The sequence below is a fragment of the Herbiconiux solani NBRC 106740 genome (assembly GCF_001571005.1).
GTDB lineage: Bacteria > Actinomycetota > Actinomycetes > Actinomycetales > Microbacteriaceae > Herbiconiux > Herbiconiux solani.
On the sequence record NZ_BCST01000004.1, the window covers coordinates 168994 to 225025 of the forward strand.

Below are 56032 nucleotides of genomic sequence, written 5' to 3' on the forward strand. Positions count from 1 at the left end.
GTCTGATGACCACCGAGCCCATCATCGTCAGCGCCGACGCCACGGTCGCGGAGGGCCTCGCGCTCATCCGCCGGCACGAACTGGCCCCGGCGCTCGGGGCCGCGATCTGTGTCACGCTCCCGCCCTACGAGCCGCCGACCGGACGATTCCTCGGCATGGTGCACTTCCAGCGGATGCTGCGCTACCCGCCCAACGAGCGCCTCGGTACGATCCTCGACCAGGGTCTCGAGCCGGTCACCGCCGACACCTCGGCGGCCGAGGTCTCGCGCATCCTCGCCAGCTACAACCTCGTGTCCGTCCCGGTCGTCGACGACAACCACCGACTGGTCGGGGTGGTGACCATTGACGACGTCCTCGACTACTTGCTGCCCGACGACTGGCGCAGCAACGACAGTTCCGACGAGGTACGAGAACGCGTGCCGAACCGCGCGGGTGTGCGAACACCCTCGAGCAGCACCCGACTGAACACCCGCGGAAGGAGGACCGGACATGGCACGTCGTAGCCCGAGCAACGAGAGCCTCTCGGCTCCCAAGGGCCGCTCCGGCGTGCTCACCCGCCGTCCCCCCGTCGCCAGCCGCGACCGCTTCGGCCGCTTCACGGAGGCGATCGCGCGCGCGATGGGCACCCCGTGGTTCCTGTTCGGCCTGACGCTGTTCTGCCTGATGTGGATCGGCTTCAACACGGTCGCTCCGCAGGAGTGGCGCTTCGACTCAGCCGCGATCGGGTTCACGGCGCTCACGCTCATCCTGTCGCTCCAGGCCTCGTACGCCGCTCCCCTCATCCTGCTCGCCCAGAACCGGCAGGACGACCGCGACCGCGTGCAGTTCGAGCAGGACCGGCAGCGCAGCGAGCGCAACCTGAACGACACCGAGTACCTGGCGCGCGAGGTCGTGGCACTGCGGCTGGCGCTGCAGGACATGGCGAGCAAGGAGTTCATCCGCGCCGAGCTGCGCGCCCTGCTCGACGAGCTCGACCGGGAGAAGCCCGAAACCGGGGAGAAGGCCGAGCGGTGACGGGCGGCGACGCCACGGGTGGCGGCGGGAACGGCGCAGAGGCCGATCAGACCAGCACCGGCGATGCCACGGGATCCGACTCGCCCGCCACGGTCGAGGCGATCCGCTCCGCCCTCTCCCGCGTGATCGACCCCGAGATCCGCCGCCCGGTCACCGAGCTCGACATGATCGGCGCCGTCGACGTCTCGCCGGCCGGCACCGCCGCGATCTCACTGAAGCTCACGATCGTCGGCTGCCCCGCGGCGGCGACGATCGAACGCGACGTGCGCCTGGCGGCATCCTCGGTCGAGGGCGTCTCTGGCGTCGAGGTCGACGTTTCGGTGATGACGAAGGCCGAGCGCGCCGCCCTCACCGAACGCCTCCGCGGTCCGGGCGCCCGCACCATGCCCTTCGGCCCCGGATCCCTCACCCGCGTCTACGCGATCACGAGCGGTAAGGGCGGGGTCGGCAAGTCGACCCTCACGGCGAACCTCGCCGTGGCGCTCGCACGCCGGGGGCTCGCGGTCGGACTCGTCGACGCCGACGTGCACGGCTTCTCGATCCCGGGCATCCTGGGCCTCGTCGATGCCGACGGCGTCGCCGCGCGGCCGACCCGGGTCGACGACATGATCCTGCCTCCCGTCGCCTACGGCGTGAAGGTCATCTCGATCGGCATGTTCATCGACCCCGAGCAGGCCTCCTCCACCGGCGGCGCGGTCGCCTGGCGCGGGCCGATGCTGCACCGCACGATCACCCAGTTCCTCACCGACGTCTGGTTCGGCGACCTCGACGTGCTGCTGCTGGATCTGCCCCCGGGCACCGGAGACGTCGCCATCTCGATCGGGCAGCTGCTGCCGAACGCCGAGGTCGTCGTGCTCACCACGCCCCAGGCGGCCGCGGCCGACGTCGCCGAGCGATCCGGCCTCGTCGCCATGCAGACCGGACAGCACGTCTACGGCGTGATCGAGAACATGGCGGGCTTCACCGCGCCCGACGGCTCGGTGCTCGAACTCTTCGGCTCCGGTGGCGGCGTCGAGGTCGCCCGTCGTCTCTCGGCGCGCCAGGAGGAGGCCGGGCGGGGCGAGGTCCCGCTGCTCGCCTCCGTGCCCCTCAGCCCGGCCCTCCGCACCGGAGGAGACGTGGGCACGCCCGTCGTGCTGGCCGATCCGGCCGACCCCGCCGCGCGTGCGATCGAGTCGGTCGCCGAGCGACTCGCCACCCGCGGCCGCGATCTCGCGGGCCGCAAGCTCGGCCTGGCACCGGTGTGAACCGGCCGGCCGGGGTGCGGGGGCGTCTCGCCCCGGTGATCCTGGCTGCCTCGCTCACGGCGTTCGCCGCGATGGTCTCCGGATGCACGGGGCCGGGCACCGCGGACCAACTACCGACCGCGTCACTCGGCGCGGCAACGGCAGGCCCCGGCGCCACGCCCAGCCCCGCCACCGCCGCCCCGGACACCGTGGTCGACGGGCTCGGCTTGGCGATCCTCCAGAACCGCCCGGACTACGCCAAGCGGGTCCTCCAACTCGCCGTCACGAACCAGGGCACCGCGCCGATAACCGTCACCGCCGCCCGCTTCTCGTCCCCGCAGTTCGCCGGCGAGGCGTCCTGGTCGAAGCCCACCGAGGTGCCGGCCGGTCTCACGCGCCAGCTGCCGGTCGCGCTGCCCGAGGCGGTGTGCCCGGCACCGTCGTCGCTCGCCGGGGACGCGACCCTCGCCGTCACCGTGACCGACGCATCCGGAGCCTCGCGGGAGGTCGTCGCGGCACCCGCCGACCCCTTCGCCGTGCTCCCCCGCATCGCCGGCGAGGACTGCCTCGACGAGGCGGTCGCGGCCGTGGCTTCGCTGAGGCTCGACGACACCCTCGAGGTGACGGGGGCGGGTCGGGATGCGGTGGCCCGGCTGCGCCTCGTCGTCGACCCGTCCGCCGGGTCAGGATCCCTGCGGGTCTCGGGAGCGCGGTCGACGATCCTGCTCCAGCCGCCCGGTGGCGGGAACTGGCCGCTGGAGACGGCGGTCGACGGCGGTGGGGCGACTCAGGTGCTGACGCTCGACGTCGTCCCGGCCCGCTGCGACCCGCACGCGATCGCGGAGGACAAACGCGGCACGTTCCTCCCCGTGCAGGTCGAGCTCGGCGACGGCGCGACCGGCATGACCGGCACCACCGGGACTGTCTCGGTGCCCTCGAGCGATGCCCTGCGCCTGGCGCTCTACGACTTCATCGCGCAGACCTGCGGCTACGGCACGGCCGAGACCGCGGGCTGACGCTAGGTCGCTTCGGAGTCGTACAGCGCGCCGACGGAAGGAGCCGGTGCGCCCTCCGGGCCGCCGACAGGCAGACCCGACCCGGCCGTCCCCACCATCCCGGCCGTCGCAGGCATCCCGGCCGGCTCGGCAGCACCGGCACCCGCCGCAACCCCTGTGGGCGTAGAAACCCCCGCAGCCGCCGCAACCCCGGCCGCACCCGCGACCTCCGGCCCGCCCGCCGAGCGCGGCTTGTACTGCTCCTCGCCCCGCGTCGACTCCGGCCGCGCCCGGCTCACCGGCCGTACGGCGGCAGACCCCGCGGCCGCACCTCCGACGTCGCTTTCGTCGTCCAGCAGCGCCTCCCGGATGATCCGCCGGGGGTCGTACTGCCGCGGGTCGAGCTTCTTCCAGTCCACGTCGTCGAACTCGGGGCCCATCTCGTCCCGCATCCGGTCCTTGGCGCCGTTGGCCATGTCGCGAAGGGTCCTGACGAGCTGGGCCAGCTTGGCCGCGTAGCCGGGCAGACGCTCCGGACCGAGCACGAAGACCGCAATCACCCCGATCAGCAGGAGCTTCTCGAAGGTCAACCCGAACATCCTGAAATCATACCGCCGCGTGGCAGCCGAGCCTGGGCGCCGGCCGTCCCTAAGCTGTCAGGGGAGGCCCACGTGTCAAGCAAAGAGTCCAGTTGGAAGTACGCCGACGACATCGTCGTCGAGTCACCGCAGATCGTCGCGGCGCGCGCGCACGCGGCCGAGGTCGGCGTCGAGTCGATCTCGCCCGCGCTCGGCAGCCAGCTGGCGGTGATCGCGGCGGCGACGGATGCGCGCTCGATCGTCGAGATCGGCACCGGCCTCGGCGTCTCGGCGCTCTGGATGCTGAAGGGCGCTCCCGAGGCGACCATCACCTCGATCGACACCGAACTCGAGCACCAGCAGATCGCGCGCGCGGCGCTGCTCGACGCGAAAGTGCCGGCCAACCGCATCCGCCTGATCACGGGCCGGGCGGCCGACGTTCTGCCGCGGCTGAACGAGAACTCCTACGACCTCGTGCTGGTCGACGCCGACCCCGAGTCGGTGATCGAGTACGTCGAGCACGCCCTTCGTCTCGTGCGCCGGGGCGGCACCGTGCTGGTGCCGCACGCGCTCTGGAAGGACAAGGTCGCCGACCCCGCCCAGCGCGGGGACACGATCGGCGACTTCCGCACGCTCGCCAACGAGTTCTCTGCGTCGGACGCCGTGCTCGTCGCCCTCTCCCCCGCCGGAGACGGCCTGCTCCAGGTCACCAAGCTCGCGCTCTGAGCCCGGGCGCGCCGCGCAGTCGCGGCCGTACGGCGGCGACAAGGACAACGCGGCCGGCCAGGCCCGCGCGGCAGACCAGGCCAGCGCCCACCAAGACAGACCAGCGGCCCCCACCGGATCTCTCCGCTGGGGGCCGCTGATCAGTCCGTTCCGGACTGGTCGCTCCGCGTGGACTAGGCGGGGCTGACCACCCCGGCGAGGGCGTCGTGAAGCTCTTTCGCCTCCGCGTCATTGACGGAGACGACGAGGCGCCCCCCGCCCTCCAGCGGTACTCGCACGATGATGAGGCGTCCTTCTTTCACTGCCTCCATCGGTCCGTCTCCGGTCCTGGGTTTCATGGCGGCCATTCGGCTCCCCTTTCGTGGTGTGATCTCCATTATCCCCGATGCGGATGGCCGGGTGAAACCGCCGCCCCGATCACGGGGGCGTCCAGTCGCGTCCGTCCACTCCCCAGGCGATCGCCATCCAGCCGACCTGGCCCGCGATGCCGAGCACGACGAGCCCGACCCGGTAGATCTTCGAGCGCGGCACGGCCAGGGCGCCGAGGGCGGGGAACATCGGCATCAGCAGCCGGAAGGTGCTCGACTGCGGGAAGAACACCGCCAGGAGGTAGATCGCGTAGCTCGCGAGCCAGACCCGTAGGTCGGGCCCGAGGCGCTTGACCGGCCGGAGGAACAGGAACGCCGCGAACCCGACGATGAGCAGCACCACCGCGATCACGCCCCACGGCTGGCCGAGCCACCAGGTGCCGCCCTGGAACCACGCGGTGAACGGCACGAGCTCGCCCCAGCCGATGTACGAGGAGCGCCAGGCCAGCTCGGTGTCGGTGTAAGCGGTCGGCGAGCCGGTCGCGATCCAGGCGATGACAGGCCAGGCGAAGCCCATGGCAGCGGTGAAGAGGCCGAGCAGCACGGACTCCACCCGCTCCCGCACCGAGTAGGGATCCCGGTCGCGCGTGACGAAGCGGTACACGACATGCATGGCGAGGAAGAGGGCGAACGCGAGCCCCGACGGGCGGGTCAGCGCCATCACGGCGACGACGGGGAACGCCCAGAGGTAGCGCCGCGTGACCACCAGGTAGAGGGCGGTGACGAGGAGCAGCAGCCCCATCGACTCTGCGTACGCGAACTGGAACAGCGGCGACAGCGGCGCCACGCAGAACAGAACGACGCTGAAGAGGGCGGTACCGCGGTCCTTCAGCACGTGCTCCATCAGCTTGTAGAAGACCAGGGCGGCGCCGAGGGCGCAGGCCAGCGAGACGACGACCGCGACGAGCTCCCAGCGCAACCCGGTCGCCCAGCGCAGCGTGCCGACGAGATACGGGAAGCCGGGCATGAACGCCCAGGCGCTCTCGCTGACGTGGCCGTCGGCGGTCAGCGGCAGCGTCGAGGGGTAGCCGTAGAACGTGATGATCTTGTACCAGGCGCCATCCCAGATCGCGGCGTAGCTGAGGTAGGGCGGATTCGCGCCGGTCCAGGGGTTGGGGCCCTGCGCCCGCGAGAACAGCAGCACGATCACGGTCGTGACGACCCGCGACAACGCGAAGACCACGATCACGCGCAGCCACCACGGGATCCGGCGAAGACGGGAGGACGGGGCGGCCGGCGCCTCCGGACTCACCTCCGGCCTCACCTCGGACTCGCGGGTCACCCGTCAGTCGCCGGGGGTCGGAGCGTCGGCACCCGTCTCGGGATCGCCGCCGGTGAGCCACGCCCGCAGCCCCGCCTCGCACTCGCCGATCTGGCTGACCAGCACCCGCTCGTCGTCGGCGTGCGCCTTGAGCGGGTCGCCGGGGCCGTAGTTGACGGCGGGGACGCCCATCGCCGAGAAGCGGGCCACGTCGGTCCAGCCGTACTTCGGCAGCGCGACACCGCCGACCGCGGCCTGGAAGCGCTGCGCCAGCGGGGCGTCGAGCCCGGGGCGAGCGCCCTCGGCGAGGTCGACGATCGTCACGTCGTAGTCGGGGAACAGCTCATGGATGTGCGCGACCGCCTCCTCACCCGACCGGCTCGGCGCGAAGCGGTAGTTCACGTGCACCATCACCTCGTCCGGGATGACGTTGCCCGCGATACCGCCGGTCACGCCGACCGCGTTCAGGCCCTCGCGGTAGACCAGGCCGTCGACCTCGACCTCGCGGGCCTGGTAGGCGGCGAGGGTGTCGAGGATGGGGGCGGCCTTGTGGATGGCGTTGTCGCCGACCCAGCTGCGGGCCGAGTGCGAGCGCTGCCCGTAGGCGCGGATCTCGGCGCGCAGGTTGCCGTTGCACCCGCCCTCGATGCGGCTGTTGCTCGGCTCGCCGAGAATGGCGAAGTCGCCCGCGAACAGGTCGGGGCGGTTGCGGGCGAGGCGGGTCAGCCCGTTGAGCTCGTTCGAGACCTCTTCGTGGTCGTACCACATCCACGTGATGTCGACCGCGGGCTCGACGAGCTCGGCGGCCAGCTTCAGCTGCACCGCGACCCCCGCCTTCATGTCGACCGTGCCGCGGCCCCAGAGGTACTCGGCGCCGTCGATCTCCTCGTAGCGCGTGGGCAGGTTGTCGTTGAGCGGCACCGTGTCGATGTGCCCGGCGATCACGACCCGCTCGGCACGGCCGAGGTTCGTGCGGGCGACGATCGTGTCGCCGTCGCGGATGATCTCAAGGTGCGTGCTGCCGGCGAGGGCGGCGACGATCGCGTCGGCCAGGAGGGTCTCGTCCCCGGACACCGACTCGACGTCGCAGAGCTGCTGGGTCAGCTCCGTCGACGAGACGCTGAGATCGAGAACCGGATGCGCGGGGTCGAAACGAGGCATTCCCCAAGTTTAGGGTTCGGCGCGCAATACGCTTGTGTCATGCCTGAAGAAGTACTGAACACGCCCACGCACGCCTGGGGCGCCGGCCTCGCGACGATCGCCTCCGACGGCACGGTGCTCGACACCTGGTTCCCGGCCCCGCAGCTCGGGCGACTGCCCTCGACGGGCGCCGCGACCGAGTCCCTCCGGGCCCACGCGATCCCGGATGCACGCCGCGCGGTCACCGTCGAGGTCACGACGGTCGAGATCGAGCTGGCCGCTCCCCCGCAGTCCACCTCGGACGCCTACCTCCGGCTGCACCTGCTCTCCCACCTCCTGGTGGCGCCGAACACGCTGTCGCTCGAGGGCATCTTCGGCCACCTGCCCATCGTGACGTGGACGAACGCGGGCCCCGTGCATCCGGACGACTTCACCCGGCTGCGGCCGTCGTTACAGCGGGAGGGCATCCAGGCCTACGGGATCGACAAGTTCCCGCGCCTGCTCGACTACGTGACGCCGCCGAAGGTGCGGATCGCGGACTCGTCCCGCGTGCGCCTGGGCGCGCACCTGGCACCCGGCACGACCGTGATGCACGAGGGCTTCGTCAACTTCAACGCCGGCACGATCGGGACCTCGATGGTCGAGGGCCGGATCTCGCAGGGCGTCGTCGTGGGCGACGGCTCGGACATCGGCGGCGGAGCCTCGATCATGGGCACGCTCTCGGGCGGCGGCACGCAGCGCGTGTCGATCGGCCGCCGGGCGCTGCTCGGTGCCAACGCGGGCATCGGCATCTCGATCGGAGACGACACGGTCGTCGAGGCGGGCCTCTACGTCACGGCCGGCACCAAAATCGTGCTGATCGACGGCAGCGGCTCGGACGAGGAGAATCGTATCGTCAAGGCCGTCGAGCTCTCCGGTGTGCCGAACCTCCTCTTCCGCCGCAACTCCCTGACGGGCGCGGTCGAGGCGGTAGCCCGCTCCGGCTCCGGCATCACCCTCAACCCCACCCTCCACGCGTAGCCTCTATCCCCACCGCGAACCGTCACAAACCGCCCTTCGCGCGCCGTTTTGGGGCGGTTTGTGACGGCTCGCGGGGCGCGGGCGGGGAGCGCGGGAGGTCATGGGTGCCAGCCCCGGGAGCGGAGGGCGTTCTCGGTGCGGGCCACGAGCGAGCGGGGGCCCGCGCGCGGGGTCTCCTTCGTGGCGCGCACGTGCATCCAGCCCGCGCGAGTGATCGCCTCCGAACGTTCGACATCGCGGTAGTACTGCCGAGAGTCGGTGCGGTGCTGCTCGCCGTCGTACTCGACCACGACCCCGAATTCCGGATACACGAGATCGCCGAAGCCGATCGGCACGCCGTCGCGGTCGGTGATCCGCAGGTTGAGTCGCGGTTCCGGCAGCCCGTGTCGAACGAGGTCGAGCCGCATCGCCGTCTCCCGTGACGACTCCGCGCCGTCCCGCACGAGCTCCAGCGCCGCAAGCGCACGAGCCCGCCCGCGGCCGAGGAACCCCTGGAGTCGAGCAGCGAGCTCTGCCCGTGTGACGTACGGCCGCGGATCCTCCGGAGCACACCGTCGCGGCGTCAGCACCAGGTGGTCCGCGGCGGCGACCAACTCGTCCAGCGACAGAAGGGCAGCGATCTGGATCCAGGCGGCGACCGCATCCACCACTGGACGGCCGTCGCGGATGACGACCCGCGCATCCGGATCGTCGGTCTCATGCCCGACCACACCCCGCAGTCGTGGCCGGGTCCCGCCGAAAGCACAGACGTGGATGCGCGGATCACTCTCCACCCGCCCCGGAAGCGGCACGCCCCACAGCGCCGCCGCCGTCAGGTGGCTGAACGCCTGCGACCCGCGAAGCCGCACCAGGTACGCGTCGCAGCGGGCCTCAAGACCCTCTGGCGTCTCGCGTGCCACCGCATCCGCCCGCCGCCGGACGCCGTGGTACGGCCGCTGCAGGTCCGGCCCGCGCATCCGCTTCTCGGAGACGCCGAGCTCTCGCCCGCCCCACACCCCGAAGGGCGCGCCGACGAGCTCGGAGGGGAGGTCGACACGTCGTGGCATGCCCCCATAGTCGACCACCGTCTCGCCCCTCGGGCCGCCCCCAGGACTTCTGTGGAAAACCTCCGTCTCCCCACCCCGCCACCCGTCACAAAACGCCCCAAAACCCCGTCGGAAGGGCGTTTTGTGACGGCTCGCGGGAGTGGAGGGGGGAGAGAGCGGGGGTCGCGTGGCGGGCGCGCCCGGGAGGGCGCGGCTTGCGGGCTAGCGGCGCGGGAGGTCGCGCGCGGCGGCACCCAAGTACAACTGCTGCGGCCGCCCGATCTTCGTCTGCGGGTCGGTCGCCATCTCACGCCAGTGCGCGATCCACCCGGGCAGACGCCCGATCGCGAACAGCACCGTGAACATCCGCGTCGGGAAGCCCATCGCCTTGTAGATCACACCCGTGTAGAAGTCGACGTTCGGGTACAGCCGGCGCGAGATGAAGTAGTCGTCCGAGAGGGCGACCTGCTCCAGCTCCTTCGCGATGTCGAGCAGCGGGTCCTGCACACCAAGAGCCTCAAGCACCTCGTCGGCACTCTCCTTGACGAGCTTCGCCCGCGGGTCGTAGTTCTTGTAGACGCGGTGACCGAACCCCATGAGACGGATGCCCGCCTCCTTGTTCTTCACCCGCTCGACGAACTTCGCCACACCCTCGCCCGAGTCGCGGATCTGCGCCAGCATCGTGAGCACGGCCTCGTTCGCGCCGCCGTGCAGCGGCCCGAAGAGCGCGTTGATGCCGGCCGAGATCGAGGCGAACATGTTGGCCTCGGTCGAGCCGACGAGCCGCACGGTCGAGGTCGACGCGTTCTGCTCGTGGTCCTCGTGCAGGATGAGCAGGCGCTCGAGCGCCTTCGAGAGCACCGGGTTGATCACGTACGGCTCGGCCAGGTTGCCGAAGTTCAGCCGCAGGAAGTTGTCGACGAACGACAGCGAGTTGTCGGGATAGAGGAAGGCCTGCCCCAGGCTCTTCTTGTGCGCGTACGCCGCCATCACGGGCAGCTTCGCCAGCAGCCGGATGGTCGAGATCTCGACGTCCTCCGGGTTGTGCGGGTTCATCGAGTCCTGGTAGTACGTCGACAGCGCCGAGACGCCGGACGAGAGCACCGACATCGGATGCGCGTTGTGCGGCAGCGCGTCGAAGAAGCTCTTCAGGTCTTCGTGCAGCAGCGTGTGGTGCCGGATCCGGTCGTCGAACGACGACAGCTCCGACGGGGTCGGCAGCTCGCCGTAGATCAGCAGCCACGCGACCTCGAGGTAGGTCAGCTGCGTCGCGACCTGCTCGATCGGGTAGCCGCGGTAGCGCAGGATGCCCTGGTCGCCGTCGATGTAGGTGATCGACGACTTGGTCGCCGAGGTGTTCACGAAGCCGTAGTCGAGCGTGGTGAGGCCGGTCTGCTTCGTGAAGGTCGAGATGTCGACCGACGAGGCTCCGTCGACGCTGCGGAGGATCGGGAACTCCGCCGTGCCTCCCGGATAGGTCAGTGTGGCCTTCTGTTCGACGTCCGTCACGGCGCCTCCTTGAGTGATCCTGCCTAGTGATTTCTGTGGCGGGACGCAGGCTGCATCTGTAGACCGTGACCGCGTTGACCCGTATACAGCCTAATGTCCGCGCGAGCGCAGTCGTGACGAGGCGGCCCGGATGCGCTCGTCGGTGGCGGTCAGCGAGAACCGCACGTGCTCGGGATACCCGTCCCCGTAGAACGGCCCGGGACCGGCCAGGATGCCGAGCGACGCCAGATCGGAGATCGTCTCCCAGGCGTCGCGACCCCCGGTCGCCCAGAGGTAGAGGCCGGCCTCGCTCCGGTCGATCCGGAGGCCGGCGGCCTCCAGCGCCGGGCGCAGGACCTCGCGTCGCGCGCGATAGAGCTCTTTCTGCGCGGCCACGTGCTCGTCGTCACCGAGCGCGGCGATCATGGCGGCCTGCACCGGGGCCGGCGGCATCATGCCCGCGTGCTTCCGCACCGTGAGCAGGCGCGCGATCAGCGCCGGGTCACCCACGGTGAACGCCGCCCGGTAGCCCGCGAGGTTCGACTGCTTGCTGAGCGAGTACGCCGCGAGCACACCGCTCGGGTCTCCCCCGGTCACGCGGGGGTCGAGGATGCTCGGCACCGGCTCGGTCGCCCACGGCCCGTCCCAGCCCAGCTCGGCGTAGCACTCGTCGCCCGCGATCACGGCGCCGAGCTCGCGGGCGCGCGCGACGGCCGCTCGGAGAGCCGCCACGTCGAGCACCCGGCCATCCGGATTGCCCGGGCTGTTGAGCCAGACCAGCCTGGTCGTCGAGGGCCACTCGGCCGGGTCGTCGGAGGCGATCGCCGTCGCACCGGCGAGCTGCGCCCCGATCGCATAGGTGGGGTACGCGGCGACCGGATGCACGACCACGTCGCCCTCGCCGAGCCCGAGCATGAACGGCAGCCAGGCCACGAACTCCTTCGAGCCGATGGTCGGCAAGACCGAATCCTCGGTCAGCCCGGTCACCCCGCGACGGCGGGCGAACCAGTCGACGATCGCGCGGCGGAGCGCCGGCGTGCCGGTCGTCTGGGGGTACGAGTGCGCATCCGTCGCCGCGACCAGCGCCTCCCGGATCACCGCGGGCGTAGGGTCGACCGGCGACCCGATCGACAGGTCGACGATGCCGTCGGGATGCTCGGCGGCGCGCCGGGCGTACGGGACCATCTGGTCCCACGGGTAGTCGGGAAGAGCCCCTAGAGCCACGCCGCGGCGCCGATCAGTGGTCGCCCTGAGGCGGCAGCGCGGCCACGAGCGGGTGATCGGACTTGATCACGCCGACCTTGGCGGCTCCGCCGGGCGAGCCGATCTCGTCGAAGAACTCGACGTTGGCCTTGTAGTAGTCGGCCCATTCCTCGGGCAGATCGTCTTCGTAGTAGATGGCCTCGACGGGGCAGACGGGCTCGCAGGCACCGCAGTCGACGCATTCGTCGGGGTGGATGTAGAGCGAGCGCTCACCCTCGTAGATGCAGTCGACCGGGCACTCGTCGATGCAGGCGCGGTCTTTGACGTCGACGCACGGGAGGGCGATGACATAGGTCACAGTGGTTCAGGTCCCTTCGATGTCCCAGAGGACAAGTCTACGGCTTGGGCCGGGGTGATCCCGGCCATGCGATCACGACGACGGCCACGAGGCTCGAGCCCACGAGCCACACCATTCCGGGCACTCCGGCTGGGATGAGCACCGAGCCACCCGGGCTCGGCAGGGCGAACACAGTGACCATGCCGATGGCCCCGACGGCGGCGAGGAACGCCGGCAGGCGGGTGGGGTGGATCAGGCGCAGCCCGGTAAGGAGCACCGCCAGGGCCGGAAGGGCGACGACGAGCCCGATCGGCAGGTCGAACAGCCCGAAGACGCTGAAGCTCGACTGGTGCACCACGGTCCCCAGCACACCGAACAGCACGCCCAGCAGCAGGGCGACCACGTACCCCACGACCACGGTCAGCCGCGAGCCGGGATCGGCCGCGGGCACGGCGGCGCTCTCCTGCAGTGCGGGGGGATCCTGGATCACCCTCCCAGCCTAGGGCGAGAACCCTGAACGCGGGCCGGTCGGCGCCGGAGAGCGGCACGGCTCGTCTGGACAAGCCGCACGGGATTGTCTACGCTCGACTTTTGGTAAGGCTAGGCTTACCCAAGTTAGGCAGTCCACACCTCACGGCGCACTGCACTCCCATCCGAAGAACAGGTGCCCGTGCTCGCGAACTATCTGATCGGTCTGCGCGAAGGCCTCGAGGCCGCGCTCGTCGTCGGCATCCTCGTCGCCTATGTCCGCAAGATCGAGCGCAAGGACGTGCTCGTGCGGCTCTGGATCGGGGTCGGCCTCGCCGTCCTGGTCGCCCTCGGGCTCGGCGCCGTGCTCACGTTCGGCACGTACGGGCTGAGCTTCGAGGCCCAGGAGGCCATCGGCGGCTCGCTCTCCATCGTCGCGACCGGCTTCGTCACCTGGATGGTGTTCTGGATGCTGCGCACCTCCCAGAACCTCAAAGGCACCCTGCAGTCCGACGTCGACAAGGCGCTGGTCGGGGCCGGCTGGGGGCTCGTGCTCGTGGCCTTCCTCGCCGTCGGCCGCGAGGGCATCGAGACCGCCCTGTTCATCTGGGCCGCCGTGCAGGCGACCGGCGAGACGACGTACCCGTTGGCCGGCGCGGCCCTGGGCATCCTGACCGCCGTCGTACTCGGGTACCTCATCTACCGCGGCCTCGTGCGGATCAACCTGTCGAAGTTCTTCGCCTGGTCGGGCGGCTTCCTCATCCTGGTCGCCGCGGGAGTGCTCTCCTACGGCGTGCACGACCTGCAGGAGGCCGGCATCCTGCCGGGCCTCAACAGCCTCGCCTTCGACGTGAGCGCGATCGTGCCGCCGGACAGCTGGTACGGCACGCTGCTCAAGGGCACGATCAACTTCTCGCCGGCCACGACCTGGCTCGAGATGACCGTGTGGCTCCTCTACTTCATCCCCACCATGGCCCTCTTCCTCCGCGCGGTGCGCCGGGGATCCGCGCGCCGCACGAAGACGGCGGCGGTCTCCCCTGCACCGGCCGCCGCCCGCACCGCCCACAGCTAGGAGACAGATGAACCTCACACTGAAGAAGCCGGTCCTGGTCACCGCCACCGCGGCGATCGCGCTGCTCACCCTCGCCGGGTGCGTGCCGAACAACCCCGCGTCGACGGATGCGGCCGGTGCGATCACGGTCGACAGCTCGTCCACCGACTGCTCGGTCAGCTCCACCAGCGCAAACAGCGGCACGCTCACCTTCTCGGTCACGAACTCCGGCGACCAGGTCACCGAGTTCTACCTGCTCGCCGACGACGGTCTCCGCATCGTCGGCGAGGTCGAGAACGTCGGCCCCGGCATCTCCCGTGACCTCGTCGTGCAGGCCCAGCCCGGCGACTACTTCACCGTCTGCAAGCCAGGCATGGTCGGCGACGGCATCGGCCGCGCCGCCTTCACCGTGAGCGGCGACAAGGTGCAGCTCGCCGGCGACCAGCAGGAGCAGGTCGACCAGGCGGCGGTCAACTACGTGGCCTACGTGAAGGACCAGGTGGGTCAGCTCGTCACCGGCACCAAGACCTTCGTCGACGCCTTCGAGTCCGACACCCCCTCGCCCGACGGCAAGACCGCGGCCGAGCTGTACGCCACCACCCGCGCCAGCTACGAGCGGATCGAGCCGGTCGCCGAGTCGTTCGGCGACCTCGACCCGGCCATCGACTTCCGCGAGGCGGACGTCCCGGCCGAGGACGAGTGGACCGGCTGGCACCGCATCGAGAAGGACCTCTTCCCGCCGGCCGCCGCCGACAACGGCGGGGCCGAGTACGTGCCGCTGACCGCCGACGAGCGCAGCTACTACGGCGACAAGCTCGTCGCCGACACGCAGTCGCTCTACGAGGCGGTCAACGCCAGCGACTACACCGTGACGATCGACGCGATCTCCAACGGTGCCATCGGCCTGCTCGAAGAGGTCGCGAGCGGCAAGATCACCGGCGAGGAGGAGATCTGGTCGCACACCGACCTCTGGGACTTCCAGGCCAACCTCGAGGGCGCCCGTGTCGCCTACGAGGGCGTCCGCGACATCGTCGAGACGAAGGATCCCGAGCTCGTGAAGACGATCGACGAGCGCTTCGACTCGCTCGAGAAGACCCTCGCGCAGTACGGCTCGCTCGAGAGCGGCTTCACCTATTACAACGAGCTCAGCACCGAGCAGGTCAAGCAGCTGGCCGACGGCGTGAGCGCCCTGAGCGAGCCTCTCAGCCAGCTCACGGCCACTCTCGTCGGCTGACCTGGAGCGCGCCCGTACAGTGGGAAGCATGGTGAACGACGAACCGGCCCGGCAGTCCCGCGGCATCTCCCGACGGGGATTGCTCGGACTCGCCGGGGCCGGCGTCGTCGGCGCCGGGGCGGGACTCGCGGGCGGCATCGGTCTCGACCGGTTCGTGCTGCCGCAGTCGGCGTCGGCGCAGGAGAACGGCGCGGTCTACCCGTTCTTCGGCGATCACCAGTCCGGCATCACCACGCCGGCGCAGGACAGGCTGCACTTCGCCAGCTACGACCTCGCCGACGTCACCCGCGACGAGCTGATCGGCCTGCTGCAGGACTGGAGCGCCGCCGCGGCCCTGATGACCGCCGGGTCACCGGTGGGCGAGTTCGGGGCCGTCAACGGGCCGTACACGGCTCCCCCGCAGGACACCGGTGAGGCGCTCGGCCTCCCGGCATCCGGTCTCACGATCACGATCGGCTTCGGGCCGACCCTCTTCACCGCCGCCGACGGCACCGACCGGTTCGGGCTGGCCGGCAAGCGCCCGCCCGCGCTGGTGGATCTCCCCCACTTCCCGGCCGACATGCTCACCGAGGGGCTGACAGGCGGCGATCTCTGCATCCAGGCCTGCAGCGACGACCCGCAGGTCGCCGTGCACGCCATCCGCAATCTTTCCCGGATCGCGTTCGGCCGCGCCTCCATCCGCTGGTCGCAGCTCGGCTTCGGCCGCACCAGCTCGACGACCACGGCGCAGGCCACCCCGCGCAACCTCTTCGGCTTCAAGGACGGCACGGCGAACATCAGGGCCGAGCAGTCCGACGTGGTGGCCGACCAGGTCTGGGCCGCCTCCGCCGACGGCGCCGACTGGATGGCGGGCGGCTCGTACCTCGTCGCCCGCAAGATCCGCATGACGATCGAGACCTGGGACCGCACCTCGCTGCACGACCAGGAGGCGATCGTCGGCCGCACCAAGGGCGAGGGAGCCCCGTACTCGGGCGGCACCGAGTTCACGGCACCGGACTTCGCCGCGACCGGTCAGGGCGGTGCCCCGCTGATCGCGAAGGACTCGCACGTGCGCCTCGCGCATCCCGACCAGAATGCCGGCGCGCAGCTGCTGCGCCGCGGCTACAACTTCGTCGACGGCAACGACGACCTGGGCCGCCTCAACGCCGGCCTGTTCTTCATCGCCTACCAGCGCGACCCGCGCACCCAGTTCATCCCGATCCAGATGAACCTGGCCAAGAACGACGCGATGAACGAGTACCTGCGTCACGTCGGATCGGGCATCTTCGCGGTTCCCCCGGGCGCCCGGCAGGGCGGTTACGTCGGCGAGACCCTGCTCGGTGCCTGACAGCTGCGTGCCTGAGAGCAGGGTGCCTGAGAGCTCCGCGCCCGCGAGCCCCGCGCCAGCGAGCCTCTTCGCGGCCCGCTACCGCCTGATCACCCTGGGCTCGGTGGTGCTGGTCTTCGTCGCGGCGTTCGAGAACCTCGCCGTCACCACCGTGATGCCGGTGATCAGCGCCGAGCTGGATGGCGCGGCCCTCTACGCGGCCGCCTTCGCGGCGCCGCTGGCCGCCTCGGTGCTCGGCATGGTGATCGCGGGTCTCTGGTGCGACGCCACCGGGCCGCGGACGCCGCTCGTGATCGCGATCGCCTTCTTCCTCGCCGGACTCGTCGTGGCCGGTTTCGCCCCGTCGATGGAGGCGGTGGTCGCCGGGCGCCTGATCCAGGGCCTCGGCAGCGGCGGCACCACCGTCGCCCTCTACGTGATCGTGGCCCGGGTCTACCCCGCGGTGATGCAGCCGCGCGTGTTCGGCCTGTTCTCGGCCGCCTGGGTCATCCCCGCACTCGTCGGCCCGTTCGTCGCCGGAGTCGTCGGCGAGACGGTCGGCTGGCGCTGGGTCTTCCTCGGCGTCGCCATCCTCATCCTGCCCGCCGCGGCCATGGTCGCACCCGCGATGAAGCACCTGCGCGCGACCGCGACCGAGGCGACCGACCGCTCGCCCTGGCGGATCGGCCGCATCCTGTGGGCCCTGCTGCTCGCGGTCGCCGTCCTGGCGCTGAGTGTCTCGACCGAGCTCGACGGCGCACTCGTCTACGTGCTGGCCGTCGTCGCCTTCGCCGTCGCGATCCTGGCCCTCCGCCCGCTCACCCCGAGGGGCACGCTCCGCGCGGCCGCGGGCCTGCCGAGCGTCATCCTGACCAAGCTCCTGCTCGCGGGCGGCTACTTCTCGGCCGAGATCTACCTGCCCTACCTGCTCACCTCCGAGCGCGGGCTGAGCCCGGCGGTCGCCGGCCTCGCTCTCACGGTGAGCGGCGTCTTCTGGGGTGCCGCCTCGATCGTGCAGGGCCGGCTCGGCGGACGCCTGAGCAGCCGCCTGAGCGTACGGCTCGGCATCGTGGGCGTCGTGCTCGCCGTCGCGGTCGTGCTCGTCACCGCGCTGGCCTCCCTGCCCGCCTGGGTCGCGATCGCGGGCTGGGCGATCTCGGGCACCGGCATGGGCCTGGCCTACCCGCGCCTCTCCGTGCTCGTGCTCGGCGGCTCCACGCCCGAGAACCAGGGCTTTAACAGCGCCGCCCTCAACATCGCGGATGCCGGCGGGCCGGCCATGGCCCTGGCGATCGCCGGGGTCCTGTTCCAGACACTGGGAGCGGCGGGGGCGCCGGCCGCGTTCGGCGCGGTGTTCCTGCTCGGCGCGGTGCTCGCCGCATCCGCTCTGCTGACGAGCACCCGCCTCCCCCGTTGAGTCGCTGATCCGCAGGGCCGCTGAGCTGCTCATCTGCTGAACCGCTAGACGCAGAACGGCCGGCCACCCCGAAGGGCGACCGGCCGTTGCACGTACCTTGCGACTACTGGTTGGCGCGCTTGAGGTTCGCCGTCTTGCGGGCACGCGCGTTCTGGTCGAGCTCGACCTTGCGGATGCGCACGATCTCGGGCGTGACCTCGACGCACTCGTCCTCGCGGGCGAACTCGAGGCACTCCTCGAGCGAGAGCTGACGCGACGGCGTCATCGACTCGAAGGTGTCGGAGGTCGACTGACGCATGTTGGTCAGCTTCTTCTCCTTGGTGATGTTCACGTCCATGTCGTCGGCGCGCGAGTTCTCGCCGATGACCATGCCCTCGTAGACCTCTTCGGTGGGGTTCACGAAGAAGGTCATGCGCTCCTGGAGCGCGATGATGGCGAACGGGGTGACCACGCCGGAGCGGTCGGCGACGATCGAGCCGTTGTTGCGGGTGACGATCGCACCGGCCCACTCGCCGTAGCCGTGCGAGATCGCGTTGGCGATGCCCGTACCGCGGGTGATGGTGAGGAACTCGGTGCGGAAGCCGATCAGACCGCGCGAGGGCACGATGAACTCCATGCGCACCCAGCCGGTGCCGTGGTTCGCCATGTTCTCCATGCGGCCCTTGCGGGCGGCGAGCAGCTGCGTGATCGCGCCGAGGTACTCCTCGGGAGCGTCGATCGTCAGGTGCTCGTAGGGCTCGTGCGTCTTGCCGTCGACCTGGCGGGTGACCACCTGGGGCTTGCCGACGGTGAGCTCGTAGCCCTCGCGGCGCATGTTCTCGACCAGGATGGCGAGCGCGAGCTCTCCACGGCCCTGGACCTCCCAGGCGGCGGGGTTTCCGATGTCGACGACGCGGAGCGACACGTTACCGATCAGCTCGCGGTCGAGGCGGTCCTTGACCATGCGGGCGGTGAGCTTGTGGCCCTTGACCTTGCCCACCAGGGGCGAGGTGTTGGTGCCGATGGTCATCGAGATCGCGGGGTCGTCGACCGTGATGGCCGGCAGCGGGCGGACGTCCTCGGGGTCGGCGATGGTCTCGCCGATCGTGATGTCCTCGATGCCGGCGATGGCGACGATGTCACCGGGGCCGGCGCTGTCGGTGGGCACGCGGGTGAGGGCCACCGTCTTGAGCAGCTCGCTGATGCGCTGCTGGTGAACGGTGCCGTCGTGCTTGACCCAGGCGACCTGCTGACCCTTCTTGATCGTGCCGTTGAAGACACGGAGGAGGGCGAGGCGGCCGAGGAACGGCGAGGAGTCGAGGTTCGTGACGTGGGCCTGGAGAGGCGCCTCGTCGTCGTAGACGGGAGCCGGGATGTGCTCCAGGATCGCGCCGAACAGCGGCTCGAGGTCGTCGTTGTCGGGCAGCGTGCCGTTCTCGGGCTTGTTCAGGCTCGCGGCGCCGTTGCGGCCGGACGCGTAGACGACGGGCACGTCGAGGATGGCGTCGAGGTCGAGGTCCGGCACGTCGTCGGCCATGTCCGAGGCGAGGCCGAGCAGCAGGTCCTGGGACTCGCCCACGACCTCGTCGATCCGCGCATCCGGGCGGTCGGTCTTGTTGACCAGCAGGATGACGGGCAGCTTCGCCTCGAGCGCCTTGCGGAGCACGAAGCGGGTCTGCGGGAGCGGGCCCTCGGAGGCGTCGACGAGCAGCACGACGCCGTCGACCATGGACAGGCCGCGCTCGACCTCTCCACCGAAGTCGGCGTGACCGGGGGTGTCGATCACGTTGATCGTGATCGGCTTGCCGTCGGCGTGCTTTCCGTTGTACGAGATCGCCGTGTTCTTGGCGAGGATCGTGATGCCCTTCTCACGCTCCAGGTCGTTGGAGTCCATCATCCGGTCGTCGGCGTCGAAGTGCGCGTCGAAGGAGTTGGTCTGCGTGAGCATGGCGTCGACGAGGGTCGTCTTGCCGTGGTCGACGTGGGCGACGATCGCGACATTGCGCAGGTCATCGCGGGTGGCTTGTGCCATGGGTGAATCCTCAGGGTTCGTGAACCCGGACCCGGTGGCACAGCCACCCCTGCGGGCTCGTGAGAGCGAAGTTGATGGGCGACGTGGCCCGGAATCGCTAAACGCCCAGGGTGATTCCAGCGCCCGGAATGGCGTTCAGCAACTCCTTAGTATATTGCTCCTGCGGGCTGTCGAAGACCTGATCGGTCGTAGCCGCCTCGACGATGCGTCCCTGCTGCATCACGCAGACGTTGTCCGCGATCACCCGGACGACCGCCAGGTCGTGGGTGATGAACAGGTACGTGAGCTCGAGTTCGGACTGCAGATCGGCCAGGAGCTTCAGGATCTGGGCCTGCACGAGCACGTCCAGCGCCGAGACGGCCTCGTCGAGGACGACGATGTCCGGCTTCAGCGCGAGCGCCCGCGCGATCGCGACACGCTGCCGCTGGCCACCCGAGAGTTCGCTGGGATAGCGCGTGATCAGCGTCTGCGGCAGTGCCACCTGGTCGAGCAGCTCGAGCACGCGGTCCCGGCGCGCCGTGCGGTCGCCGACCCCGTGGATCTGCAGCGGCTCGCCGATCGTGTTGCCGATGTTGCGGAGCGGGTTGAGCGAGCCGTACGGGTCCTGGAAGACGGGCTGCATCCGGCGGCGCAGGTCGAGCAGACCCTTGCCCTTCAGCGGTGCCACGTCGACGCCGTCGATCATGATCGCGCCCGAGGTCGGGTCTTCGAGGCGGAGGATCATCTTCGCCACGGTCGACTTGCCCGAACCGGACTCGCCCACGAGAGCGGTCGTGGTGCCCTTCTCGACCGCGAACGAGACCTTGTCGGAGGCGGTGATCGTGTTCGCCGCGCCCTTCTTCTGGCCGCGCAGCTTGTAGATCTTCGTCAGGTCCTTCACCACGATCGCGTCCGGGCGGCGCGGGCCGTCGCCGGCCGGGGCCGGGATGTGCTCGAGCCGCTGCTCGGCCGCGGCGATCAGGTCGAGACCCTCGGTCACCTTGGTCGGCGCGTACTCGAGGTCGCCGAGCGCGTGGTGCGCGGTCTCGGCCGTGGCCGACTGGATGCGACGCGAGGCGAGGCTCGGAGCCGCCGCCACCAGACGCTGCGTGTACGGGTGCTGCGGGTTCTCGAGGATCTCCTTCGACGGACCCGACTCGACGATCTTGCCCTTGTACATCACGACGAGCTGCTCGGCGCGCTCGGCGGCGAGGCCGAGGTCGTGCGTGATGAACAGCACGGCCGTGCCGATGTCGCGGGTCAGGGTCTCGAGGTGGTCCAGGATGCGCCGCTGCACGGTCACGTCCAGCGCCGAGGTCGGCTCGTCCGCGATCAGGAGCTTCGGGCGCGAGGAGAGTCCGATGCCGATCAGCACGCGCTGGCGCATGCCGCCGGAGAACTGGTGCGGGAACTGCTTCAGCCGCTTGTCCGCATCCTGAAGCCCGGCCTCGCGGAGCACCTGGACGGCGTGCTCGCGCACGGCCTTGCGGCCGGAGGCGATGCCGTTGGCGCGAATGGTCTCCTCGACCTGGAAGCCGACGCTCCACACCGGGTTGAGGTTCGACATCGGGTCCTGCGGCACGAAGCCGATCTGGCGGCCGCGGATCTCCTCCATCTGGCGCGGGGAGTACTTCGTCAGCTCCTCGCCGTTGAAGCGGATCGAGCCGCCGGTGATGCGGCCGGAGCCCGGAAGCAGGTTGATGATGGCCGCGGCCGTCGTCGACTTGCCCGAGCCGGACTCGCCGACGATGGCCAGCGTCTGGCCCGGCATCAGGGTGATGTCCACGCCGCGGACGGCCGTGACCATGCCGCCGGTGGTCTGGAACCCGACCTGCAGGTCCTTGATCTCGAGCAGCGGCTCCTGGGCGCCCGCGCCCTGCGGGAGGTTCTCACGGGTGGGGTCGCTCATCGCTGGGCCCTCGCCTTCGGGTCGAGTGCGTCTCGGATGACCTCACCCATCATGATGAAGGCGAGGACGGTGATCGAGAGCGCGAGTGACGGATAGATCAGGGTCTGGGGCGCGGTGCGCAGGTCGATCTGCGCCGCGCTGATGTCATTGCCCCAGGACATGGTGGAGTTCGGCAGACCGACACCCAGGAACGACAGGGTCGCCTCCGCGACGATCGCCGCACCGAGCGAGATCGTGGTGACCACGATCACGGGGGCGATCGAGTTCGGCAGCACGTGCCGCAGCAGGATCTTGAAGTTCGAGACCCCGAGCGCCCGCGCGGCCATCACGTAGTCCGACTGCTTGACGCGCAGGATCTCCGCTCGGAGCACGCGCGCGGTGGCGGGCCAGGCGAAGATGCCGATGGCGAGCGAGATGACGAACACGTTCCGGTAGGCCGAGAAGACCGACATGATGACCACGGCGGCCAGGATGTAGGGGATCGAGAAGAAGATGTCGCCGGCGCGGGAGAGCACCGAGTCGAGCCAGCCGCCGTAGAACCCGGCGAAGGCACCGAACAGGATGCCGAGGACGGTGGTCAGGACGGTCACGATCAGGCCCACCGAGAGCGAGGTCGACGTGCCGTGGATCAACCGCGAGAACACGTCGCAGCCCTGTTTGGTGAAGCCGAGGATGTGCTCGCCGGTCGGGCCGCCGTTGCTGTTGGACAGCTGGCAGTCGTCGTTCGGCGGGACCTGGGTGAACAGGGTCGGGAAGAACGCGACGATGAGCACCAGCAGGATGATCGCCGCCGAGATCCAGAACATCGGCCGGCGGCGCATGTCGCGCCAGGCGTCGATCCAGAGGTTGCTCTTGCGCTCCCCCACGTTGACCGCGTCGATCGCGACGAGAGGGGTCTCCTCCAGGGGCGCGACGTAGTGCGTTGAGGTGTTGGGGTTATTTGACATAGCGGATCCTCGGGTCGAGAAGGCCGTACAGGAGGTCGACGACGAGGTTGACCACCAGGTAGATGAGCACCATCACGGTGACGAAGGAGACGACGGTCGGGCCCTGGCCCTGCACGATCGCCTGGTAGAGCGTGCGGCCGACACCGGGCACGTTGAAGATGCCCTCCGTGACGGTCGCGCCGACCAGGAGCACGCCGAAGTCGGTGGCCGCGTAGGTGACGACCGGGATCAGCGAGTTGCGGAGGATGTGCACGGGGATGATCCGCCGGCGGCTCAGGCCCTTGCTGTACGCGGTGCGCACGAAGTCGAGCTGCTCGGTCTCGATCACCGAGGCACGGGTGAGCCTGATGAGTTGGGCGAAGGTGATCGACGCCAGCACGAAGGCCGGGAGGATCAGGTCCTGGATGGGCGCACCCGCCGAAACCGTCGTCTTCACCCAGCCGAGTTGGATGCCGAAGACGAACTGCGCGACGAAGGCGATGACGAAGATGGGCAGCGAGATGAAGATGAGGCTGACCACGAGCGCCGATGCATCGAAGAGCTTCCCCTTCCGCAGACCCGAGATGAGGCCGATCAGGACACCGCCGACGAACTCGATGATGAGCGCCATGATCGCCAGCCGGATGGTGACGGGGAAGGTGCGCACCAGGATGGCCGAGACCGGCTCACCCGAGAACGAGGTACCGAAGTCGCCGTGGAAGATGCCGCCGAGGTACAGGAAGTACTGCACGATGAACGGCTGGTCGAGGTGGTACTGCTCACGCAGCCGCTCGAGGAGCGCCGGGTCGGGCGCTTTGTCGCCGAAGAGGGCGAGCAGAGGGTCTCCGGGCATCGCGAAGACCATGAAGTAGATGAGGAACGTCGTTCCCAGCAAGACGGGAACCGCTTGCAGAAGACGCCTGAGGATGTATCCGGCCACGAAACAGACCGTACCAATCGGAACTAGGGGGCGAGAAGGGCCACTCGGATCTAAGACATGAAGCGGGGGCGGCAGCCGGTAGCTGCCGCCCCCGCTCGAGCGAGAACTAGCTCTTGGTGATCTCGTAGTACAGCGGCTGCGAGTTCCAGCCGAACTGCACGTTGCTGACGGACTCGCCGTAACCACCGGTCACGTTCGAGTACCACAGCGGGATCGCCGGCAGGTCCTTCAGGAGGATGTCCTGAGCCTTGCTGAACTCATCGTTCGCCGCGCCGGTGTCGGTCGCCGTGGCGCCCTTCTGGAGCTGGGCGTCGAAGTCGGCGCTGGAGTAGTCGCCGTCGTTCGAGGAGGCGCCGGTCTGGTAGAGCGGCTGCAGGAAGTTGTACAGACCGGGGTAGTCGGCCTGCCATCCCGTGCGGAACGCGGTGGTGATCGTCTTGCCGGTCACCGCGGTGCGGAACTCGGCGAAGGTCGGGTACGGCGCACCGGACGCGTCGATGCCGAGCACGTTCTTGATGCTGTTCGACACGGCGTCGACCCAGACCTGGTGCGAGCTGTCGGAGTTGTAGCCGATCTGGAAGGAACCGCTCCAGGGCGAGATGGCGTCGGCCTGGGCCCACAGCTTCTTCGCCTCGTCGGGGTTGTACTTCAGCACGTCGGCGCCCTCGAGCGAGTCGCTCCAGCCGTCGATCACCGGGGAGGTGAAGTCGGAGGCCGGGGTGCGGGTGCCCTCGAAGATCACGTCGGTGATCTCGTCGCGGTTGATCGCCATCGACAGCGCCGCGCGGCGGAGCTTGCCCTCGTCGCCGCTGAAGTGCGCGAGGTTCGTGGGGATGGTGAACGACTGGAAGATGGCGGCGGGCTGGTTCACAGCGCGGTCACCGAGGTCGGACTGGAAGTTGGCGTACGCCGAGGCGGGCACCGAGTCCAGCACGTCGAGGTTGCCACCCAGGAGGTCGGCGTAAGCCGCGTCCTCGCTGGAGTAGAACTTGTAGGTCACGCCACCGTTCTGCGCCTTGCGACCACCGTCGTAGGTGTCGTTGACGACCAGGTCGAGCTTCTCGTTGTGAGCCCAGGCGGTGTCGGAGGCGAACTTGTACGGGCCGTTTCCGATCGGGTTCTGGCCGTAGGCCTCCATGTCCTCGAAGGCCTTCTCGGGCAGCGGGTAGTACGCCGAGTAGCCCAGACGGATCGGGAAGTCGGAGAGGGGCTCGGTCAGGGTGACCGTGAAGGTGGTGTCGTCGACGACCTTCAGGCCGCTGAGCGACTCGACCGGGTTCTTCTCGTCGAAGCCCTCGATGATGTTGAACCAGGACTGGTTGAGCTGCGTGTTGGCCGCGTTCGCCCCGTAGTTCCAGGTGTCGACGAAGTTCTTGGCGGTGAGGTCTTCTCCGTCGGAGAACTTCTGGCCGCTCTTGATCTTGATCGTGTACGTCTGCGCGTCATCGGTGGTGATGCTGTCCGCGACGTCGTTCTGGACGGCGCCGGTGGCGTCGTAGTAGACCAGGCCCGCGAAGAGCGAGTCGAGGATCTTTCCGCCGCCGGTCTCGTTGGTGTTGGTGGGGACCAGCGGGTTCTGGGGCTCGGAACCGTTCACCGAGATCACGGCGGCAGAGTCGCCGGATGTCGTGGTCGAGCTGCCGCTGGCGCAGCCGGCGAGTGCGAGTGCACTCGCGGCGATCAGCGCGATCGCGCCGACGCCGTACCGTCTCTTGTTCAATTTTCCTCCTGTGCAGAATGGGGGCAGGCGCACTCCCCCTCATGAGGGGCGAGACCTAAGGAAGTACCCTAAGTGGGGGTCCGGGTCAGAGCAAACTCGGCCAGAAAAAGTTACATACACGAAACTATCTCTGAAGATTCATTGTGTGGTTCCGACAGATGTTGTTGAAAAGCGGCGTGCTACGCAAGAAAGTGAAGTCGTGAACCGACCCAGTGAGTGGCCCCAGATCAGGCGCCGGAGGCTGTTCACCGAGATCGGTATCGTCCTCGGTGTCTCGCTCGGCGCATCCGCGGTCTATTCCGTCATCAGCATCATCGCACGGCTGACGGCAGGCACGGCCCTGGCCGATCAGACCGCCACCCTGAACGGGTCGTTGAGCGACCGGGAGTGGCTCGACCTGACCTACCAGCTGCTGGCGATCTTCTTCGATCTGGTGCCGGTGGCGCTGGTCTTCTACCTGCTCGCGATCTCGGGAGGCAACCCGTTCCGGCGCATCGGGTTCGACCTCCGCCAGCCCACGCGCGACCTGGGACGGGGCCTCCTCCTCGTGCTCGTGATCGGGGTGCCGGGGATCGCCCTGTACTTCGTGGGGCGCGCGGCCGGGATCACGGTCGACGTGGTGCCCGCGCCGCTGGACACCTACTGGTGGACCACGCCCATCCTCATCCTCGCGGCCCTGCGGGCGGCGCTGCAGGAGGAGCTGATCGTGGTCGGCTACCTCTTCACCCGGCTGCGCCAGCTCGGCTGGTCGAAGTGGACGATCATCGGCTCGGCGGCGGTGCTCCGCGGCAGCTATCACCTCTACCAGGGCATCGGCCCGTTCTTCGGCAACGTGGTGATGGGCGTGGTCTTCGGCTGGTGCTACTGGCGCTGGGGCCGCACGATGCCGCTGGTGATCGCGCACTGGATCATCGACATCGCGTCGTTCGTCGGGTACGCCTGGGCCGTGACGAGCTTCCCCGCGCTGTTCGGCTAGGGGCCGGATGCGCGGCCCGCGCCAGGAGCGGGTGCGGGATGCGCGGCCCGCGCTAGGAGCGGGTGCGGCGGTTCGAGAGCACGAGCGCGCCGATGCCGAGCACGACGACGAGCCCTCCCCCGATGAACCCGCCGATCATCAGCCAGTTCGGCGTGCTGTCCGTGCCCTGCGCCGCCGCAGCGGTCGCTGGATCCGTCGGGGCCACCGGGGTGAACAACGGGGTCGCCGTCGGGGTGGCGGTGGCCGACGCCGTGACCACCGCGGTCAGGACTGCCGTGGCCGTCGAGCCTCCCGCGCCGCTGAACGAGGTCGACAGGGTGCAGAGGATGTTCGATGTGCCGATTGGGAAGGGCTGGCCCGATTCGATCGGGGCGCCGGCGATCGAGCAGCCGTCCAGGGTCAGACCGTTCGGGAGCTTCGCGTCGATCGGCACCGGGGCCGTTCCGCTCGCGTCCGCGGTCAGCTCGAGGGTGGCGGGGAGGATGCTCGACCCACTGAAGTCGGCGCCGACGATGCGGGTACCGGAGAAGTCGGCCCCGTCGAGGGTGGCGCCCTGGAAGACCGCGCCCTGGACGTCGCCGCCGGCGAAGGTCGCCCCGGTGAGGTTCGCGTTCCGGAAGTCGCCCTCTCCGAAGCGGGTGCCGCTGAGATCGGCGCCGGGGCACTGCGCGCCGCCCGGGCCGCCCTCGGTCAGCCGGTAGACCACGCAGTCGCCCTCGGCGAAGACCGGGTCGGCCATCGCCGGGGCCGCCACCACGGCGGTCAAGGCGAGGCCGGCGAGGGCCCCGATCGCAAGGCGGATGCGGGCGGAGCGCAGGCGTCGAGGCATGGCGTGAACCCTACCAAAGACGGCTGTCGATCTTCAGACGAGAGCGCACGGCGGCATCAACCCGTCGTGCGCTCCCGATCACTCGAAGGCTTCGGGCGGCGGGCAGGCGCAGACCAGGTTGCGGTCGCCGTAGGCCTGATCGATGCGGCGCACGGGGGGCCAGTACTTGCCGCGGATCAGCGAGTGCACCGGGTAGACGGCCCGCTCGCGGTCGTACGGGTGCTCCCAGTCGCCCTCGATCACCGACTGCGCGGTGTGCGGGGCGTTCCGCAGCGGGTTGTCGTCGACCGGCCACTCCCCCGCCGCGACGGCGTCGATCTCGTGCTTGATGCCGATCATCGCGTCGATGAACCGGTCGAGCTCGGCGAGATCCTCGCTCTCGGTCGGCTCGACCATGAGCGTGCCCGCGACCGGGAAGCTCATGGTCGGGGCGTGGAAGCCGTAGTCGACGAGGCGCTTCGCCACGTCGTCGACGCTCACGCCCGAGGCGACCGTGATCGCCCGGAGGTCGAGGATGCACTCGTGCGCGACCAGCCCGTTCTCGCCCGTGTAGAGCACCGGGTAGTGCTCGGCCAGGCGCCGCGCGACGTAGTTGGCCGCGAGCACCGCGGCCGCCGTGGCGTCGGCGAGCCCTTCGAGCCCCATCATGCGCACGTAGGCCCAGCTGATCGGGAGGATGCTGGGGCTGCCGTAGGGCGCGGCGGAAACCGCGCCGCCGCCGTGCACGACCGTCGAGCCGTCGACCATCAGGTGCTCGTCCTCCTGCGCGAACATATGCCCCGGCAGGAATGGAGCCAGGTGGGCCTTCGCCGCGACCGGTCCGACGCCCGGTCCGCCGCCGCCGTGCGGGATGCAGAAGGTCTTGTGCAGGTTGAGGTGCGACACGTCGCCGCCGAAGTCGCCGAAGCGCGCGAAGCCCAGCAGCGCGTTCAGGTTGGCGCCGTCGACGTAGACCTGGCCGCCGGCCTCGTGCACGAGCCGGCAGATCTCGGCGACCTCGTGCTCGTACACGCCGTGGGTCGACGGGTAGGTGATCATGAGGGCGGCGAGCTGGTCGGCGTGCTGCTCGATCTTCGCCCGGAGATCGTCGAGATCCACGTTGCCGAGCTCGTCGCAGGCCACCACGACCACGCGCATCCCGGCGAGCACCGCGGAGGCGGCGTTCGTGCCGTGGGCGCTCGAGGGGATCAGGCAGACCGTGCGCTCGAAGTCCTCGCGGGAGCGGTGGTAGCCCCGGATCGCGAGGAGCCCGGCGAGCTCGCCCTGGCTGCCGGCGTTCGGCTGCAGCGAGACCGAGTCGTAGCCGGTGACGTCGGCCAGCCAGCGCTCGAGCTGCCGGATCATGCCGAGATAGCCCTCGACGTCGTCCTTCGGCGCGAACGGGTGGATGCCCGCGAACTCCCGCCAGGTCACGGCCTCCATCTCGCTGGCTGCATTGAGCTTCATCGTGCAGGAGCCGAGCGGGATCATCCCGCGGTCCAGCGCGTAGTCGAAGTCGGCGAGCCGCTTGAGGTAGCGCATCATGCTCGTCTCCGAGCGGTGCGTGTTGAAGACCGGGTGGGTGAGGTACTCGCTGGTGCGCACGAGGGAGTCCGGGATGCTGGGCGCGAGCTCCCCGGCGAGGTCGCCCACCGTGGTGCCGGAGACAGCGGAGTCGGCCGCGTCGAAGACCACGGCGAGGGCCAGCAGGGCGGCATCCGTGGTCGTCTCGTCGACCGACACGGCGACCGTGTCCTCGTCGACCAGGCGCAGCAGGATCCCGCTGTCGTGGGCGTGCTCGACCAACGAGACCGCGCGGCCGGGCACCCGCACCTGGATCGTGTCGAAGAAGTCCGGGTGCACGACCTGGTGGCCCGCGGCCGTGAGGCTGCCCGCCAGAGCTCGGGCGGTCGTGTTGACGCGCGTCGCGATCTCGCGGAGCCCCTCGGGGCCGTGGTAGACCGCGTACATGCCGGCCATCACGGCGAGCAGCACCTGAGCGGTGCAGATGTTCGAGGTCGCCTTCTCGCGGCGGATGTGCTGCTCGCGCGCCTGCAGGCTGAGGCGGTAGGCGGGGTGGCCCGCCGCATCCACGCTCACGCCGACCAGGCGGCCGGGGAGCTGGCGCTCGAGGCCCGCGCGCACCGCCAGGTAGCCGGCGTGCGGACCACCGAAGCCCATCGGCACGCCGAAGCGCTGCGAGGTGCCGACCGCGACGTCGGCGCCGAGCTCGCCGGGCGAGGTGATCAGGGACATGGCCAGAAGGTCGGCCGCAACGACCGCGATCCCGCCGGCCCGGTGCACGATGTCGATGACCTCGCCCGGGTTCCAGACCCGGCCCGAGGCGCCGGGGTACTGGATGAAGACGCCGAACGCGTCGTCGAGCGGATGCGCGTGCGCCGCGGGATGGTCGACCGAGTCGAGCGCGACCTCCACGATCTCGATGCCGACGGCCTCGGCGCGGGAGCGGAGGAGCGACTTGGTCTGCGGGAAGGCGTCCGCATCCACCAGGAAGCGCGCGGAGCGGGACTTCGAGGCCCGCCGGGCCAGCAGCATCCCCTCCACGGCCGCGGTCGACTCGTCGAGCATCGAGGCGTTCGCCGTGGCGAGGCCGGTGAGGTCGGCGACCATGGTCTGGAAGTTGATCAGTGCCTCGAGGCGGCCCTGCGAGATCTCGGGCTGGTACGGCGTGTAGGCCGTGTACCAGCTCGGGTTCTCGAGCACGTTCCGCTTGATCACCGCGGGGGTGACGGTGTCGTAGTAGCCGAGGCCGAGGTAGGAGGTGGAGACACGGTTCTGGCCGGCTAGCGCGCGCAGCTCATCGACCGCCTCACGCTCGGTCGCCGCCGGCGGCACGAGCGAGTCGGCGAGCGAGCGGTCGAACTGGATGGCGGTCGGCACGGCCGCCCGCATCAGCTCGGCGACGCTGGAGTAGTCGACGGTCTCGAGCATCCGTGCCTGGGCGGCGGAGTCGGTGCCGATGTGGCGGGCGGCGAAGAGGTCGCCGGCCGAACCCGCGGCGCGGGTGGAGAGTCGTTCGGAGCGCTCGGTGAGATCGGTCATCAGCCGGTCAGCCCCCGATCAGGGCGTCGTACTCGGCGAGCGAGAGCAGCTCGGGAAGCTCGCTGAACTCCACCTTGAGCAGCCAGCCCGCGCCGAGCGGGTCGGAGTTCACGAGCTCGGGCGCATCCTCGACCGCACTGTTCTTCTCCAGCACGGTGCCGTCGACCGGCGCGAACAGCTCACCGACCGACTTCGTCGACTCGATCTCGCCGACGACGGCGCCGCCGGCGATCTCGGTGCCCGCATCCGGCAGGTCGAGGTAGACGATGTCACCCAGCTGGGCGGCGGCGTAGGCCGTGATGCCGATCGTGGCGACCGTGCCCTCGACGAGCACCCACTCGTGCTCGGCGGTGTAGCGCAGTTCGTTCTGGTCTGGCATGGTCAGTCCTTCTTCCGGCGGTAGAACGGGAGGGCGGTGGTGCGGTAGGCGAGGCGGGTGCCCCGGATGTCGACGGTGAGCTCGGTGCCCGGCTCGGCGTAGGCGGGATCGACGTAGGCCATCGCGATCGGATGGCCGAGCGTGGGCGAGAGGGCGCCGCTGGTGACGAGGCCGATGGGGGCGGCGTCTTCTCCGGTGCTTTCGCCGGCGGCTTCGTCGGCTGCTTCACCGACGGGCGCGAAGATCTGGTACCCCGCGCGGGCGGCGCGGCGGCCCTCGCCGACGAGGCCCACGAGCACGGGTGCTCCGGCTCCGGGGCCCCGCTCGAGGGCGTCCCGGCCGACGAAGGACTCCTTCGCCATCACCGGCACCCGCCCGAGACCTGCCTGCACCGGCTGGGTCTCGAGCCAGAGCTCGTGGCCGTACAGGGGCATCCCCGCCTCGAGGCGGAGCGTGTCGCGGCTCGCGAGCCCGGCGGGCACGAGTCCGTCGCCTGCCCCGGCCGCGCTCACGGCGTTCCAGAAGTCGGTGGCCCGCTCGGGCGCGAGGTAGATCTCGAAGCCGTCCTCGCCGGTGTACCCGGTGCGGGCCAGCAGCGCCGGCTCGCCCTGGAACACCGCATCGGCCGACCGGTAGTAGCCGAGGTCGGCCAGGTCAGGGGCCTCGAAGCCGTCGGTGCGCTCCAGGATTCCGCGGGCGGCGGGCCCCTGCACGGCGACCAGGGCGAGGTCGTCGCTCACGTCGTCGAGGGTCACATCGAAGCCGTCGGCGCGTTCGGTGAGGGCCGCGGCCACGGGAGCGCGGTTCGAGGCGTTGGCCACGACCAGGAAGTGCTCGTCACCGCGGCGGTAGACCACCACGTCGTCGATGATGCCGCCCTCGGGAGCGAGGAGGAGCGAGTACTTGGCCTGCCCGATCGAGGTCGCCGAGAGCCGGCCGGCGAGGGCGTGGTCGAGGAAGGCGGCCGCCTCCGCGCCGGTCACGTCGAACTCGGCCATGTGCGAGAGGTCGAACAGCCCGGCGGCGGTGCGCACGGCGTGGTGCTCGGCGAGGTCGCTGGAGTAGCGCACCGGCATCTGCCAACCGGCGAAGTCGGTGAAGGATGCGCCCGCGGCCTCGTGCACGGCGTGCAGCGGCGAGTAGCGGGGAGCGGAAGGGGAATCGACGTCGGTCAAGGAGTTCTCCGGTTTCGTCGCGGAGCCGGGGCTCGCGGAGGACGGAGCGCGATCGCGCTCGTGAGAACTCCCCCTCTGTCATCGTGCCTGAGAGATTCACCACCGCCGAGTCGCAGCTCGGAGGGGCTTTCACCGTGGGCGAGCCGCTGTCAATGCCGCGACTGCTTTCCAGAGTGGCCAGTTCGACGCGGTACGAGGACCTGAGAGATTATCGGGGAGGATTGCTCCTTCGGTGCCGGCCGAGCCGGCTCTCCCGCGTCGACCTAGTGGCCGGCGGTATTCAGTTGGATGCTACGGGTTCGAGCATAGCGGCTCAGGATGCGCCTGGCCCGCCGCCGTGCCCGTCACCTCGGCCGCAGCTTCGCTTCAGCCGCCGTAGCCGCCGCCGTTCCGGCCGCGCCGGATGACGAGCACCACGATGGCCGCGAGCACGCCGGCCCCGACGAGGGCGAGCAGCACGACGACGGGCCACGGCAGTCCCTCGGCCGGGGTCTGCAGGTCGCCGGTGACCGGGCCGGCCGTCTCGGTGGCGAGGGTGGTCTCGTCGGCGGCCGCCGCATCCGGAGCCGGCGTGGCGGGAGTCGTCGTCGCCAGATTCGCGGTCGCCGGGGTCGCGGCGGGCGTCGTTGCCCCGTCCGGGGCGCCCGCCCAGGCGTCGCCGCAGACGGGCGAGGAGGTGAGGCCCTCCCCCGCTCCGAAGAGATCGGTGGGCTCGTAGTCGAAGTCGTACTGGCCGGAGGTGGGGTGGCCGTCGGAGGAGACGACCTGCCAGAGCACGACGTAGCCGCCCGCATCGCCCAGGGCGACGGGAGCGGAGACCGATGTTCCGTCGATGGTGACGCACCCGGACTCGTAGTGCATGCCCTCGCTGTCGACCACCTCGACCGCGAAACCGTTCGTGTCCGAGCCGATCGCCAGGAGGTCGTCGCTGAACTGCAGGCTCACGGCGCCCGGGTCGGCGGTGATCGAGGCGTCGGCTGCCGGCGTCGATCCGGAGAGCGAGTCGTGGGCCGAGGCGGCGAGCGCGGGGGCGAGCAGGGCCAGCGCGGCGACGGCGGTGGCGGCCAGGGCGATCGGGGTGCGGAGTCTCACCCCCCAACGATAACGGCCCCACCCCTGCCGATGGGCAGGGACGGGGCCGTCGTCGAGTGCGTTCAGCGCGCCCGAATGCGTGGTGGTCAGGCCCGCTTCACGCGGAACTGGTTGACCATCGGGCAGTCGAAGGGATCCGGAGCGGCGAGGCCGACCTTGTTCATGTACGCGATGACCTGCTTGTGCGCCTCGAGCAGCGACGTCTGCGTGTAGGGGATCTTGTGGGTGGCGCAGTACTCCTCGACCACGGGGCGCACCTTCACCAGGTTGGGGCGCGGCATGCTCGGGAAGAGGTGGTGCTCGACCTGCAGGTCGAGGCCGCCCATGAAGATCGTCATGCCCCAGCCGCCCTTGATGTTGCGGGAGGAGAGCACCTGCTTCGAGAGGAAGTCCAGGCGCGAGCCGGCGGGGAAGATCGCCATGCCCACGTGGTTCGGAGCGAAGGATGCACCCATGTACAGACCGAAGACGGCCAGCTGCACACCGACGAAGGCGAACGCCATCCCGAGCGGCAGGAAGTAGAAGATCACGGCCAGGTAGGCGACCAGACGGACGCCGATGAACCAGAGCTCGACCTGACGGCCCTCGACCTTGCCACGACCGAAGAGCGTCTTGAAGGAGAGGAAGTGCAGGTTGATGCCCTCGAGCAGGAGCAGCGGGTACAGCGCCCAGCCCTGGCGACGGACGAGCCAGGCGACCGGCCCACGCGTCTTGGCCGCATCCTCCTCGAGGAAGACGACGGTGTCGGGCGCGATGTCGGGGTCTTTGCCGACGGTGTTCGGGTTGCCGTGATGACGGGTGTGCTTCGTCATCCACCAGGCGTAGCTCATGCCGACGAAGGCGGTCGCGAGGGTGCGGCCGGCGCGGTCGTTGGCCTTGCCGGACTCGAAGACCTGGCGGTGCGAGGCCTCGTGGGCGAGGAAGGCGAACTGCGTGAAGATGATGCCGAGAGCCCCGGCGATCAGCAGCTGGTACCAGGTGTCCCCGAGCAGCACGAACCCGGTGGCCGCTCCGCCGAGGGCGAGGACGAGCACGGAGAACATGCCGATGTAGAAGCCGCGACGCTTGCGCATCAAGCCCATGTCCTTCGCCGTGGCGAGGAGCTCGGAGTACGCGGCCGTGGGGTGCGCTGCTCCGGTCTTGCGGGGCGAGGTCGCCCTCACGCGGGTGTTCTCAGGGGAGGTGGAGTGGGTGATGCTCACTGGGCCTGCTCACTGGTGTCGTGTTCGACTTCCCAGCCGCGGTGCCGGGCGAGTGCCCGTTGTGATGGGCGATGCCCGATCAGATGTCTTGAACCTACGTGCCGAACCTGCGCATTGGCCCGGGAGCGACTCGCAACACGCCGGAAAAGCAAGAACCCGCGGCACCGAAGCGGTGTCGCGGGTTCTCGGGAACAGCGTTATCAGCTGATGGGCGTGATGTTCTCCGCCTGCAGGCCCTTGCGGCCCTGCGTGACGTCGAACTCGACGCGCTGGTTCTCTTCGAGGTTCTTGTAGCCCGAACCGGTGATGCCGGAGTGGTGGGCGAACACGTCTTCTCCACCGTCATCGGGGGAGATGAAGCCGAAGCCCTTTTCGGAGTTGAACCATTTCACGGTGCCTTGAGGCATTGTTTTCTCTTTTCGAGGTAAGCGGCCCCGCCTGTCGGGGCCTACCGTCGCGGTGCACTTTGTTCCGCTCCTCAGAAAAACAAGCCTTCGCCGACGTGGATCACGGGGCGAAAGACCCTATTCAAGATTCATGGGTAACACAACAACTACGAACAGCTTAGCCGTGCCGGGCCCGATCGGCTACAAGAACTGCGGCGAAGCTTTAGAATTCATCGTGCTGCCCTCTTCCGGGCGATCCTGCCCGCCCGCCTGAAAGGTCGTCGATCATCAGTCCGCTCAGCATCCCGAGCCCCGACCCGGTCTTCCAGGTCTTCCCGATCGGCCCCTTCTTCGGAATCGGCCCGTTCGAGATCCACATCTACGCGCTCATCATCCTGGTCGGCATCATCGTCGCGATGATCATGGTCAACCAGCGGCTGACCAAGCGCGGCGGCGAGCCGGGCATCGTGATCGACATCGTGCTGTTCGCGGTGCCCCTCGGGATCGTCGGGGCCCGGTTCTATCACGTGTTCACGCACGTGGGCGACTACTTCTACCCGGGGTCGAACTTCTGGAACATCTTCGCGATCTGGGATGGCGGCAACGCCCTCTACGGCTCGCTGATCGGTGGCGCGATCGGCGCCTGGATCGGCTGCCGCATCACGGGCATCCGCCTCTGGTCGTTCGCCGACGCGCTCGCCCCGGCGATGCTCGTGGCGCAGGCGATCGGCCGCGTGGGCAACTACTTCAACCACGAGCTCTTCGGCCTGCCGACGACGCTGCCGTGGGGCCTGGAGATCGAGTCGACGAACGCGAAGTTCCCGGCCGGCCTCGCCGACGGCACGCTGTTCCACCCGCTGTTCCTCTACGAGATCATCTGGAACCTGGTGGGTGTCGCCCTCCTGCTGCTGATCGAGCGTCGTTTCCGCCTGCGCTGGGGCAAGGTCTTCGCGCTGTACCTCATCTGGTACGGCCTCGGCCGCTCCTGGCTCGAGGCGATCCGCATCGACCCGACCAGCGACGGCTTCCTCGGGATTCCCGCCAACATCTGGGCGTCGTTCGTCGCGATCGCGCTCGGCATCATCCTGTTCGTCGTGCAGAGCCGTCGTCACCCCGGGGTCGAGATCTCGGTGTACCGGCCGGGCCGCAGCCCGCGGGTGATCGAGCCGCGCACGAAGAACAAGGGCGGCGCGACGACGACGGATGCGGACGAGGTCGACGGTGCTGAGTCGGACGGCGCGGCCGGCTCGGCTGGCTCGGCTGGCTCGGCCGGCTCGGGGAACGAGCGCTGGACCGACGAGGAGCTGTCCTCCACGCCTCGCTAGTGGGAGCATGGTCGCACGCGAGCGCGAAGGCGGTGCAGCATGGCGATCATCTCTACCATCCCGGAGTCCGAGGCGAGCGGTCTCGTCGCCGAGCTCTATGACAGCGACCTGAAGTCGCTCGGTTCGGTGGCGAGCCACACCCGCGTGATGGCGGTCAACCCCGAGGCCATGGTCGCGTTCGAGAACCTCGTGCGCGCCATCACGGCCTCGATGGACCTGCGCCGGTACGAGCTCGTCACCCTCGCCGCGGCCCGCGGCATGGGCTCGGTGCATTGCCGGCTCGCGCACGGCCGGAAGTCGCTCGGCGTCTTCGACGAGGGTGACCTGATCGCCATCGCCCGCGATCCGGCGACGGCGACCGCGCTGAGCGCCGCCGAGATCGCGATGATGGCGTTCGCCGAGAAGGTCGCCGTCGACCCGGCGTCGATGACGGATGACGACTCGCGAGAACTGAGGGAGCTCGGTTTCAGTGATCGCGAGATCGTCGACATCACCCTGGCCGCGGCCGTGCGTCGGTACTACAGCTCGGCGCTGCAGGCGCTGTCGGTCGAGGTGGATGCTGCGCCCGACCTCAGCGTGGACCTGCAGCGGGCATTGCTCGAGGGCATCGACGGCGGGCGCTGAGCGCCCATTGGGTTGTGGTTCCGTCCCGCCTGCGCCGTCAGCCGGCGAGGCGGGTCGCCGCGGTGCGGACGTGCTCGGGGAGATCTTCGAGCCGCCGCCGGTCGCGGATGGCCACGAAGCCGACGCAGACCACCCAGACCAGCCACGGGAAGGTCGCGAGCATGGCGTTGGCCGCTCCCCCGGCGGCGAAGAACGAGTCGGGGCTGGTGCCGCCGAACATCGTCGGGATCGCGAGCATGTTGAGTCCGGCGACGACGTAGGCGACCCAGCCGGTCCAGGCCGGGAGGGCGCCCGAAGCGAGCGTCACGTAGCCGGAGGCGGCGGCGACGAGGGCGGTCAGCGTGCAGCCGATCGAGCCGAACATGAGGGTGTGGCCGGCGGTCAGCGCGCGCAGGGACGACGCATCCGGTGTCAGGTTCATCGTGTCGAGCGCGGTGCCGCCCTCCATCCCGTCGCCGACGAGGGTGACGGCGATGAAGACCAGTCCCGACCCGAACGCGATGTTGGCGACCCACTGCAGGTCGGGGCGGGTGTGGGTGATCAGCTGGCGGAACCCGCTGAGGAACACGATCAGCGCCGACATCAGGAAGGTGTCGATCAGGATCGTGAAGAGTGTCTGGTTGGCCGTCCGGGCCATGAACGCCTCGAGCGCCGCCTGGTCGTCGAGAGCGGGTCGCGCGCCGACCAGCAGCACCTGCACGAGGAACTCGGATGCGGTGAGTGCGGCGACCGCGATGGCGGCGATGCCCGTCCAGAGCCGCACGTCGGGGTTCAGCCGGCCGTTCTTGACGACGGTGATCATGTTCATCCGGACTCCCCCGATCCACGCGCCCTCCCCGGGCGCGCACGCACTGGCTCCGACCCTATCGCCCGTGCGGGTCGGCGATGGCCCGGAGCGCTGTCGCCAGCGCGGCGACCTGCTCGGGCGTCGGTGAGGAGAGGCCGCGGGATGCGGGCGCGAAGGGGATGACGGCATCCGGAGCGTCGGTGAGGTGCAGTTCGACGACCGGCACCTTCACGCCGTAGGCCGCCCGGCGCTCACCGGTCTCGATGGCGGCGATCCGCGCCCACGGCACGACGAAGAGCTGCCGCGGCCGCCGTCCGCCCCGCCAGAACGCGACGCCGCTCTCCGGCTCGGCGACGACCAGCGGATGCGCGGGAACGCGCCGGTACTCGGCCATCGTCGGCGACAGCGCCGCCCGCAACTCCGGCGTGCGCGTGACCGCGACCACCAACGCCCCCGGGTGGCTATCCTGCAGCTCTGCCACCCGGCGCCCGGCCCCGCTCACGCCCGCACGTCCATGCCCACGCCCACGCCCACGGTCATCAGCCGCCTCATTCTGCTGACCAGAGTTCCTCGGCCTCAAGTACCAGATCGATGACCTGGCGGAGGAGAGCCCCGATGGAGGTCGACCTCAACAGGGTGTACCGGTCGTACTCGCCCAGCGGGGCGACAGCGGCGAGTTGCCACGCCGCTGTGACGGGGTCGTCCGAGAGCTCGAGGTCACCATCCGATTGTTCCCCCGCGACGCGGGCGATCACGCGGCGGACGATCGCTTCGGCCTCGGTCCGGAGCGGGGCCAGCGCTTCGGACCACTCCAGATCCGGCAGCATGGACAGCTCGGCTCGGGGATACGGATCGTCGTCGAGCCAGCGCTCGACCGTGAACCGTTGCGTTCCCAGGCCGACGATGACCAGGTCGTCGGCACCCGCGTCCACGCTCACCAGACGCGCCATCGTCCCGACCGAGGCGCGCTGGTCGCCGCCGCCGGCGTCGCGTCCGCGCTCGATGAGGACGACGCCGAACTCGAAATCCGGTTCATCCTCGTCGAGCAGCCGTCCGATCAACGTGAGATAGCGAGGCTCGAACACCCTCAGCGGGACGAGCGAGGCGGGGAACAGCACTGATCCGAGCGGGAACATCGGTCTGACGGCCATACTCCAGTGAAGCACCCGTGACCTAGGCTGGACAGGTGCCCCGACCACGCCCCGAGATCCCAGGACCGGGACAGGAGTCCGTCTGGGACTACCCGAGGCCGCCCCGCGTCGAGCGCGTCGCCGCGCCGGTCACGATCCGTCTCGGTGGGGAGCTCATCGCGGAGACTCGAGACGCGGTCCGCGTGCTCGAGACCAGTCATCCGCCGGTCTACTACATCCCGATGGCCGACTTCGTCTCCGGCGCGCTCCGGGACGCCGACGGTTCGTCGTTCTGCGAGTTCAAGGGCTCGGCACGATATCTCGATGTGCGAGGCGGAGCCGAGGTGCGGCCGGCGTCGGCGTGGAACTACCCGCATCCGTCGGCCGGGTTCGAGTCGCTCCGGGACCGCGTGGCCGTCTACGCGCAGCAGATGGACGAGTGCACCGTCGACGGTGAAGTGGTCACGCCGCAGCCGGGAGGCTTCTACGGCGGGTGGATCACCGCTGCCGTCGTCGGCCCCTTCAAGGGCACGCCCGGCTCACAGGGCTGGTAAGCGCGGCTCAGCCGCCCCGCTCGCCCGGGCGAACCGCCTCGACGGCGGAGCCGCTCCCTAGTTGTTGAAGCGGAACTCGACGACGTCGCCGTCTTGCATGACGTAGTCCTTGCCCTCGATGCGCGCCTTGCCCTTCGCCCGGGCCTCGGCGATCGAACCGGTCTCGACCAGGTCGTCGAACGAGATGATCTCGGCCTTGATGAAGCCCTTCTGGAAGTCGGTGTGGATCACACCGGCCGCCTGCGGAGCGGTCCAGCCTTTGCCGATCGTCCAGGCGCGCGACTCCTTGGGGCCGGCGGTGAGGTAGGTCTGCAGGCCCAGCGTGTCGAAGCCGATCCGGGCGAGCTGGTCCAGGCCGCTCTCCTCCTGGCCGGTCGAGGCGAGCAGCTCGGCCGCATCCTCGGGATCGAGGTCGATCAGCTCGGACTCGAGCTTGGCGTCGAGGAAGATCACCTTCGCGGGCGCCACGAGTGCGGCCAGCGCATCTTTGCGTGAGGCGTCGTTCAGGATCTCCTCGTCGACGTTGAAGACGTAGATGAAGGGCTTCGAGGTCAGCAGGCCCAGCTCGCGGATCGGCTCGAGGTCGATCGACGAGGTGGAGAGCGGCTTGCCCGTGTCGAGGTAGGCGCGCGCCTCCTGGGCGGCCTTCAGCACCGACGGGTCGAGCTTCTTTCCGCGGACCTCTTTCTCGTACCGCGCCTCGGCCTTCTCGAGGGTCTGGAGGTCTGCGAGCACGAGCTCGGTGTTGATGGTCTCCATGTCGCTCGCGGCGTCGACCTTGCCGTCGACGTGCACGACGTCCGGGTCGGTGAACCCGCGGATGACCTGGGCGATCGCATCCGCCTCACGGATGTTCGCGAGGAACTTGTTGCCGAGCCCCTCGCCCTCGCTCGCACCCTTCACGATGCCGGCGATGTCGACGAACGAGACCGGGGCGGGCAGGATCTTCTCGCTGCCGAAGATCTCGGCCAGGGCGGTCAGCCGCGCATCCGGGAGGTTCACCACGCCCACGTTCGGCTCGATGGTGGCGAACGGGTAGTTCGCCGCCAGGACCTGGTTCTTGGTGAGGGCGTTGAACAGGGTGGACTTGCCCACATTGGGGAGTCCGACGATCGCGATAGTAAGAGCCACGGTCGTCAATCTTACGGGGCGTACCCGGTGCGCTCCTCCGGGGCCCGCCCACCCTCGCTTCACCCCAATCCCACTCCGCCTCCACCTCCCCCTTCATCTCCACCCCTACCTCCGCCGAGAAGTCAGTTTCACGTCCAAAACGCGCGACTTTGACGTGAAAGTGACTTCTCGGCGGGCGAGGCGGGGCGGGAGGGATGGGGCGGGGCGGGGCGAGGCGAGGAACTAGGGCTAGTTCTGGGGGAACCCGAGGTTGATGCCACCGTGCGACGGGTCGAGCCAGCGCGAGGTGATGGCCTTCTCCTGCGTGAAGAACCGGAACCCGGCGAGCCCGTAGGCCTTCGAGTCACCGAAGATCGAATCCTTCACCCCGCCGAACGAGTGGTACGCCACCGGCACGGGGATCGGCACGTTGATGCCGATCATGCCGACCTCGACCTCGTTCTGGAAGCGGCGGGCCGCTCCCCCGTCGTTGGTGAAGATCGCCGTGCCGTTGCCGTAGGCGCCGTTGTTGATCAAGTCGACGCCTTCCTCGTAGGAGTGCACCCGCACGACCGAGAGCACCGGGCCGAAGATCTCGTCGAGGTAGACCTTGCTCGTCGTCGGCACCTGGTCGATCAGGGTCGGGCCGAGCCAGAAGCCCTCGGCAGCGCCGTCGACCTCGATGCCGCGGCCGTCGACGACTACCGTCGCGCCGTCGGCCGTGGCCACGTCGATGTACGAGGCGACCTTGTCGCGGTGCTGCTCGGTGACCAGCGGCCCCATGTCGCAGGAGCGACGGCCGTCGCCGATCTTCAGCGTCTCCATGCGCTGCTGGATCTTCGCCACCAGCTCGTCCGCGATCGTGTCGACCGCGACCAGCACCGAGATCGCCATGCAGCGCTCGCCCGCCGATCCGAAGCCGGCGTTGATGGCGGCGTCGGCCGCGAGGTCGAGGTCGGCATCCGGCAGCACCAGCATGTGGTTCTTCGCGCCGCCGAGGGCCTGCACCCGCTTGCCGTTCTTCGCCGCGGTCTCGTAGATGTAGTGCGCGATCGGCGTCGACCCGACGAATGAGATGCTCTTGACGTCCTTGTGGTTCAGCAGGCCGTCGACGGCCTCCTTGTCACCGTGCAGCACGTTGAACACGCCGTCCGGCAGCCCGGCCTCCTTGAAGAGCGCGGCGAGCCAGTTGGCGGCCGACGGATCTTTCTCGGAGGGCTTCAGCACGACGGTGTTGCCGGCCGCGATCGCGATCGGGAAGAACCACATCGGCACCATGGCCGGGAAGTTGAAGGGGCTGATGATGCCCACCACACCGAGCGGCTGCTTGGTCGAGTAGACGTCGACGCCGGTCGAGACGTTCTCGGAGTACTCGCCCTTGAGCAGGTGCGGGAACCCGGTCGCCAGCTCGACGACCTCGAGGCCGCGGGTGATCTCGCCCGCCGCATCCGACAGCACCTTGCCGTGCTCGGAGGTGAGGATCTCGGCCAGCTCGCCCTTCTTCGCGTTCAGCAGCTCGCGGAACGAGAACATCACCTGCTGGCGCTTGGTGATGCTGGTGTCGCGCCAGGCGGGGAAGGCGGCCTTCGCGGCGGCGACCGCGGCGTCGATCTCGGCCTGATCGGCCAGCGCGACGTTCTTCGTCTGCTGCCCGAGGGCGGGGTCGAAGACGGGGGACGTACGCCCGCTCGTCGAGACGAGCTCTGCGCCGTCGACCCAGTGGTTCACTACCGGAAGTGCCTCTGACATGGTTTCTGACCTCGTTGTTTCGGACGGTGTTTCCGCTCAGCCTAGATGCTCCCACCGACGTCCGCCCGGGGCGGGCGCGCCGCCCCCGCTCCCACCGGTGTCGGAGGCCGATGTCACACTGTCAGCATGGATGCACTGCTCCCCCTCCTCATCGGCCTGCTGCTCGGTCTCGCCCTCGGTGTCGCGGGCGGCTGGCTGCTCGCCCGCAGCCGGCGAACGGAAGCGGCGGCCGCGGCCGACCCGGCCCTCGAGACCGCGCTGGCCGAGCGCAGCGCCGACCTCGGCGAGGTGCGGCAGCGGGTCGAAGAGCTGATCGACGAGCGGGCGGGCCTGCAGAGCCGGATCGCGGCTCTGGATGCGACGGCGACCGCCCTGCGCGAGCAGGCGGCATCCACCGTCGAGGGGCACCGGGATCAGCTCGTGCTGGCCCGCGAGCAGGCGGAGGCGCAGGCCGCCGCCCATCGCGAACAGCTCGCCTTCGCCCAGGAGCAGGCGCGCGAGCGCCTGGTGCAGCAGGATGCGCAGTACAAGGCGCAGATCGCGGCCCTCGAAGAGCGGCTCACCGACTTCCAGCGCCGGCTGAAGGAGATCCAGGATGCGGAGGCCACCCGGGTCGAAGAAGACAGCAAGGTGCTCGTCGCGCTCAGCCCCGTGCAGGAGAGCCTGAAGGCGGTCCAGGCGAAGGTCGTCGAGCTCGAGGCCCAGCGCCAGCAGCAGTACGGCGAGCTCAGCCAGCAGCTGAAGTCGGCCACGGAGTCCGAGGAACGGCTGCGGAGCACCGCCGAGTCGCTCGCCTCGGCCTTGCGCTCGAACAGCACCCGTGGCGTCTGGGGCGAGACCCAGCTGCGGAGCGTGGTGGAGGCCGCCGGACTCATCGAGCGGGTCGACTTCGACGTGCAGACGAGCATCGTCACCGACTCGGGTGCGGGCCGGCCGGACATGGTCGTGCACCTGCCGGGCGGCAAGAACATCGCCGTCGACGCCAAGGTGCCGTTCGACGCGTACCTCGAGGCATCGGCGATCCCGGCGTCGGCGACGGGCCTCGACGGCGACCGCCGCACGCAGTTGATGAAGAAGCACGTCTCCGCGCTCCGGGCCCACATCACCGCCCTCGGCACGAAGGGGTACTGGAACGGGCTCGAGGCCTCCCCCGAGCTCGTCGTCGCGTTCATCCCGAGCGAGTCGCTGGTCTCGAGCGCGCTCGAGGCCGACCCGTCGATCATGGAGTTCGCCTTCGGCAAGCGGGTGGCGCTGGCCTCCCCCGTGACCCTGTGGTCGGTGCTGAAGACGGTCGCCTTCAGCTGGCAGCAGGACGTGCTGACCCAGGAGGCCCGGCAGCTCTTCGACCTGAGCCAGCAGCTGTACACGCGGCTCGGCAAGACCGCCTCGCACATCGAGAAGCTGGGGCGCACGATCGATCGCACGGTGAAGGACTACAACTCCTTCATCGGATCGTTCGAGCGTCAGGTGTTCCCGACGGCGCGGAAGCTGGGGGCGCTCTCGAGCGAGTCGCTCTTCCCCGAGCTCGCCGCGATCGACGAGACGCCGCGCGAGATCACGGGCCGCGAGCTGCTGGCCGAGCTGGAGTCGGCGGGCGACGACGACGTGCGCACCGCCGAGGTCGAGCGCACGATCGCCGAGCTCGATGCGTTGCGCCACTCGACCGAGCTGCGCGACGCCGAGTTCCTCGACCACGAGAAGGCCCGGGTCATCGAGCTCGACATCGACCTCGACGGCGACGAGCCCGCCTCGGGCACGCGCTAGGGCGCATCCTCCCCGCGGGCCCCTGACCCCACTCACGCCGAGAAGTCAGAAAGACGTCCAAACCCTGGATTTTGGACGTCTTTCTGACTTCTCGGTGAGTGCGGTGCGGTGCGCGCCCTCGCGTTATGGGGCTAGAGCCACTTCTCCATGAGGTGGTCCGCCTCGATGCGGCGGATCGTGCCCGAGTGCGACCGCAGCACGATCGACTCGGTGCGGATGATCGGGCCCAGGCGCTTGACTCCCGCCACGAGTCCGCCGTCGGTCACGCCCGTCGCCACGAAGAACGTGTTGTCGCCGCGCACCAGGTCGTCGGCGCCGTAGATCTTGTCGAGGTCGAGCCCGGCGTCGATGCCCTTCTGGCGCTCCTCGTCGTCCTTCGGTGCGAGCCGGGTCTGGATGAACCCGCCCAGTGCCTTGATGGCGCAGGCCGTGGCGACGCCCTCGGGGCTGCCGCCGATCCCGACGCACATGTCGATGCGGGTGCCGTACCGGGCGGCGTTGATGCCACCGGCCACGTCCCCGTCGAGCAGCATCCGCGTGCCGGCGCCGGCGGCCCGGATGTCCTCGACCAGCTGGCGGTGCCGGGGTCGGTCGAGCACGGCCACGCGGATGTCGCCGACATCCTTGCCCTTCGCCGCAGCCAGGGCGCGGATGTTGTCGCCGATCGGGCGGTCGATGTCGATCACGCCGATGCCGTCCGCATCCGTCACGATCTTGTTCATGTAGAACACGCTCGACGCGTCGAGCATCGTGCCGCGGTCGGAGGCGGCCAACATCGAGATCGCGTTCTGGCGGCCCGCAGCGGTGAGCGAGGTGCCGTCGATCGGGTCGACCGCGATGTCGCAGGACGGGCCGCGGCCGGTGCCGACGTGCTCGCCGTTGTAGAGCATCGGCGCCTCATCCTTCTCGCCCTCGCCGATCACGATCACGCCGGCGAAGTCGACCGTGCCGAGGAAGGCGCGCATCGCATCCACGGCGGCCCCGTCGGCGGCGTTCTTGTCGCCCTTGCCGATGAACGGCTGCGCCCGGATGGCGGCCGCTTCGGTGGCCCGGACGAGCTCCATCGCCAGGTTGCGGTCGGGGTTCTCATAGAGGGGGGCGCGTTCCGCATTCATGACATTCGTCCTTCCGAGACGGTCGAGGGGCCGTTCTCCAGCCTATCGGGGGGCCGTCGTAACGGTCAGCGGCGGTTCATGCGCGCTGGCTAGACTCGGAACCGAACGGCACAGGCCGGCGCACCGCGGGAGCGCCCACCAAAGGAGATGACATGCCCATTGCAACACCGGACCAGTATGCAGAGATGCTCGACAAGGCCAAGGCGGGCGGATTCGCCTACCCCGCGGTCAACGTGTCGTCGTCGCAGACGCTCAACGCGGTTCTGCAGGGCCTGACCGAGGCCGGTTCGGACGGGATCATCCAGGTCACCACCGGTGGCGCCGACTACTTCGCCGGCCAGACCGTCAAGGCCCGCGCCACCGGCGCCCTCGCCTTCGCGGCCTTCGCCCACGAGGTCGCCAAGAGCTACCCCATCACCGTGGCCCTGCACACCGACCACTGCCCGAAGAACGCGCTAGACGACTTCGTCCTGCCCCTGATCGCCGCCTCCGAGGAGGAGGTCAAGGCCGGTCGCGAGCCGATCTTCCAGTCGCACATGTGGGACGGCTCGGCCGTGCCGCTCGACGAGAACCTCGACATCGCCGTCGACATCCTCAAGCGCATGAAGGCGATCAACGCGATCCTCGAGGTCGAGATCGGCGTCGTCGGCGGCGAGGAGGACGGCGTCGCCCACGAGATCAACGAGCACCTCTACACGACCCTGGATGACGCCACGAAGACCGTCGAGGCCCTCGGTCTCGGCGAGAACGGCCGCTACATGGCCGCGCTGACCTTCGGCAACGTGCACGGCGTGTACAAGCCGGGCAACGTGAAGCTGCGCCCCGAGCTGCTGGGCGAGATCCAGGCGGGCCTGTCCGAGAAGTTCGGTCACGGCCCCAAGCCGCTCGACCTGGTCTTCCATGGCGGATCGGGTTCGACCGACGCCGAGATCTCGGAGGCCGTCGCGAACGGCGTCGTCAAGATGAACATCGACACCGACACCCAGTACGCGTTCACGCGCGACGTGGCCGGCTGGATGTTCTCGAACTACGACGGCGTGATGAAGGTCGACGGCGAGGTCGGCAACAAGAAGGTCTACGACCCCCGCGCCTGGGGCAAGAGCGCCGAAACGGCGATGGCCGCCCGCGTCATCGAGGCCACGCAGCAGCTCGGCTCGACCGGCCACTCGGGGAAGTGACGCTCATCCTGACCGCCACCGCCCCCTCAGCCCCGAGCATCCGGAGCCGCCCGTGAGCGACGAACGCCCGAAGCCGAAGTACGGAGAGCTCGCGCCCGAGGGGTGGAGCTGGACGCCGCCGAAGGACCCCGCGGCCGAGGAGGCGGAGGCGGGTGCTGGTGCGGGTATGCCCGGCACCGGCACCACCGCCTCGGGCAAGGGCGCTTCGGCCACGGGTGCCTCGACCCCCGCCAAGGCACCCCGGCAGGCCGCCGCGCGGCAGCCCACGCCCCCGCCGCCGTACAACCCGGCGGCTGCGGCGATGCCGGACCGGAAGCGCGGCGACATGATCGCCACCTTCCTGCTGCTCGCGGCCGGCGTGATCTCGACCACCAACACGGTCGTCAGCATGCTTCAGCTGCCCGCGGTGATGCAGCAGGTGATGGACATCTACAAGATCGACGGCGCCTACGCCGGCACCTCGACCGCGCAGACCGCCGGTTCGGTGGGGGCAGCGCTGCTGGTGCTGATCTTCGCGCTCACGGTGTACATCTCGGTGCGGCGACTGAGGGTCAACAAGTTGACCTTCTTCGTGCCGTTGATCGGCGCGGTGCTGAGCTTCGCGGTGTCGACCGCGTGCATCGCGATCGCGTTCTTCGCCGACCCGGCGCTCGTGCAGGGGTTCTCCACCCTCCCGAGCTAGCTCCCCGGGGCGTGCGCCCACCTCGTCGAGAAGTCACTTTCACGTCCAAGACGCCATGTTTAGACGTAAAAGTGACTTCTCGGCGTTGAAGGGGTGGGGCGGGCCGAGTGGATGGCGCGAGCGGGGTGGATGCGCGCGGGTCAGGCGCGGTGGCGGCCGCCGAGCGCCCGCGTGTCCTTCTTGCCCTGGGTGTCGCGACGCAGCTCCTTGGGGAGCGAGAACACGAGGTCCTCCTCCGCCGTCTGCACGGTCTCGATGTCGCCGTAGCCGGCGCCCGCGAGGTCGTCGAGCAGCTCCTGCACGAGAATCTCCGGCACCGAGGCGCCCGAGGTCACGCCGACCGTCTCGACGCCGTCGAGCCACTCCTGCTTGACCTCGTGCGCGTAGTCGACCCGGTAAGCGGCCTTCGCGCCGTACTCCAGCGCGACCTCGACGAGGCGCACCGAGTTCGACGAGTTCGCCGACCCCACGACGATCACCAGATCGGCGCCCTGCGCGACCTTCTTGATGGCGACCTGACGGTTCTGGGTGGCGTAGCAGATGTCGTCCGAGGGCGGATCCTGGAGGTTCGGGAAGCGTTCGCGGAGGCGGCGCACCGTCTCCATGGTCTCGTCGACCGAGAGCGTCGTCTGCGAGAGCCAGACCACCTTGTCCGGATCTTTGACCTCGATGTCGGCCACGGCCTCCGGGCTGCCGACGAGCGTGATGTGCTCGGGAGCCTCGCCCGCCGTGCCCTCGACCTCTTCGTGGCCCTCGTGGCCGATCAGCAGGATCTCGAAGTCGTCCCGCGCGAAGCGCACGGCCTCGCGGTGCACCTTGGTGACCAGCGGGCAGGTGGCGTCGATGGCCTGGAGGCCTCGGTCGGCCGCGCCCTGCACGACCGCGGGCGAGACGCCGTGGGCCGAGAAGACGACGTGCGAGCCCTCGGGCACCTCGTCGACCTCGTCGACGAAGATGGCGCCGCGCTTCTCGAGCGTGGTGACGACGTGCACGTTGTGCACGATCTGCTTGCGCACGTAGACGGGAGCGCCGAAGTTCTCCAGCGCCTTCTCGACCGCGACGACGGCGCGATCGACTCCTGCACAGTAGCCACGGGGGGCGGCCAGCAGCACACGCTTGTGCCCGGCCACCGGGTTATCCTTTAGCCTGTTGCGGACGCCGGGAATCCTCGGCATCGGCAGGCTGATGGTCGTCGCAGTGCTCACTCTTACCATTCTACGTCGACTGAACTGGGCGAAGGCCTGAAGGAGAGTAACCGTGACCGACGCCCCGGCCTTCGTCTCCGGCCCGCCCACGGTCGACAACCCCTGGCCCGTCGGCGAATTGGCCCAGAAGGTGCGCGCCTATATCGCGCGTCTGGGCACCGCATGGGTCGAGGGCGAGATCACGCAGTGGGGCGTGTCGGGCGGCAACGTCTACGGCAAGCTCAAAGACCTCACCGGCGACGCGACCATCAGCTTCACGATCTGGTCGTCGGTCAAGGCGAAGCTCCCCGCCGACCTGAAACAGGGCGACCGTGTGATCGCGCTGATCAAACCGGACTACTGGGTGCGCGGCGGCAGCCTCACGATGCAGGTGTTCGAGATGCGGCACGTCGGGCTCGGCGACCTGCTCGAACGGCTCGAGCGGCTCCGTGCCCAGCTCGCCTCCGAGGGCCTCTTCGACGCCGGCCGCAAGAAGACGCTCCCCTTCCTGCCGGGTGTCGTCGGCCTCATCACGGGCAAAGACAGCGACGCCGAGAAAGACGTGCTGCGGAACGCGCAGCTGCGCTGGCCCTCGGTGCGCTTCACGGTCGTGCACGCCGCCGTGCAGGGCGACCGCACGGCGCGCGAGGTCGTCGCGGCCATCCAGCGGCTCGACGCCGACCCCGAGGTCGAGGTGATCATCGTCGCCCGCGGTGGCGGCGACTTCCAGAACCTGCTCGGCTTCAGCGACGAGGCCGTCGTGCGGGCCGCCGCCGCCTCGGCGACGCCGATCGTGAGCGCGATCGGGCACGAGGCCGACAGCCCGCTGCTCGACCTCGTCGCCGATCTGCGCGCCTCCACGCCGACGGATGCCGCCAAGCGCGTGGTCCCAGACGTCACGGAGGAGCTGAACCGGGTCGACCAGGCCCGCACGCGCATCCGGAGTCGCGTCTCGGGTCTCGTCTCGGTGGAGGTCGACCGGCTGGGCCAGATCCGGAGCCGTCCGGCGCTGTCGACGCCGGGGTGGATCATCGACAGCCGGTCGGAGGAGCTGACCCGCTTCGTCGCCCGCGGCGAAGAACTCGTCACCCGGGTGCTCGAGCGTGAGACGAACACGCTCCGCGAGCTCTCCGGTCACCTCCGCGCGCTCTCGCCGCAGCGCACGCTCGATCGCGGCTACGCGATCGTTCAGGATGCGGTGGGTCGCGGGATCGTGCGCGCCGCGTCCGACGCCCCCGACGGCGCCTCCCTCACCGTGACCCTGGCCGAGGGCACCATCGGCGCTCTCTCCACAGGCGCCTCCGTCCCACCCCGCGATCGCTAGGATTGAGCCATGGCCGCAACGCCCTCCACCCCCTCCTCCGACCTCCAGTCGCTGAGCTATGAAGAGGCCAGGGACGAGCTCATCCGCGTCGTCGGCGAGCTCGAGCAGGGGGCTCCGACCCTCGAGCAGTCGCTCGCCCTCTGGGAGCGCGGCGAGGCGCTCGCCTCCCGCTGCGAGGAGTGGCTGATCGGCGCGCGCGCCCGGCTCGACGCGGCGCGCAGCACGGCGGGCGAGTAGGTATCCGGATGGCGAAAACAGCAGAACCGCGGGTCGTCGCAGAGCTCGGCCGCCCCGAGACCCCGGAGGAGACCGCGGCGCGGAAGGCCGAGCAGTCGCGCCTGTACCGCGACCGCAAGACCCTCCGCAACCTGCTCTACGCGCTCCTGGTCTCGGTCGCGCTGGTCGCGGCCATCATCTTCCTGGTCCCCCGATCGCAGGAGTCGATGCTGCCCGACATCGACTACCGGCAGGTGGCCGTGGCCGCGCAGCCGTCGATGCCGGTGCCGCTGGCGGTCCCCGAGCTGCCGGAGGGGTGGACCTCGAACGCGGCGGAGCTCCGCACGGCGACGAGCGACCAGGTCGTCTCCTGGTACATCGGGCTGATCTCGCCCGCGAAGCAGTTCGTCGGAGTCACCCAGGCGATCGACGCGAACCCCACCTGGGTCTCCGATCAGGTGGCCCGCGGCCTCGCGTCGGGCGTCACCACCATCGGCGGGGTGGAGTGGACGATCTATGACAACCGCGACCGTGGGTCGGACGGCGTCGGAAACGCCCGGTACGCCCTGACCGCCGAGTCCGGAGCGACCACGTACATCGTCTTCGGCAGCGGGGGGCCTGACGACGTCGACACGGTCGCCGCCGCCATCGCCCAGAACGTCCTCGCCCAGCCGACCTCGCTCGACCCGCCGACCTCACTCGACCAGCCGGAGGCTGTGACACCATGACCGACCTCGCCGAAGACCAGGCCGAAGCCACGACCCCGGCCCGCGTGTGGGCCACCATGCAGCGCGGCAACGAGAGGTTCGTCGCGGGCACGCCGAAGCATCCGCGTCAGGATGTGGAGACCCGCACGGAGCTCGCCCACCTGCAGACGCCGCGCGCCGCGCTGTTCGGCTGCAGCGACTCGCGCCTCGCGGCCGAGATCATCTTCGACCTGGGGCTCGGCGACCTGTTCGTGGTGCGGAACGCGGGTCAGGTCATCTCCGAGTCGGTGCTCGGCAGCCTCGAGTACGCGGTCGAGGTGCTCGGCGTCGCGCTGATCGTCGTGCTCGGCCACGACGAGTGCGGTGCGGTGCGGGCGGCGATCGACTCGCAGCTGCCGGATGCGGCTCCGCTCCCCCGACACATCCAGAGCCTGGTCGACCAGATCGTGCCCGCTATCGAGAAGGTTCCCGCCGAGCGGGCCGAGGACGGCTCGCTGCTCTCGGCGCCGGACGCCGGCGACGTCGGGCGGGCCCATCTGCGCGATACCGTCGGCGAGCTGCTGATGGAGTCCGAGATCATCACCCAGGCGGTCGCGGAGGGTAGATTGGCGGTGGTCGGAGCCAACTACCGCCTCGCCGAAGGCCGAGCCGTGGCGGATGTCGCGATCGGCGAGATCGGGGACATCTCCGAGCTCGACGAGGTCGGCGAGATCGAGATCGAAATCGAGACCGGCGAAGCCCGAGAGCTCTAGCCCGGCGGATCCGCCGGTCCGCGCTCCGGCGCCGGCCCCGCCGTATCCGTCACCGACCACAGAACCACGCCGGCCCTCACTCGGCCGGCACAACGAAAGGACGACCACACAGTGGTGGAGAACTCCCAGGACACCGAGTACCGCATCGAGCACGACACGATGGGCGAGGTGCGGGTGCCCGCGTCGGCGCTGTACGGTGCTCAGACGCAGCGCGCGGTCGAGAACTTCCCGGTGTCGGGCGCGGTGCTCGAGTCGGCCCAGATCGCTGCCCTCGCACGGATCAAGAAGGCCGCCGCCATCGCGAACGCCCGCCTCGGCGTGCTCGACCAGGCCATCGCGGACGCGATCGCGGCCGCCGCCGACAAGGTGATCACGGGCGAGTACGACGGCGACTTCCCGATCGACGTGTACCAGACCGGCAGCGGCACCTCGTCGAACATGAACATGAACGAGGTTCTCTCGAGCCTGGCCTCGACCGCGCTCGGTTCGCACGTGCATCCGAACGACCACGTCAACGCCTCGCAGTCCTCGAACGACGTCTTCCCCACCTCGGTGCACGTCGCCGTGACGAACGCGCTGATCCACGACCTGATCCCCTCGCTCGAGCACCTCGCCGAGGCGCTCGAGGAGAAGGCCGAGCTCTGGGCCACCGCGGTGAAGTCCGGCCGCACGCACCTGATGGATGCGACGCCCGTCACCCTCGGCCAGGAGTTCGGCGGGTACGCGATGCAGATCCGTCTCGGCATCGAGCGCGTGCAGTCGGCGCTCCCCCGCGTGGCCGAGGTGCCGCTCGGCGGCACGGCGGTCGGCACCGGCATCAACACGCCGGCCGGCTTCCCTCAGCTGGTCATCTCGATCCTGGCGGACGAGACCGGGCTGCCGATCACCGAGGCCCGCAACCACTTCGAGGCCCAGGGCGCGCGCGACTCGCTCGTCGAGGCCTCGGGCGCGCTCCGCGTGCTGGCGGTCAGCCTCACCAAGATCTGCAACGACCTGCGCTGGATGGGGTCGGGCCCGAACACGGGCATCGGCGAACTGCACATCCCCGACCTGCAGCCGGGGTCGTCGATCATGCCCGGGAAGGTCAACCCGGTCATCCCGGAGGCCGTGCTCCAGGTGTGCTCGCGGGTCATCGGCAACGACGCGTCGATCGCGTGGGCCGGCGCCTCGGGTGCGTTCGAGCTGAACGTCGCCATCCCGGTGATGGGCACGGCGCTGCTGGAGTCGATCCGCCTGCTGTCGAACTCGTCGGTGCTGCTGGCCGACAAGACCGTCGCCGGCCTCGAGGCGAACCTCGAGCGGGCGCGTGCGCTGGCCGAGTCGTCCCCCTCGATCGTCACGCCGCTCAACCGCATCATCGGCTACGAGGCGGCGGCGAAGATCGCGAAGCACTCGGTGGCCAGAGGCATCACCGTGCGCGAGGCCGTCATCGACCTCGGCTTCGTCGACCGCGGCGAGGTCACCCTCGAGCAGCTCGACTCGGCGCTCGACGTGCTCTCGATGACCCGCCCCCCGGCGGCCAAGTAGCCCCTCCGGCCCTCCCCCTCCCGGCCCCGACTGGTCCACCTACGGCGGACCGATCGGGCCGGTCCGAGCCCGACACCAACGACGGAGTCTCGACGCCCCTGCGGCGTGAGGCTCCGTCGTTCGTCGTTTCCGGCCCGTTCCTCCGTCGTTCCCGTTGGGGCGGCTCACGGGGGCAGACAGGTGAGGATGGCGAACCAGAAGGCCGCGAGCATCGGCGGCCCGAGCGGGATGCGCACGGCCGCCGTCGCCCGCTCCTCCGTCGAGCGCCCCGCACCGCTGAGTACCGCGGCGACCCCGGCGGCGGCGAGGACGCCGGTCGTGCCGCACCACAGGATCGGCGCTCGCGCATCCGTCAGTGACGACGCCCCCGCCAAGAGGACGGCGAGCTTCACGTCTCCCATCCCGAGCATCCCGGCCGCCCAGGCACCACCCGCGACGGCCGCCGCACCCGCAGAGGCCGCCAATGCCGCTGCCCCGGCTGCAGACCCTGGCGGGGCTCGGAGGGTCACGGCGAGCACGGAACAGGCCAGGAGGCCCAGGCCTGGTACGACGTAAGCATTCGGAAGGCGCAGCCGGCGCGCATCCGTCAGGGCGAGCGGCACGCTCACAGCCGCGAGGTACGCCAGGAGCAGCAGCACCCACGGCTCGGTGACGATCGACATGCACCGAGGCTAGGAACCCCGACGCGACGACGGGCCGCAGCCGCCACATCTGTGGACGACCGCGGCCCGCCGGGCCTCTGTGCAGAACGCAGAGAAGGAGGCGAATCCCCTACGCCAGCTCGTTCGACTCCAGCATCTCGGTCACGAGCGCCGCGATCGCCGAGCGCTCCGACCGGGTCAGCGTGATGTGCCCGAACAGCGAGTGCCCCTTCAGCGTCTCGATCACCGAGGCGACGCCGTCGTGCCGGCCGACCCGCAGATTGTCGCGCTGGGCCACGTCGTGGGTCAGCACCACCCGCGAGTTCTGGCCGATCCGCGACAGCACCGTGAGCAGCACGTTGCGCTCGAGCGACTGCGCCTCGTCGACGATCACGAAGGCGTCGTGCAGCGAACGCCCGCGGATGTGTGTGAGCGGCAGCACCTCGAGGATCCCGCGGTCCAGCACCTCGTCGAGCACGTTCTGCGACACCAGCGAGCCGAGCGTGTCGAAGACCGCCTGCGCCCAGGGGTTCATCTTCTCGCCGGCGTCACCGGGCAGGAAGCCGAGCTCCTGGCCGCCGACCGCGTACAGCGGGCGGAACACCATGATCTTCTTGTGCTGCTGCTTCTCGAGCACCGCTTCGAGACCGGCACACAGGGCCAGAGCGGACTTCCCCGTACCGGCTCGACCCCCCAGCGACACGATCCCGACCTCGGGGTCGAGCAGCATGTCGATCGCCACGCGCTGCTCGGCCGAGCGGCCGTGCAACCCGAAGACGTCGCGGTCGCCGCGGACGAGCTGGAACGAGTCCCGCCCGGTCACCCGGCCGAGCGCCGAACCGCGGTCCGAGTGGATGACCAGACCGGTGTTGATCGGCATGTCGCGCACCAGCGGCGTGCTGAGGCGCTCGTCGTCGTAGAGGCGGGACATCGCATCCGACCCGAGCGTGATCTCGTCGAGCCCGGTCCAGCCGGAGTCGACCGCGAGCTCGGCACGGTATTCCTCGGCCGCGAGGCCGATCGACGCCGCCTTCACCCGGAGCGGCAGATCCTTCGACACGACGGTGACGTTCAGGCCGTCGTTCGCGAGGTTCTGGGCCACGGCCAGGATGCGGGTGTCGTTGTCGCCGAGCTGGAGACCGGACGGGAGCACCGAGGTGTTGGAGTGGTTCAGCTCGACACGGAGGCTTCCCCCCTCCGTGCCGACCGCGATCGGGAAGTCGAGCCGCTCGTGCTTGATCCGCAGCTCGTCGAGGTTGCGGAGCGCCTGGCGGGCGAAGTAGCCGATCTCCGGATCGTTGCGCTTGGATTCCAGCTCGGTGATCACGATCACCGGGAGCACGACCGCGTGTTCGGCGAACCTGAAGATCGCCTTCGGGTCGGACAGAAGAACCGAGGTGTCCAGTACGTAGGTCACCTCGGCCGTCGAGCTCGAATCGGTCGTGCGGGTGGTGCTTCGTGCATCCTCTCCGGTGCTGCGTGTGCCACTGGGCTTCTGAGTCATGGGCTCGGCCACATCCACTCCAACCCCGAGCGCGAGGCGCTCGGATCAGTAGGCGATCGGGCCACAGTGGAGAATGTCGAAACGTACTTATGTGGCCGTCTCGATCAGGCGCCATGCCTGATGAGATCAAGCTACGACCGATGCGGCGGTAGTGGGTTACGACACGCATCACAGTTGATTAACGCTGTGTTACACGGGTGTAATTTGCTGCCGGGATGCGCGTGCTTCGCGCGCGTATCCCGGGCTGCGCCGGTCCCTGCCCGGCGCAGCGCGACATGTTCGCGTGCGGTCGCTGGCGCGGCCGCGCGCTCACCTTGGGTCGTCGGGTACGGCCTGCAGGTTTCGCTGCTCGCTGCGCGTTTCGGGGAGGGAAGAGGGTCGCCTTCAACTTCCGAAGCGTCTTTGGCGGCGGGAGTAGTCGCGGAGGGCACGCAGGAAGTCGACCTCGCGGACGTCGGGGCCCAGGGCCTCCATGAAGTAGAACTCGCTGTGCGCGCTCTGCCAGAGCATGAAGTCCGAGAGGCGCTGCTCGCCTGAGGTGCGGATGACCAGGTCCGGGTCGGGCTGCCCGCCGGTGTAGAGGTGCTCGGCGATCAGGTCCTGGTCGATAGCCGCCTCGAGCTCGTCCAGGCCGTGGCCGAGACCGCGGTGCTTCTGGATGATGCTGCGCACCGCATCCGCGATCTCCGAACGCCCGCCGTACCCGACCGCGAGGTTCACGTGCAGGCCCTTGTGGCCGATGGTGTGCTCCTCGGCGGTCTCCAGCGCCGCGACGAGCGGCTCGGGGAGCCCCGCGTTCGTGCCGACGTGCTTGACCCGCCAGTCACGGAAGCGCGAGATGTCGTCGGCGAGCTCGGCGATGATCTCGATCAGCTCGGTCAGCTCCTCGCCGGACCGGTTCGAGAGGTTGTCGGTCGACAGCAGGTAGAGCGTCACCACCTCGATGCCGAGGTCGTCGCACCAGATCAGGAACTCGAGGATCTTCGCCGCTCCTGCCCGGTGACCGTGGGCGGCCGTGCCGAGCGAGCGCTGCTTGGCCCAGCGCCGGTTGCCGTCGAGGATCATCGCCACGTGCTTGGGCAGCACCGCCTCGTCGAGGTGTTTGCGGATGCGTCGCTGGTAGAGCCGGTAGAGAAGGCCTTTCCCGACCTGGGGCTGGCGTGTGGGCACACGCATACGTTACCCGCTCGAACGGGCCGCTGCCGGTGCCCGCTCCCAGGCACGCCGACGACCCCGGGGCGTAGTCTTGGCGCATGGCCGCACCCGAGCATCCGACCCCCCGTCCCGGCCCCGACACCCGCGCGAGCCAGCTCGCCGGCGAACCCCGACGGGCAGCGGATGCGCGACCCGACACGGTCGACGACGGCGGCCCCGAGCTCCCCCGCATCCCCCTTCTCGACGACGCGCTCGAGCACCCGGCCGAGGTCAAGCCCACCTGGCGCGGCTGGATCCACGCGGGCACCTTCCCGTTCACGATCGTCGCCGGGATCGTGCTGATCTGCGTCGCGGAGGGCGCTGCCGCCAAGTGGGCGAGCGCGGTGTTCACGCTGACCTCGATGCTGCTGTTCGGCAACTCGGCGCTCTACCACCGCTTCAACTGGCAGCCGAAGGCGAAGCTGCTGCTGAAGCGCATCGACCACGCCAACATCTTCCTGCTGATCGCCGGCACCTACACGCCGATCGCCCTGCTCGCGCTCCCATCCGAGAAGGGCGTGCTGCTGCTCAGCCTGGTCTGG

At 69.6% G+C, this 56032-nt stretch carries 53 protein-coding genes, 1 pseudogene and 2 riboswitches (2 of these 56 running past the window's edge); of the genes and pseudogenes, 23 read left to right on the forward strand and 31 right to left on the reverse strand.

Annotation, left to right across the window (positions count from 1 at the left end; genetic code table 11):
- The 4 genes from HSO01S_RS08460 to HSO01S_RS08475 form a co-directional block, all read left to right on the forward strand.
- On the forward strand, positions 1-503 hold the 3' portion of the coding sequence (locus tag HSO01S_RS08460; protein ID WP_066040360.1) for a magnesium transporter MgtE N-terminal domain-containing protein. Its footprint begins 838 nt before the window's first position; the window shows 503 of its 1341 coding nt (coding positions 839-1341); its start codon lies off the left edge, out of view; its stop codon occupies positions 501-503.
- Complete coding sequence (locus tag HSO01S_RS08465; RefSeq protein WP_066040361.1) at positions 490-1014, forward strand: DUF1003 domain-containing protein; 525 nt, start codon at positions 490-492, stop codon at positions 1012-1014. Before HSO01S_RS08460 ends, HSO01S_RS08465 begins: the two co-directional genes overlap by 14 nt.
- A gap of 101 nt (positions 1015-1115) precedes the next feature.
- Positions 1116-2261: a P-loop NTPase gene (locus HSO01S_RS08470; protein ID WP_066040763.1), complete on the forward strand. Its 1146-nt coding sequence runs from the start codon at positions 1116-1118 to the stop codon at positions 2259-2261.
- A gap of 35 nt (positions 2262-2296) precedes the next feature.
- Entirely contained in the window at positions 2297-3256 is a 960-nt protein-coding gene (locus HSO01S_RS08475) for a hypothetical protein (RefSeq protein ID WP_157078970.1), read from the forward strand.
- 323 nt (positions 3257-3579) lie between these two features.
- On the opposite strand, the pseudogene HSO01S_RS08480 reads toward HSO01S_RS08475, so the two are convergent.
- Positions 3580-3834, reverse strand: a pseudogene (locus tag HSO01S_RS08480) (twin-arginine translocase TatA/TatE family subunit); the annotation flags it as partial.
- A gap of 72 nt (positions 3835-3906) precedes the next feature.
- Between HSO01S_RS08480 and HSO01S_RS08485 the strand changes: the two are divergent.
- Positions 3907-4539: an O-methyltransferase gene (locus HSO01S_RS08485; protein ID WP_066040365.1), complete on the forward strand. Its 633-nt coding sequence runs from the start codon at positions 3907-3909 to the stop codon at positions 4537-4539.
- 173 nt (positions 4540-4712) lie between these two features.
- On the opposite strand, the gene HSO01S_RS18315 is transcribed toward HSO01S_RS08485, so the two are convergent.
- From HSO01S_RS18315 to dapE, 3 genes are all read right to left on the reverse strand, one after another.
- Entirely contained in the window at positions 4713-4886 is a 174-nt protein-coding gene (locus tag HSO01S_RS18315) for a DUF3117 domain-containing protein (protein WP_084361480.1), read from the reverse strand.
- A gap of 70 nt (positions 4887-4956) precedes the next feature.
- Positions 4957-6189: a mannosyltransferase family protein gene (locus tag HSO01S_RS08490; RefSeq protein ID WP_066040368.1), complete on the reverse strand. Its 1233-nt coding sequence runs from the start codon at positions 6187-6189 to the stop codon at positions 4957-4959.
- A 3-nt stretch (positions 6190-6192) separates the two neighbouring features.
- Positions 6193-7329, reverse strand: coding sequence for a succinyl-diaminopimelate desuccinylase (dapE, locus tag HSO01S_RS08495; protein ID WP_066040370.1), 1137 nt, complete (start codon positions 7327-7329; stop codon positions 6193-6195).
- 39 nt (positions 7330-7368) lie between these two features.
- Between dapE and dapD the strand changes: the two genes are divergently transcribed.
- Entirely contained in the window at positions 7369-8328 is a 960-nt protein-coding gene (dapD, locus tag HSO01S_RS08500) for a 2,3,4,5-tetrahydropyridine-2,6-dicarboxylate N-succinyltransferase (RefSeq protein ID WP_066040373.1), read from the forward strand.
- 98 nt (positions 8329-8426) lie between these two features.
- Here the strand turns inward: dapD and HSO01S_RS08505 are convergent, their stop codons facing one another.
- The 5 genes from HSO01S_RS08505 to HSO01S_RS08525 form a co-directional block, all read right to left on the reverse strand.
- Complete coding sequence (locus HSO01S_RS08505) at positions 8427-9374, reverse strand: putative endonuclease domain-containing protein (protein ID WP_157078971.1); 948 nt, start codon at positions 9372-9374, stop codon at positions 8427-8429.
- Positions 9375-9575: 201 nt separating this feature from the next.
- On the reverse strand, positions 9576-10880 hold the full coding sequence (locus HSO01S_RS08510) for a citrate synthase (RefSeq protein WP_169799968.1): 1305 nt from the start codon (positions 10878-10880) through the stop codon (positions 9576-9578).
- Positions 10881-10952: 72 nt separating this feature from the next.
- Positions 10953-12065 carry a succinyldiaminopimelate transaminase gene (gene dapC / locus HSO01S_RS08515; RefSeq protein ID WP_066040377.1) on the reverse strand — a complete coding sequence of 371 codons (1113 nt, stop codon included), beginning with the start codon at positions 12063-12065 and terminating at the stop codon, positions 10953-10955.
- Positions 12066-12078: 13 nt separating this feature from the next.
- On the reverse strand, positions 12079-12402 hold the full coding sequence (fdxA, locus tag HSO01S_RS08520) for a ferredoxin (RefSeq protein ID WP_066040378.1): 324 nt from the start codon (positions 12400-12402) through the stop codon (positions 12079-12081).
- A gap of 37 nt (positions 12403-12439) precedes the next feature.
- Positions 12440-12871: a DUF6113 family protein gene (locus HSO01S_RS08525; protein ID WP_066040380.1), complete on the reverse strand. Its 432-nt coding sequence runs from the start codon at positions 12869-12871 to the stop codon at positions 12440-12442.
- A gap of 180 nt (positions 12872-13051) precedes the next feature.
- Between HSO01S_RS08525 and efeU the strand changes: the two genes are divergently transcribed.
- The 4 genes from efeU to HSO01S_RS08545 are packed head-to-tail and all read left to right on the forward strand — an operon-like array spanning position 13052 to position 17857.
- On the forward strand, positions 13052-13921 hold the full coding sequence (gene efeU / locus HSO01S_RS08530; RefSeq protein ID WP_066040767.1) for an iron uptake transporter permease EfeU: 870 nt from the start codon (positions 13052-13054) through the stop codon (positions 13919-13921).
- A 7-nt stretch (positions 13922-13928) separates the two neighbouring features.
- The gene (efeO, locus tag HSO01S_RS08535; protein WP_066040382.1) at positions 13929-15134 is read left to right on the forward strand and encodes an iron uptake system protein EfeO; all 1206 of its coding nucleotides are present in this window, start codon (positions 13929-13931) and stop codon (positions 15132-15134) included.
- 28 nt (positions 15135-15162) lie between these two features.
- Positions 15163-16461 (forward strand): iron uptake transporter deferrochelatase/peroxidase subunit, encoded by a 1299-nt coding sequence (gene efeB / locus HSO01S_RS08540; protein WP_066040384.1) that lies wholly within the window; start codon positions 15163-15165, stop codon positions 16459-16461.
- Positions 16462-16483: 22 nt separating this feature from the next.
- Positions 16484-17857, forward strand: coding sequence for an MFS transporter (locus HSO01S_RS08545; RefSeq protein WP_066040386.1), 1374 nt, complete (start codon positions 16484-16486; stop codon positions 17855-17857).
- A 103-nt stretch (positions 17858-17960) separates the two neighbouring features.
- On the opposite strand, the gene typA is transcribed toward HSO01S_RS08545, so the two are convergent.
- The 5 genes from typA to HSO01S_RS08570 form a co-directional block, all read right to left on the reverse strand.
- Positions 17961-19868 carry a translational GTPase TypA gene (gene typA, locus HSO01S_RS08550; RefSeq protein WP_066040388.1) on the reverse strand — a complete coding sequence of 636 codons (1908 nt, stop codon included), beginning with the start codon at positions 19866-19868 and terminating at the stop codon, positions 17961-17963.
- Between the two features lie 97 nt (positions 19869-19965).
- Positions 19966-21756 (reverse strand): dipeptide ABC transporter ATP-binding protein, encoded by a 1791-nt coding sequence (locus HSO01S_RS08555; RefSeq protein ID WP_066040391.1) that lies wholly within the window; start codon positions 21754-21756, stop codon positions 19966-19968.
- Positions 21753-22703 carry an ABC transporter permease gene (locus HSO01S_RS08560; RefSeq protein ID WP_066040393.1) on the reverse strand — a complete coding sequence of 317 codons (951 nt, stop codon included), beginning with the start codon at positions 22701-22703 and terminating at the stop codon, positions 21753-21755. Before HSO01S_RS08560 ends, HSO01S_RS08555 begins: the two co-directional genes overlap by 4 nt.
- On the reverse strand, positions 22693-23622 hold the full coding sequence (locus HSO01S_RS08565; RefSeq protein ID WP_066040396.1) for an ABC transporter permease: 930 nt from the start codon (positions 23620-23622) through the stop codon (positions 22693-22695). Before HSO01S_RS08565 ends, HSO01S_RS08560 begins: the two co-directional genes overlap by 11 nt.
- Positions 23623-23728: 106 nt before the next feature.
- Positions 23729-25342 (reverse strand): peptide ABC transporter substrate-binding protein, encoded by a 1614-nt coding sequence (locus HSO01S_RS08570; RefSeq protein ID WP_066040399.1) that lies wholly within the window; start codon positions 25340-25342, stop codon positions 23729-23731.
- Positions 25343-25541: 199 nt separating this feature from the next.
- Here HSO01S_RS08570 and HSO01S_RS08575 point away from each other — a divergent pair, with 199 nt between their 5' ends.
- Positions 25542-26318, forward strand: a complete 777-nt coding sequence (locus HSO01S_RS08575; protein ID WP_066040401.1) for a CPBP family intramembrane glutamic endopeptidase — start codon at positions 25542-25544, stop codon at positions 26316-26318.
- A 52-nt stretch (positions 26319-26370) separates the two neighbouring features.
- On the opposite strand, the gene HSO01S_RS08580 is transcribed toward HSO01S_RS08575, so the two are convergent.
- The 7 genes from HSO01S_RS08580 to HSO01S_RS08610 all read right to left on the reverse strand — a co-directional run bounded on the left by HSO01S_RS08580 (position 26371) and on the right by HSO01S_RS08610 (position 34444).
- A complete protein-coding gene (locus tag HSO01S_RS08580; RefSeq protein WP_066040403.1) occupies positions 26371-27147 on the reverse strand; it encodes a pentapeptide repeat-containing protein in 777 nt (258 codons plus the stop codon).
- Between the two features lie 78 nt (positions 27148-27225).
- Positions 27226-30189 carry an aminomethyl-transferring glycine dehydrogenase gene (gcvP, locus tag HSO01S_RS08585; RefSeq protein WP_066040405.1) on the reverse strand — a complete coding sequence of 988 codons (2964 nt, stop codon included), beginning with the start codon at positions 30187-30189 and terminating at the stop codon, positions 27226-27228.
- 7 nt (positions 30190-30196) lie between these two features.
- Positions 30197-30568, reverse strand: a complete 372-nt coding sequence (gcvH, locus tag HSO01S_RS08590; RefSeq protein ID WP_066040406.1) for a glycine cleavage system protein GcvH — start codon at positions 30566-30568, stop codon at positions 30197-30199.
- Between the two features lie 2 nt (positions 30569-30570).
- Positions 30571-31743, reverse strand: coding sequence for a glycine cleavage system aminomethyltransferase GcvT (gene gcvT, locus HSO01S_RS08595; RefSeq protein ID WP_066040407.1), 1173 nt, complete (start codon positions 31741-31743; stop codon positions 30571-30573).
- A 68-nt stretch (positions 31744-31811) separates the two neighbouring features.
- Positions 31812-31920: riboswitch (glycine riboswitch) on the reverse strand.
- A gap of 1 nt (position 31921) precedes the next feature.
- A riboswitch (glycine riboswitch) is annotated at positions 31922-32009 on the reverse strand.
- 100 nt (positions 32010-32109) lie between these two features.
- Entirely contained in the window at positions 32110-32835 is a 726-nt protein-coding gene (locus HSO01S_RS18705; RefSeq protein WP_066040409.1) for a copper resistance CopC family protein, read from the reverse strand.
- Between the two features lie 86 nt (positions 32836-32921).
- A complete protein-coding gene (locus HSO01S_RS08605; RefSeq protein ID WP_066040769.1) occupies positions 32922-34031 on the reverse strand; it encodes a fatty acid desaturase family protein in 1110 nt (369 codons plus the stop codon).
- 206 nt (positions 34032-34237) lie between these two features.
- Complete coding sequence (locus tag HSO01S_RS08610; protein ID WP_066040411.1) at positions 34238-34444, reverse strand: cold-shock protein; 207 nt, start codon at positions 34442-34444, stop codon at positions 34238-34240.
- A gap of 263 nt (positions 34445-34707) precedes the next feature.
- Here HSO01S_RS08610 and lgt point away from each other — a divergent pair, with 263 nt between their 5' ends.
- Positions 34708-35748: a prolipoprotein diacylglyceryl transferase gene (gene lgt / locus HSO01S_RS08615; RefSeq protein WP_066040413.1), complete on the forward strand. Its 1041-nt coding sequence runs from the start codon at positions 34708-34710 to the stop codon at positions 35746-35748.
- A gap of 39 nt (positions 35749-35787) precedes the next feature.
- Positions 35788-36372, forward strand: coding sequence for a carboxymuconolactone decarboxylase family protein (locus HSO01S_RS08620; RefSeq protein WP_066040415.1), 585 nt, complete (start codon positions 35788-35790; stop codon positions 36370-36372).
- 37 nt (positions 36373-36409) lie between these two features.
- On the opposite strand, the gene HSO01S_RS08625 is transcribed toward HSO01S_RS08620, so the two are convergent.
- Genes HSO01S_RS08625 through HSO01S_RS08635 form a run of 3 tightly spaced genes read right to left on the reverse strand, consistent with a single transcriptional unit; the run spans position 36410 to position 38295 of the window.
- The gene (locus HSO01S_RS08625) at positions 36410-37180 is read right to left on the reverse strand and encodes a hypothetical protein (protein WP_066040418.1); all 771 of its coding nucleotides are present in this window, start codon (positions 37178-37180) and stop codon (positions 36410-36412) included.
- A 55-nt stretch (positions 37181-37235) separates the two neighbouring features.
- Entirely contained in the window at positions 37236-37661 is a 426-nt protein-coding gene (locus tag HSO01S_RS08630; protein WP_169799967.1) for a hypothetical protein, read from the reverse strand.
- A 46-nt stretch (positions 37662-37707) separates the two neighbouring features.
- Positions 37708-38295, reverse strand: a complete 588-nt coding sequence (locus tag HSO01S_RS08635; RefSeq protein ID WP_174522979.1) for an LON peptidase substrate-binding domain-containing protein — start codon at positions 38293-38295, stop codon at positions 37708-37710.
- 50 nt (positions 38296-38345) lie between these two features.
- On the opposite strand from HSO01S_RS08635, the gene HSO01S_RS08640 reads away from it, so the two are divergent.
- Positions 38346-38843 carry a DUF427 domain-containing protein gene (locus tag HSO01S_RS08640; RefSeq protein WP_066040423.1) on the forward strand — a complete coding sequence of 166 codons (498 nt, stop codon included), beginning with the start codon at positions 38346-38348 and terminating at the stop codon, positions 38841-38843.
- 57 nt (positions 38844-38900) lie between these two features.
- On the opposite strand, the gene ychF is transcribed toward HSO01S_RS08640, so the two are convergent.
- On the reverse strand, positions 38901-39974 hold the full coding sequence (gene ychF, locus HSO01S_RS08645; protein ID WP_066040771.1) for a redox-regulated ATPase YchF: 1074 nt from the start codon (positions 39972-39974) through the stop codon (positions 38901-38903).
- Between the two features lie 228 nt (positions 39975-40202).
- Entirely contained in the window at positions 40203-41702 is a 1500-nt protein-coding gene (locus HSO01S_RS08650) for a CoA-acylating methylmalonate-semialdehyde dehydrogenase (RefSeq protein WP_066040425.1), read from the reverse strand.
- Between the two features lie 126 nt (positions 41703-41828).
- On the opposite strand from HSO01S_RS08650, the gene HSO01S_RS08655 reads away from it, so the two are divergent.
- Complete coding sequence (locus tag HSO01S_RS08655; RefSeq protein ID WP_157078973.1) at positions 41829-43466, forward strand: DNA recombination protein RmuC; 1638 nt, start codon at positions 41829-41831, stop codon at positions 43464-43466.
- Between the two features lie 131 nt (positions 43467-43597).
- Here HSO01S_RS08655 and glpX read toward each other — a convergent pair whose 3' ends face one another.
- Positions 43598-44581 (reverse strand): class II fructose-bisphosphatase, encoded by a 984-nt coding sequence (gene glpX, locus HSO01S_RS08660; protein WP_066040427.1) that lies wholly within the window; start codon positions 44579-44581, stop codon positions 43598-43600.
- A 152-nt stretch (positions 44582-44733) separates the two neighbouring features.
- Here glpX and fbaA point away from each other — a divergent pair, with 152 nt between their 5' ends.
- Together fbaA and HSO01S_RS08670 are read left to right on the forward strand one after the other, a co-directional pair.
- Complete coding sequence (fbaA, locus tag HSO01S_RS08665) at positions 44734-45759, forward strand: class II fructose-bisphosphate aldolase (RefSeq protein ID WP_066040429.1); 1026 nt, start codon at positions 44734-44736, stop codon at positions 45757-45759.
- A gap of 52 nt (positions 45760-45811) precedes the next feature.
- Complete coding sequence (locus HSO01S_RS08670; RefSeq protein ID WP_066040430.1) at positions 45812-46441, forward strand: DUF6264 family protein; 630 nt, start codon at positions 45812-45814, stop codon at positions 46439-46441.
- A 140-nt stretch (positions 46442-46581) separates the two neighbouring features.
- Here the strand turns inward: HSO01S_RS08670 and HSO01S_RS08675 are convergent, their stop codons facing one another.
- A complete protein-coding gene (locus HSO01S_RS08675) occupies positions 46582-47616 on the reverse strand; it encodes a 4-hydroxy-3-methylbut-2-enyl diphosphate reductase (protein ID WP_066040773.1) in 1035 nt (344 codons plus the stop codon).
- Between the two features lie 82 nt (positions 47617-47698).
- Between HSO01S_RS08675 and xseA the strand changes: the two genes are divergently transcribed.
- From xseA to HSO01S_RS08700, 5 genes are all read left to right on the forward strand, one after another.
- Positions 47699-48949 (forward strand): exodeoxyribonuclease VII large subunit, encoded by a 1251-nt coding sequence (xseA, locus tag HSO01S_RS08680; protein WP_066040431.1) that lies wholly within the window; start codon positions 47699-47701, stop codon positions 48947-48949.
- Between the two features lie 9 nt (positions 48950-48958).
- Complete coding sequence (locus HSO01S_RS08685; RefSeq protein ID WP_066040432.1) at positions 48959-49186, forward strand: exodeoxyribonuclease VII small subunit; 228 nt, start codon at positions 48959-48961, stop codon at positions 49184-49186.
- Between the two features lie 8 nt (positions 49187-49194).
- Positions 49195-49893, forward strand: coding sequence for a DUF4245 domain-containing protein (locus HSO01S_RS08690; RefSeq protein ID WP_084361483.1), 699 nt, complete (start codon positions 49195-49197; stop codon positions 49891-49893).
- A complete protein-coding gene (locus tag HSO01S_RS08695) occupies positions 49890-50624 on the forward strand; it encodes a carbonic anhydrase (protein ID WP_084361484.1) in 735 nt (244 codons plus the stop codon). Before HSO01S_RS08690 ends, HSO01S_RS08695 begins: the two co-directional genes overlap by 4 nt.
- A gap of 111 nt (positions 50625-50735) precedes the next feature.
- Entirely contained in the window at positions 50736-52151 is a 1416-nt protein-coding gene (locus HSO01S_RS08700; RefSeq protein ID WP_084361485.1) for a class II fumarate hydratase, read from the forward strand.
- Between the two features lie 164 nt (positions 52152-52315).
- Here the strand turns inward: HSO01S_RS08700 and HSO01S_RS08705 are convergent, their stop codons facing one another.
- The 3 genes from HSO01S_RS08705 to HSO01S_RS08715 all read right to left on the reverse strand — a co-directional run bounded on the left by HSO01S_RS08705 (position 52316) and on the right by HSO01S_RS08715 (position 55466).
- Positions 52316-52813: a prepilin peptidase gene (locus HSO01S_RS08705; protein ID WP_066040433.1), complete on the reverse strand. Its 498-nt coding sequence runs from the start codon at positions 52811-52813 to the stop codon at positions 52316-52318.
- A gap of 109 nt (positions 52814-52922) precedes the next feature.
- The gene (phoH2, locus tag HSO01S_RS08710) at positions 52923-54296 is read right to left on the reverse strand and encodes an RNA 5'-3' helicase PhoH2 (RefSeq protein ID WP_066040435.1); all 1374 of its coding nucleotides are present in this window, start codon (positions 54294-54296) and stop codon (positions 52923-52925) included.
- 384 nt (positions 54297-54680) lie between these two features.
- Entirely contained in the window at positions 54681-55466 is a 786-nt protein-coding gene (locus HSO01S_RS08715) for an isoprenyl transferase (protein ID WP_245635942.1), read from the reverse strand.
- 83 nt (positions 55467-55549) lie between these two features.
- On the opposite strand from HSO01S_RS08715, the gene trhA reads away from it, so the two are divergent.
- Positions 55550-56032, forward strand: the 5' portion of a protein-coding gene (trhA, locus tag HSO01S_RS08720) for a PAQR family membrane homeostasis protein TrhA (RefSeq protein WP_084361486.1). 327 nt of this gene lie beyond the right edge of the window; the window shows 483 of its 810 coding nt (coding positions 1-483); the start codon lies at positions 55550-55552; its stop codon lies beyond the right edge, outside the window.

Bases quoted from the DNA above. Each gene is read 5' to 3' on its own strand.
- HSO01S_RS08465 (WP_066040361.1), top strand. From the start codon at position 490: ATGGCACGTCGTAGCCCGAGCAACGAGAGCCTCTCGGCTCCCAAGGGC.
- HSO01S_RS18315 (WP_084361480.1), bottom strand. From the start codon at position 4,886: ATGGCCGCCATGAAACCCAGGACCGGAGACGGACCGATGGAGGCAGTG.
- dapE (WP_066040370.1), bottom strand. From the start codon at position 7,329: ATGCCTCGTTTCGACCCCGCGCATCCGGTTCTCGATCTCAGCGTCTCG.
- dapD (WP_066040373.1), top strand. From the start codon at position 7,369: ATGCCTGAAGAAGTACTGAACACGCCCACGCACGCCTGGGGCGCCGGC.
- HSO01S_RS08505 (WP_157078971.1), bottom strand. From the start codon at position 9,374: ATGCCACGACGTGTCGACCTCCCCTCCGAGCTCGTCGGCGCGCCCTTC.
- efeO (WP_066040382.1), top strand. From the start codon at position 13,929: ATGAACCTCACACTGAAGAAGCCGGTCCTGGTCACCGCCACCGCGGCG.
- efeB (WP_066040384.1), top strand. From the start codon at position 15,163: ATGGTGAACGACGAACCGGCCCGGCAGTCCCGCGGCATCTCCCGACGG.
- typA (WP_066040388.1), bottom strand. From the start codon at position 19,868: ATGGCACAAGCCACCCGCGATGACCTGCGCAATGTCGCGATCGTCGCC.
- HSO01S_RS08555 (WP_066040391.1), bottom strand. From the start codon at position 21,756: ATGAGCGACCCCACCCGTGAGAACCTCCCGCAGGGCGCGGGCGCCCAG.
- HSO01S_RS08560 (WP_066040393.1), bottom strand. From the start codon at position 22,703: ATGTCAAATAACCCCAACACCTCAACGCACTACGTCGCGCCCCTGGAG.
- HSO01S_RS08580 (WP_066040403.1), bottom strand. From the start codon at position 27,147: ATGCCTCGACGCCTGCGCTCCGCCCGCATCCGCCTTGCGATCGGGGCC.
- gcvP (WP_066040405.1), bottom strand. From the start codon at position 30,189: ATGACCGATCTCACCGAGCGCTCCGAACGACTCTCCACCCGCGCCGCG.
- gcvH (WP_066040406.1), bottom strand. From the start codon at position 30,568: ATGCCAGACCAGAACGAACTGCGCTACACCGCCGAGCACGAGTGGGTG.
- HSO01S_RS08610 (WP_066040411.1), bottom strand. From the start codon at position 34,444: ATGCCTCAAGGCACCGTGAAATGGTTCAACTCCGAAAAGGGCTTCGGC.
- HSO01S_RS08620 (WP_066040415.1), top strand. From the start codon at position 35,788: ATGGCGATCATCTCTACCATCCCGGAGTCCGAGGCGAGCGGTCTCGTC.
- HSO01S_RS08625 (WP_066040418.1), bottom strand. From the start codon at position 37,180: ATGAACATGATCACCGTCGTCAAGAACGGCCGGCTGAACCCCGACGTG.
- HSO01S_RS08635 (WP_174522979.1), bottom strand. From the start codon at position 38,295: ATGTTCCCGCTCGGATCAGTGCTGTTCCCCGCCTCGCTCGTCCCGCTG.
- HSO01S_RS08650 (WP_066040425.1), bottom strand. From the start codon at position 41,702: ATGTCAGAGGCACTTCCGGTAGTGAACCACTGGGTCGACGGCGCAGAG.
- HSO01S_RS08655 (WP_157078973.1), top strand. From the start codon at position 41,829: ATGGATGCACTGCTCCCCCTCCTCATCGGCCTGCTGCTCGGTCTCGCC.
- glpX (WP_066040427.1), bottom strand. From the start codon at position 44,581: ATGAATGCGGAACGCGCCCCCCTCTATGAGAACCCCGACCGCAACCTG.
- fbaA (WP_066040429.1), top strand. From the start codon at position 44,734: ATGCCCATTGCAACACCGGACCAGTATGCAGAGATGCTCGACAAGGCC.
- HSO01S_RS08675 (WP_066040773.1), bottom strand. From the start codon at position 47,616: ATGCCGAGGATTCCCGGCGTCCGCAACAGGCTAAAGGATAACCCGGTG.
- HSO01S_RS08685 (WP_066040432.1), top strand. From the start codon at position 48,959: ATGGCCGCAACGCCCTCCACCCCCTCCTCCGACCTCCAGTCGCTGAGC.
- HSO01S_RS08690 (WP_084361483.1), top strand. From the start codon at position 49,195: ATGGCGAAAACAGCAGAACCGCGGGTCGTCGCAGAGCTCGGCCGCCCC.
- HSO01S_RS08695 (WP_084361484.1), top strand. From the start codon at position 49,890: ATGACCGACCTCGCCGAAGACCAGGCCGAAGCCACGACCCCGGCCCGC.
- HSO01S_RS08705 (WP_066040433.1), bottom strand. From the start codon at position 52,813: ATGTCGATCGTCACCGAGCCGTGGGTGCTGCTGCTCCTGGCGTACCTC.
- phoH2 (WP_066040435.1), bottom strand. From the start codon at position 54,296: ATGACTCAGAAGCCCAGTGGCACACGCAGCACCGGAGAGGATGCACGA.